Genomic DNA, 57,671 nt, shown 5'->3' with positions numbered 1-57,671 from the left:
CGAAACCTAGCCAGCCCGTTTTGATACAGACCAATTAGGGTCAAGCGTAGCATCGATTCGGATCGGAGTAGGTCCAGAAGCGTGCACATGGCAGCCAAGTCGACGGTTTGTCTTACACCCGGAAAAACTGATGAGTCTGCGGAAAAGGCATCAGAAAAATGCCCGAAAAGTCGCAACTAAACTTGCAGTCGCCGCGTATCAAACCTGCGCAAGCTGTAATATTTCAGCGAGGTTCTCGCGCTCCGCTACTGCAATCTGATGTCCACTTTAGCCGCACTTTCGGTTTGCAGCTTTCCCGCCAGCGTCACCTCATCCCGCTGGCCAAAATAAAAAAGCGCCATAAGCAGTATAAGCATGGAAACCAGCAGACTGAGCCATGGTGCCAAACCCAATCCCGCTGGCAGTGATCCGCACAGGATGGCCACTGCCGCGACCACGGTGGCATAGGGCAACTGGGTGCGCACATGCTCCACATGGTCGCAGCCAGACGCCATGGAAGACAGAATGGTGGTATCCGAAATGGGTGAGCAGTGGTCACCCCAGATTGCGCCGGCCAGCACGCTGGCGATCGACGCATAGAAAACCTGTCCTTCACCCGCCGGTATTGCGCTTTCTCCGCCGCAAATCGCCCAGGCCAGCGGCACCACCAGCGGCATCAGGATACCCATGGTGCCCCAGCTGGTACCGGTTGAAAATGCAGTCGCGGCTGCCACCAGGAATACCAGCGTGGGCAGCAGGAAGGGCGCGACGCTTGAACCGATTTGCTCGACCAGGAATCGTGCCGTGCCCAATGCGTCCGTTACACCGGCCAGGGACCACGCCAGTATCAGGATCAGCATTGCGAACAGCATGGAACGCACGCCGATAAACCAGGCGTTCATCGCCTGTTCCAGGGTCAGGATACGCTGCGCCACTGAAAGCACCACAGCCACCAGTGAGCTGGCGATGGCTGCCCACATCAGCGCCTTGTAGGAGTCTGCTGCAGCCAGGATATCTGCAACCGTTTTGCCGTCACCGCCACCGCCGGTTACCCCCAGCCCCACCACTACGCCGATGATCAGGGTCAGGAGCGGCAACAGGGCATTGATCGCACGCACCGGCCGGTCCGGCAGCGGTTCGACCACATCGTGAAGTGGCAAATCGTTGTCCACAATGGGCACACCACAGCAATCGCCACCACGCGCGCGTCGCTCCGCGGCCAGCATCGGCCCGAAATCGCGCCCGGTCGCTGCCACCAGTAATACGAAAAAAATCGCCAGTAGCGGGTAGAAACTGAATGGAATTGAGTTGAGGAATACACTGTATGGCTCGAGCGTCGAGCCCGCGGCCTGCAGCGCATCACTGATCAGCCCGACTTCAAACCCGATCCAGGTCGTGACCAGGGCAATGCAGCAGACCGGCGCCGCGGTCGAATCGACGATGTAGGCGAGCTTTTCCCGGGAAATTTTCAGGCGGTCGGTTACCGGCCGCATGGTGTTGCCCACCACCAGGGTGTTGGAGTAGTCGTCAAAAAAGATTGCCAGACCCATGCCCGCCGTAGCCAGCGCCGCACGGCGCGCGTTACCGGCCCAACGCACTAGGCGCGCAACAATACCCTGCATGCCGCCATTGCGGGATACCACCCCCACCATACCGCCAATCACCATGGAGAAGACGATAATGGCTGCATGATCACTGTCTGCCAGCGCACCGACGATGTAGGTATCCCCGGTACGCAGCAGGCCATCAAGGAGCCCGGAAAGGCCGCCACCCTCTATGGCCCAGGCCCCAACCCAGACGCCGGCAAATAGCGCCGGTAGTACCTGCCGCAGGAGTAGTGCCAGCACAATGGCAAGTAAGGGCGGCACTATCGAGACCCAGCCCGCATGACTACCATCCGCAGCAAAGGCGCCGGCAGGCATCAGCATGCAAGGAATCAATGTGGCAGCCAATGAACACCTCCTGCCAGTCCTTTTTCTGTGCCTCTCCGAGGCGAGGGATAAGGTGTTCATAATGGTTTCCCGCTTTACTCCGCTGTTTCCCTGGCGCTGGTGCGATGCTGTCGGGGTGTTGGGTCGATTACCTCGAAATTGCCGACAAGCGCGTTCAGATACCAGTCGAAGAAGCGCCTGGGCGTATCCTCGAATTGGGGATGCTGTGGTCCGGGCTCGAAAAAATGGGAGCCGATACCCGCCGCATTCAGGTCGATAATGCGCTTGTCCTCAAGGGTGGTCTCATGCCAGAGGTGCACCAGCGCATCGCGCTGGTAATCGACGCCTTCCTCGGCATCCCCATGCACAAACCAGATAATCTCCATATCGGTTTTATCGATTGCACGAGGGACATAGCGAAACAGGACACAGTGATCCGGGTAGTTGAGCATGTAGGCCAACGGCCCAAACTGGTAATCAGCCGCGCCCTCATCGTACCCCCTGAATTCGCCCATCAGTGGCGCCAGCGGCTCGCCATTCGCGCTACCCGTCTTGAAACCCGGGAACAGCGCATAGCGACTGGTATACACGCAGGCCCCGAAACCCGGCGCTTCGCGGAAGATCCGGTAAACCGATTTTTCCAGCCCGGGGACACCGGTCGCCTGGGCAGACCGCGCCCACATATCGCGATTGAGGCCAGCAACTTCATGCTCGGGAGACTTGAATGAGTGAACGCGTGAATACAGCCTGTGTGCGGTTTCGCAGTGATAGCATTCCAGGTAGTTGCCCAGCGCGATTTTCCAGTTCGCATCCACGCTGTATACCTGCCGGTGCGCGACCTTCGCGTGCTCCAGCTGGTAAGGACGCATCTGTGCATCCAGGTGTGCGAGGCAGGCTTCAAAGTCCACGGCCTCGCGATCGAAATTGATAAAGATCATACCGAAGCGCACGGCCACCCGGACTTTCTTCAGCGGGTAATCCTCGCGACTGAAACCCTGCAGGCTCTCCATCGCACGCGCACCGCGCAGGGCACCATCATGGCCGTATACCCAACCGTGGTAAGGACAGACAAAGGTCTTGCGATTCCCGCAAGGGGTATCACAAACCCGTGCGCCACGGTGCCGGCAGGAGTTGATCAGGCCGTGGATTTCACCAGCGGCATCGCGCACCACGATCACGGACTCGGTGGCAATCTCATACAGGAAGTAGTCGCCACTTTCGCGGAGCTGACTGACATGCCCGGCGAAATGCCAGGACCTGAACATCACATTTTCCAGCTCCCGCTGATAAACGAGGGGCGAGTCGTAAAAATAACCGGCCAGGGCGGCATCCGGGTCCGCGAGCTGAGAAGCCACCCGCGACTGCAGCTGCGCCTGGTCGTCTTCCCGTAATGGAATAAAGCGGTTCATGGCCACTCCATTGTTATTTTTCATGCCAGCTTAACGCAGGCTTTCAGGGTTGGATAGGGGCTTGGGTAAGGGCCTGGATAGGTGACTTGATTAGCGGGCCTGGATCATGCGCAAGGATGCCCGCCGCAGGGAGCGCAGTTAGTCGGCTAGACTGCAAAAATACCGTGTCCCCTCCGCGCAGGCATACCATGGAAAGAAAAATGCTCGCCCATACAACCGCCGGCCTCGCAGCAGTTTTCCTTGCGATGCCGCCATTCGCCAGTCCTGCAAAGGCCGACCATACGCAAGCCCATACTGTGGGTGACGCCGTCTGCGGCGGCTGCCTGGATTTCAGCTTCCGGCTGCGTCATGAACTGGTAGACCAGGATAGCAGGGAACGCGACGCCAATGCCCGCACCCTGCGCAGCCGGGTGAGCTGGCACTCCGGCACGCTGGATCACTGGAACTTCATGATTGAAGTGGACGACATTTCGGTGATTGGCAGCGAGGACTACAATTCCACCGTCAACGGGCGCACCGACTATCCAGTGGTTGCTGATCCGACCGGTACCGAAGTGAATCAGGCCCTGTTCCGCTACAAGACGGAACCGCTCACGGCCACGTTCGGGCGCCAGCGCATAATACAGGACAATGCGCGCTTTATTGGCAATGTGGGCTGGCGCCAGAACGAGCAGACCTATGACGCGGTGCGCGGCGAGTGGGCCATGGGCAAGCGCTGGCGTGGCGACCTGACCTATAGCTGGAACGTTAACCGGATCTTTGGCCCCGACGGCCCGACAGCGGACCTAGAAGGCGATGTGGGCGGGTTGCGCCTGCCCTTTGCAATCGCCGAAGGCATGGTATTGACGCCGTTTGCCTACTGGATGGATTTCAACAATAACGACACCCTGTCCAACCAGACTGTCGGCCTGCAATTCACCGGCAAAGCGGCCCGTGGCGATATCGCCGACGGCTTTCAATGGACGCTTTCCGCCGCCCTGCAGACCGACAACGGTGACAACCCCAACAGTTATAACGCCAACTACTTCCTCGGTGAAATCAAGGTGCCCGTGCAACCCGTTACGCTGGGTTTTGGCTATGAGGTATTGAGCGGCGAAGGCGATGCGGCATTCATCACGCCACTGGCGACACTGCACAAGTTCCAGGGCTGGGCCGATACTTTCCTGAACACCCCCGGTGATGGCGTCAAGGACGCCTACGCCTCGCTCGGGGGCAAGCTCTGCGGCGTGCAACTGGGCTTCATCTACCACAACTTCCGCTCTGATCGCGGCGACGACTACTATGGCGACGAATATGATTTCGTCGCAACCTTCAAGGTCAACAAACACCTGACCCTGCAGGCCAAGTACGCCAACTACAACGCGGACGGTTTCGGCCTGGATACCGAGAAGTTCTGGCTGTCCATCATGCTCGACCCCACCTGAACGGCAGCAGCGGCCTGGTTTGCTCTGCCGCCAAATAACGGCATACTCAACGCTTCCCGATACCCGTATCACCCGAGGGAGGCAGGCCATTGGCTATCAGGGTAATGCTGTTTGACGAGCGTGGTCGCCTGGCTGCGCAAGGCAACGAGGATCTGCTCGCCCGGTTCCACGACCAGGGCGGCTTCGCCTGGATCGATATCTGCGGTGCACAAAGCCAGATTGAAGCGGCGGCACTTGGGCCATTTGGGCTCAATCCGCTGGCCCACCGCGATGCGCAGCGCCAGCGCCACCCCGCCAAGTACGAAGCTTTCCAGGATCATGTATTCCTGCTGATGCACGAGCTGACCCGGGAGGCCGTACACGACCGCATCAGTCGTCACCAGCTCGGAATCTTTGCCAGCGGCAGCTTCCTGATTACCCGCCACGACCTGCCGTCTGAATCGGTGGAAAAATACTGGGACCAGACCGCCGGCCAGCAGCAGCTGCCCCGCGGCGGTATCGGCCAGCTGTGCTATTTCCTGCTGCGCGGCCTCGCGGATCGCTACCTGCCCCTGATGTACGATATCGAACAACGGCTGGGTGAGATCGAGGATGAGATTTTTGAGTCCACTAGCGATGACCTGCTGAGCGAGCTGATCAACTACAACTCCCAGCTGAAAAAGGCGCGCAGGGCCTACGTATACCAGCACGGGGTCATACAGGAGCTGATGGGTGGTCACGACCATGCACTACTGGCGTTCGACGAGCATGAACTAACAGACCTGTACGAGCACTTCGAGCGTCTCGCCAGTATGGCCAACCTGTATCAGGAGCTCACCAGCGACCTGATCAACGGTTTTATTTCGGTCAGCGCCCACCGCACCAATAACATCATGAAACTGCTGACCATCGTTACCGCGATATTCCTGCCGCTGAGCCTGATTGCGGGGATCTACGGCATGAACTTTGAGAACATGCCGGAACTGCGCTGGCGGTACGGTTACTTTGGTGTGCTGGCGTTTATGCTGGTGTTCGTGGCCGGGGGGCTCGCGTGGATCCGGCACAAGAAATGGCTTTGAGTCGCGGTTACCCGTGGCAGGCGTGCTGGCGCTGACGGCAGGCTTCGCATCGCTCTTCGCCCAGTGCCAGGCTGCGCCACTCGAGGAATTCCGCTTCCAGCAGCTGCAGCGTATTGAGGCTGCCAAGGGGCAGGCCCACAATCAGCTTCAGTGCCTCCAGCGCCTGTGCGCTGCCGACCATACCGAGTGCCGGCCCGATTACACCGATGGTCTCGCAGTTACCGGCCGGCTCTTCACCGGTATCGGGGAATACGCAGGCATAGCAGGGCGAGCCCGGCTCGCGAAAGTCAAAACTGACAAGCTGCCCGGAAAAGCCCTGCACCGATGCCATGATCACCGGCACGCGCAGTTCGCGGCAGGCGCTGTTGATCGCATAGCGGGTCTGCATATTGTCGGTGCAGTCCAGCACCAGGTCGAAGCCCGGCAGGTGCTCGTGCAACCAGGCGCTATCGGCCATACACTGATGCGGCACGATTCTTATTTCCGGGTTGGCCGCCTGTAGCTGTTGCGCCGCGACCTGTGCCTTGGATTTTTTGAGGTGGTTGGTCTTGTACAGCACCTGCCGCTGCAGGTTCGACAGTTCGATGGTATCGGCATCCACCAGGTGCAGCTCTCCCACGCCGGCAGATGCCAGGTACAGCGCTGCCGGACAGCCGAGGCCGCCCATGCCGATCACCAGGACCCTGGCGGCAGACAGTTTCTCCTGCCCCGCCTCTCCCACCTGCGGCAACATAATCTGGCGACTGTAGCGGGTTCGCTGCTTGTGGCTGATCAAAACAAGTCCTTGAATATTATTGGTTGCACGCACTAGAGCCCGGCCAGGCTGCCGGCCTTGAATTGTGCGAAATACTGTCCACCGTCGTGCAGCCCCAGGCGCTCGAACGACAGGCAGGAGATGTCCGCCTGGAAATCCTGGGTACCGCTGCGCAACTGCAGGCGCACGCGGCCATCATCCAGCGCCTGCCTGCCAACCAGCGTCACCGGCAGGCAATTGAGAATACTGGACAGGCCCGGCCACTCGAGGCTCAGGCTGATATCACCGGATTCCAGCAGGAACGCCACTGACTGGCCGCGCGCATAATCCCCGGTGACCCGGTCCGCAAACAGTTTGTGTCCGCCCAGGGAAAGCTCCAGCATGCCGCCCTGCTGCCCCACCACCAGTGCTTCCACACGGCTGTAACAGGTATGGCCGAAGTCACCGAACTGCAGCCGGCGCGCCACATCCTGCAAGCGCAACGGGCCTGTCAGCGCGGCGTTTTCCATCCACAGGCAGCGATCTGCAAGCAACTGGATTTCATTGAAGTTGTGGCTGGTCCACAGCACCAGCGCCGGATGCCGCTCCCAGAAGGCGCGCAGTGTCGGTAACAGGCGCCGAATGACCAGCGCCTGGTCTACCGCCGCCAGCGGCTCATCGAAAAGCTGCAGTGCGGCATTGTGAAACAGCTGGCGCAACAGCGCCACCCGCTGCGCCTCGCCTCCGGAAAGCTGTTCCACCGGGCTCTGCAACAGGTGCTGGATGCCGAAATCAGCCTGCAACTGGGTACGCGCACCTGAATCCAGTGGCCTGCGGCTGTAGCGATGCGCCAGCGCCAGGTTCTGTGCCACGGTCTGGCCTGAAAACAGGCGGCTGTCCTGGAAACCAAGTGACATATCGCGTTTGTGGGCGGGGATACCGCTGCGTCCGTTCTGCCAGGTACGACCGGCGAACTCGACCACGCCGCTGCAGCTACGCTGCCCCGCCAGTGCGGCCAGCAGAGTGCTCTTGCCGCCGCCGGACGGGCCGGTAAGGCCGACGATACCGCTGGCAGGCAGCGCCAGCTGCCAGGGTTTGGCCGCGTTCAGCGTGGTTACCAGCTGCTCCACTACCAGGCCGCCAGCAACGACTGCTTCCAGGGTGAACGCCGCCTTGCCGGTGGCAGAAAGCTGGCCCGCCATTATCCCGGCACTCCCGGCACTCCCGCCACCGGTTGTGGCAGGGCTGCGCCGGCAGGGTTGCGGCCCAGCCAGCGTGCGAGCAACAGCAGTGCCGTGGTCACCAGTAACAGCACGATCGCAAGGCGGTGTGCGGCACCGTACTGCAACGCCTCGACATGCTGGAACAGGGCGATCGAAACTACCTGCGTCTCCCCGGGAATGGCACCGCCAATCATCAGCACCACACCGAATTCACCCAGCGTATGGGCGAAGCTCAGGGCGCAGGCACTGACGATGGCCGCCTTGCTGGCCGGCAGCAGCACCTTGAACAGTGCGATGGCCGGCGGTATACCGAGCGCGGCCGCGGCCTGGCTCAGGCGCTGGCCGTTCTGGGAAAAGGAAGCCAGCAACGGCTGCACCATAAACGGCAGCGAGTAGATGACGGAGGCAATCACCAGGCCGGTAAATGAAAACACCAGCGGCTCTCCCCAGAGTGCCGCCAGCCACTGGCCGGTTGCATAATTGGGGGAAAACAGCAGCAACAGGTAAAAACCCAGCACGGTCGGGGGCAGCACCAGCGGCAGGGTAATCAGTACTTCCACCAGGTGACGCCAGCGACTGCGCCAGTGACTCAGTTTCCAGGCCAGCGGCACACCGATGATAAAGAGAATCAGGGTGGTCAGGGCGGCCAGCCTGAGGGTCAGCCAGAGCGCCTGCAGGTCGGCCGCGGGCATGCTCACGGCACAATCCCGTGCCGGTTATCCGCGGCGTAGCCGAGGGCCGCGATGCGCGACTGGACCGGTGCCGATACCAGATATTCTGCCAGCGCCTGCGCTGCATCGGGGTTGGGCCCGCGCTTGAGTACCACCAGTTGCTGTGCAATGGGCTGGTAGAGTTCACGCGGCACCAGCCAGTAATTGTCCCGGCCCGCCGCGAGCATCTGGCTGGCGGCCACGAAACCCATGCGGGCATTGCCGGAATCCAGGATCAGGAAGGCCTGGCCGGCATTGTGGGTACGCGCCAGTTGCGCCTGCTTGGCATCCCAGATGCCGAGTGCCTGCATGGCCTGCCTGGCAGCGGTTCCGAACGGTGCCAGTTGCGGATCCGCCAGTACGATTTTTTCCGGCCACTGCTGCAACTGCGCACTCGCATCTGTGCCGGGCGCTGGATGCCAAAGTGCCAGCAGGCCCGATGCGTAGGTGCTGCGGCTGCCCGGCAGGATTTTCTGTTGTTGCTCCAGCAGCAGGGGGCGTTCGGCATCGGCGGACAGAAACAGGTCGAAGGGTGCCCCGTGCAGCGCCTGCTGGTACAGGGTGCCGGAGCTGCCGCTACTGAGCCGGACGCGGCAATGTTGTTGTCGCTCAAAATCCGGCAACAACTGCTCGAGCGCCGGACGGAAACTCGCCGCAACGGCGACGCGCAGCTCGCAGTCTGCCGCCTGTGCGGGCTGCAGGCCCAGCAACAGGAAAAAGCACAGGGCCCGTTTCAGGCCCACTTTTCCAGCTCCGCGGTGTCGCTCGCGCGCGCGTCCACCCAGCGCTCTTCGCTAGCGCCATCTTCAGCGTGCACGGTTTCGCGCTTCCAGAAGGGTGCCTCGGTCTTGAGCCGGTCCATGATGTACTGGCAGGCAGCGAATGCGGCCTGGCGATGGGGGCTGGTCACCCCCACGAAAACGATCTCCTCGTTCACCTGCATGGCACCCACGCGGTGGATGACATGCACGCGGCCAAGGCCCCAGCGTGCACGCGCATCGGCAATAATCCCGGCCAGGCTTTTTTCCGTCATGCCCGGGTAGTGCTCCAGCGCCAGCTGGGTCACGCCGTTGCCCGCATTGAAATCGCGCACCGAGCCGACAAACATGGCGCAGGCGCCGTCAGCACAGGCACCGCGCTGCAGTGCAGCGTATTCCGCGGCAACATCAAACGGTGTTTCGCAAACAATGATTCTGTCGAAACTGGACATTGGCTTACCTCAACCCTTTCGCCATCAACCGCCGGTGACCGGCGGAAAGAACGCAACTTCATCGCCGCCGGCGACAGCACAATCGGTCGCTACCAGCTCTTGGTTCAGCGCGGTGCGGATGTTGTCATCGCAAAGGTGTGCACGCCATGCCGGATTTTGATCACACAGGGCATCGCGCAATGCCGCAATGCTGCCGGAGAAATTTTCCAGTCGCACTTCGCCAGTACCCAGTTGCTGGCGCAGGCGCGCGAAAAACAGGACCTTGACCATATTGCTACTCCTCTCGAGAACTCTTTACTTCTCTGCGCCGGCCTGTGCGGGAGCGGCCTGCCAGTGACCGCGTTTGCCACCGCTTTTCTCTACCAGCCGGGTCGGGCCGATCACCATGGCCGGATCCACGGCCTTGCACATATCGTAAATGGTCAGCGCCGCCACCGAGGCAGCGGTCAGGGCTTCCATCTCCACACCGGTGCGCCCGGCCAGGCGGCAGAACGCGCTGATATGTACGCTGTGGCTGTCGGGCTGCAACTCAAAATCGAGCGCCACCTTGGTCAGCATCAGTGGGTGACACAGCGGGATCAGGTCGGCCGTTTTCTTGGCCGCCTGGATACCGGCAATGCGCGCGACTGCCAGCACATCACCTTTCTTGTGGGCGCCCTCGCTGAGCAGCGCAAACGCCTCTGCGCTCATGCTGATGCGGCTTTCCGCCAACGCGCCGCGGTCGGTCACGTCCTTCGCAGTGACATCCACCATGCTGGCTTCACCGCGCTGGTTCAGGTGGGTCAGGTGTGGCGATTGGTGCTGGGCGTCGCTCATCGGATCAACCCCGGGTCTCGCAGGCGACCTGCTCGAACTTCACGTGCGGCACAAAGTTGCACGGCCGGTGGCGCGCATCCAGCTGCTCCAGCAGGATCTCTTCCCAGGCCGTGCGGCAGGCGCCGGTGGAGCCCGGCATGCAGCACACCAGGGTGCGGTTGGCGAGGCCAGCAAGCGCACGCGACTGCACCGTGGAACTGCCGATATCGCTCATGGAAACATGGCGGAACAGCTCGCCAAAACCGTCCACCGTCTTATCGAATAACGGCTGCAGGGCTTCCGGGGTGGAGTCGCGATCAGTAAAGCCGGTACCGCCGGTAACCAGCACTACCTGCACTTCCGCGCTGGCAATCCAGGCGGAAACCACCGCGCGCATCTGGTAGACATCGTCCGGGGTAATGCGCTTGTCAGCCAGATGATGGCCCGCGGTCTTCAGCGCCTCTACAAGGTACATACCGGAGGTATCGGTCTTCTCGTTGCGCGTGTCGGATACGGTCAGCACCGCGATATTCAGCGGTACGAATTCAGTGGAAGCGTGTCCGGACATGATCAGTTCTCTCTCGTGATATTGGTATTGATTGCGTGGTTCGATACCGGCAGGCTGGCGTATTCCGCCGGCGTGTTGATATTGCGATGCCATTCGGGGCCCGCGCCATCACGGTGCGGGTGCGGCAGGGAAAGTGCCTGCAGGTGACGCAACATGGCGCCCACTGAGTTGGCTACCTCGCCTGTCACCGCACGCTGCAGGTAATCCCTGCAGCGACTGTCGAGCGGCAGCCACAGCGGAAAAAAGTAGTCGCCAAAATAACAGGCGCGGCCGGCGCGCTCACCGGCGTGGAGCAGGTCGGCGAGCAGGCCACTGTCCAGCAGCGGCATGTCCACCGGGATGACCAGCGCCGCCTGGGCGCTGCTGTCACTGGCCACGGCGTGCAGGCCACCGAGCGGCCCGCGGTCCGGCACCAGGTCCGGCACGCCACCGGGGCGCGCACCACTGACCAGCACCTGACCCAGCGGCAATTCGCGCAGCAGGCCCCGGGCCTTTTCCAGGAAGGTGCCATTACCGGCGACCGGCAACAGTGCCTTGTCGCGGCCCATCCTGCTGGAGCGGCCGCCTGCCAGAACCACACCGATGTATTCCTGCCGGCGCTGCATGCTCAGCCCCCGAGCATTGCCAGGTTGCGGGTGGCCCCGGTGAAGCCTTCGTGCAGGTCATGTGCCGCGGCCTTGCCGTGAATCAGCTCGCGGATATGATCCGCCAGCGCAACATGATCCCCATCGGCAATCACCTCGCGCAGGTCAAAACCCTGCTCGGCGAACAGGCACAGGTGCAGTTTGCCCTGGGCGGAGATCCGCAGGCGATTGCAGCTGGCACAGAAGTCCTTGCCGTAGGGGGTAATCAGGCCGATGCGGCCGGCGTAATCCGGGTGGTAATACTCGCGCGCGGGGCCGGCGTCGCGGGTACGGATGACCTGCTGCCAGCCATCGCGCACCAGCAGCGTCTCGATATCGCTGCCGGATACGTGGTTGCTGGCAAAGAACTCGCGATTGTCGCCGGTGCGCATCAGTTCGATAAAGCGCAGCGTCACCGGTGTCTCGCGAATCCAGCCGAGGAAACGTTCGAACTCACTGAGGTTATGTTCGCGCAGCAGCACCGCGTTGACCTTGGTGGCAATACCCAGCTCCAGCGCGCGGTCGATGCCGGCAAGCGCCTTGTCGAGCCGGTCGTGGCCGGTAATCTTGTGGAATTGCGCCGGGTCGAGGCTGTCCACGCTGACGTTCAGCTGGTCCAGGCCCGCACTGTGCCAGTCGTCGATCTGGGCCGGCAGGCGATAGCCGTTGGTAGTGATGGCAAGGCGGCGGATGCTGTCGCAGTCGCGCACCGCGTGCATCATATCGAGCAGGTCGCGGCGCAGGCTTGGTTCGCCACCGGTCAGGCGCACCTTTTCCGTGCCCAGCTCGGCAAAGGCGCGCACCACAGTGGACACCTCGGCCACCGACAGCGGGTTTTCCCCTTCGAGGGAGCGGCCGCAACCGATACCATCAGGCAGGCAGTAATTGCAGCGGAAATTGCAGATATCCGTGACGGACAGGCGCAGGTAATAAAACCTGCGACCAAAGCTATCTTGTAACATTAAACGCCTTTCCAAGTTCGGGAGGCCCGGCGGTTTCCCGCTAGACCCTGGTGGCCGGTACTGCCACGGTCCCGATATCATGCGGCCGGGCCTTCAGGCCAACCGGGTAGATAGCGGGACTCGGTGTTTAAACTGTTGCCAGTCTATCAGGGTGCCAGATTTCTGCATGGGGCAAAGGTGGTACTACCGTAGCCCCTGATGGACGGGCATTCCCAAGCTTACTACCTGACACACCGGAATGGGTAGCAGGCCGCGCCCGTCGTGCCGTACGGCCGTGCCAGACCGAGAGCGCCGCACGAAAACAAAGCAGCCATAGCGGTCAGCTCCTCTTTTTGGTGCAGCCGCGCTGGACGTTTGCCCGAAAATCCATATAGATGTGTCAGACACCCGTGCCGGCTTGGCACGTAAATTGAAAAAACCTCCGTGACACTGATCTCGCCCCACGGAGGAAACCCATGTCATCCGGCTCCATGAACCTGCTGTCATTCAGCGGCAAGACGCGCATCCTGCACCTGACCTGGATTGCGTTTTTCATCACCTTCTTTGCCTGGTTTAACCACGCGCCATTACTGGGCGCGATCGCGCAGAGCCTGTCGCTGACCACCGCACAGGTCAAAACCCTGCTGATCCTCAACGTGGCCCTGACCATCCCGGCGCGCATCCTCATCGGCATGCTGACGGACCGTTACGGCCCGCGCCTCACCTACTCCCTGCTGCTGGCGGTGGGCAGTATCCCGTGCTTTATGTTCGCGCTGGCGGACAGCTTTATGCAGGCGGCGATCGCGCGCTTCCTGCTGGGCTTTATCGGTGCGGGTTTCGTAATCGGCATCCGCATGGTGTCCGAGTGGTTCCCGGCCAAGCAGCTGGGTACCGCCGAGGGCATCTACGGCGGCTGGGGCAACTTCGGCTCCGCCGCCGGCGCCATGCTGCTACCCACCATCGCACTGCTGTTTGGCGGCGACGATGGCTGGCGCTACGCGATCGGCCTCACCGGCCTGATCTCGCTGGTGTACAGCGTGATCTATTTCTTCTCCGTGAGCGATACCCCAAAGGGGGCAACCTACTTCAAGCCGAAGAACGGCGGCGCCATGGAAGTGACTTCCGTCAGCGACTTCTACCTGCTGCTTATCATGAAGGTACCTCTGTATGCTGCGCTGGCCCTGCTGACCTGGAAACTGTCGCCGCAGGGCGTTGCGCTGCTGCCGGAAGTCGCGGCCATTACGATCTACGCCGCACTGATCACCCTGTACCTGATGGACTGCCGCAAGACCTACGCGGTCAACAAGCACCTGTTTTCCGAGCCGGTGGATGAATTGCACCAGTACAAGTTCAAGCAGGTGGCGGTCCTCAACGTGCTCTACTTCGCCACCTTCGGTTCCGAACTGGCAGTGGTGTCCATGCTGCCGCTGTTCTTCTCCGAGACCTTTTCCCTGGACCCGGTACTGGCCGGCCTTGTGGCCTCGGCCTATGCCTTTATGAATTTGATGTCGCGCCCCGGCGGCGGCTGGATCAGCGACCGTTTCGGCCGCCGCACCACCCTGCTGGTGCTCACCGCGGGCCTGGCACTCGGCTATTTCAGCATGAGCCTGGTGGACAGCAGCTGGCCGCTGTGGCTGGCCGTCGCAGCCGCCATGGTCTGCTCCTTCTTCGTGCAAGCCGGTGAGGGTGCCGTGTTCGCGGTGGTGCCGCTGATCAAACGCCGCCTCACCGGCCAGATTGCCGGCATGACCGGTGCCTATGGCAACGTCGGTGCGGTGTTCTACCTGACCGTGCTGAGCATGGTTTCCTACCAGGTGTTTTTCCTGGTCATCGCCGCTACCGCCGTGCTCGGTCTGGTAACCCTGTTACTGCTGGAAGAGCCCAAAGGCCAGATGGCAGAAGTGATGCCGGACGGCAGCGTGGCCCTGATTGACGTCGGATGATCCAAATGTCCGCTGACGCAAATCTGCGCTTGCGCGCCCGGGCCGCACAGGAACTGCGGCTCGAGGCGGGCATCTGCTCACAGCGCGGTCTCAAGCCGCGCAACGATGATGCCGCCGGCTGGGAACAGGGCGGCATTGCCGGTGCGGCCCTGGTGATCGCCGATGGCGTAAGCTCTTCCGATGCCGGCGGCGAAGCCGCACAGGCCGCGGTCAACGGCTTTATCAATGACTATTTCAGTACCCCCGACAGCTGGTCCGCGAGCGAGGCGGGCGCACGGGTACTGCGTGCCATCAACAGCTGGCTGTTCCGCCAGGGCTACAGCGGCGCCGGCAGCGCACTTTCCGGCGGTGGCCGCGATGCCTGGCTGACCACCTTCTGCGCGGTCATTTTCAAGGGCCGCTCGGCACACCTGCTGCACGTGGGCGATTCGCGCGTCTACCGCTTGCGCGATGGCGAGCTGGAACAACTCACCCGCGACCACAGCACCGGCGGCCACCGGCGTTTCCTTGGCCGCGCGCTGGGCATGGACCAGCACCTGGAAATCGACTATCGCTGTGAGGCGCTGCAGGCCGGCGACCTGTTCCTGCTCAGCACCGACGGCGTACATGATGCCCTGTCACCCTCGCAACTGCGGATGCTGGCATCGTCAGCGGAGCCACAGCAGGCCGCAGAGGAGCTTGTGCGATCCGCCCTGCTGGCCGGGAGCGATGACAACCTCACCGCGGCCATCTGCCGCGTGGATGCACTGCCGGAACCCGAAGCCACGGACCTGCTGCAACAGACTCGCGACCTGCCCATCCCGCCGGCACTCGTGCCCGGCAACCGGATCGACAACTTCCTGGTACTGGAGGAATTGCACAGCAGCAGTCGCAGCCATATCTACCTGGCGGAGGATCTCGGCAGCGGCGACAAAGTCGTGCTCAAGGCACCATCGCAGAATTTTGTCGACGATCCGGACTACCTGGAGATGTTTGCCCGCGAGGAGTGGATCGGGCGGCGCCTCGACCACCCGGGTATCGTTCGCATCCACACACCGCATCCCGAACGCAGGTTTCTGTACCACGCAATGGAACTGGTACCGGGCAAGAGCCTGCGCCAGTGGATGGCGGACAACCCCGCACCGGAAATTGACCAGGTACGCGATATCGTTGCCCAGGTGGCCAGTGCACTGCGCCGCCTGCAGCGCATGTCCGTGATCCACCAGGACCTGAAACCGGAAAACATCATGGTTTGCCCGGACGGTCGCATCAAGCTGATCGACTTTGGCGCAGCACGGGTGGCCGGCCTGGGCGATTACCGCCCGGAAGCCGCCGCAGTTGCCCCCGGCAGCAAGAACTATATTGCCCCGGAGTATTTCCGGCAGGAACCCGCCACACAGATTTCCGACCTGTTCTCCCTCGGCGTGATCACTTATGAGCTGCTCACCGGGCGCTATCCCTACAAGGAAAGGTTCGGCAGCAGTTTTTACCAGCTACGTAACTACGCACAGTTCGAATACCGCCCGGCAACACGCCTCAACAAGGCCCTGCCGGCCTGGCTCGATGGCGCCCTGGCGAAAGCCTGTGCCGCCGACCCCGCGCAGCGCTACCAGGCGCTGTCAGAATTCATGACCGACCTGCGCGAACCCAACCCGGCGTTCACACCACCGGACCGGCGCCCGCTGATCGAGCGCAACCCGGTGCTGGTGTGGCAACTGCTGTCGCTGCTCCTTGTTGGTGCACACCTGCTGCGCAGCCTGTGACTGCTGCCTTCCCACAAACCAAAAGCGGCGTCGCCGCGGGCGCGCACCAAAAAAGCCCACCGGGTTGCGCCCGGAACAGGTGCACGCACCAAAATAATTCGAACTGCGCGCATTTGTGGCGGCAACCCCGCAATTTTGTGCACGTTTTGTTGGCACGAAACTTGAAGTATTGGTTGCACGACACACAGCAACCGCCAGCATAACAACAACCCGGCGGCACCGACCCAACGTTTTCATGGTGAGAAAAGCAGTATGAAAAAGTGCAAACTGGTGATCATCGGCAATGGCATGGTGGGCCACCATTTTATCGAACAGTTGATGGGCCACCCCGCCGCAGAAACTTTTGACATCACCCTGTTCTCCGAAGAAACGCGCCTCGCCTACGACCGCGTGCACCTGTCCGAATATTTTGCCGGCAAGACTGCCGCCGACCTGATGATGGCGGATTACCAGCAATACCTGGACTGGGGAATCCACATCCACAAGGGCGAGAAGGTCACCTATATCGATCACGCCGAGCGCAAGCTCACCAGCGAAACCGGCAAAATCTTCGAATACGACAAGCTGCTGCTCGCCACCGGCTCCTACCCGTTTGTGCCACCCATCCCGGGTGCGGACCTGCCGGGTAATTACGTGTACCGCACCATCGACGACCTGGGCGAAATCCACGCGGCGGCCCGCGCCGGCAAATCCGGCGTGGTGATCGGCGGCGGCCTGCTCGGCCTCGAAGCCGCGAACGCGCTGCGCGAGCTCGGGCTCGAGACCCACGTGGTGGAATTCGCTCCGGGCCTCATGTCGGTGCAGCTGGACGAGGGCGGCAGCAAGCTACTGCGCGACAAGATCGAGGCGCTGGGCGTGCAGGTGCACACCAGCAAGGCGACCCAGAAAATCACTGAAGGTGGCAAGTCCGCGCCAGCCAGGCTGCGCATGCAGTTTGCCGATGGTGACGAACTCTGGACCGACCTGATCGTATTCTCCGCCGGCATTCGCCCGCGCGACGAACTGGCGCGCGAGGCCGGCCTGGTTGTTGGCGAGCGCGGCGGCATCGTGATCGATGACCAGTGTTTTACCTCGGACCCGAATATCCTCGCCATCGGCGAGTGCGCGCTCTACGACAACCGTATTTTCGGCCTGGTGGCGCCGGGCTACCAGATGGCACGCACCGCAGTGGGCGTGCTACTGGGTGAGGCTGCGGCCTTCACCGGTGCCGACATGAGCACCAAGCTGAAACTACTGGGCGTGGAAGTGGGCTCGATCGGCGATGCCCACGGTCGCAGCGAAGGTGCCAAGGCCATCACTTACCTCGATGAGCAGCACGGCGTTTACAAGCGCCTGATCACCAACGATGCCGGCGATAAATTGCTGGGCGCGGTACTGGTGGGGGATACCGGGGAATACGACACGCTGCTGCAGTATCACCTCAACGACATGGACCTGCCGGCACAGCCCGAGGCGCTGATCCTGCCGGGCGTGGAAGGCGTCGAGCTCGCCGGCGGCGCCCTGCCGGACACCGCCACCATCTGTTCCTGCCACAACGTGGCCAAGGGCGATATCTCCGCAGCCATCAGCGGCGGCTGCTGCAGCCTCGGCGAGGTCAAGGAAAGCACCAAAGCCAGCACCGGTTGCGGCGGCTGTGCGGCTCTGCTGAAAAGCGTGGTCGACGAGGAACTGGCGGCGCTGGGCATGGAGGTCAACAACAACCTCTGTGCGCACTTCGCCTTTACCCGTCAGGAGATTTTCCACCAGATCAAGGTCGAGGAAATCCGTACCTTCGAGGAATTGCTACAGAAACACGGTACCCGCAATGCCGCCGGCGAAGCGCCGAAGGACGGCTGCGAAACCTGCAAGCCACTGGTGGCCTCGGTGCTGGCATCTCTGTGGAACGACCACATCCTGGAGAAGCCGCATGTCGGCCTGCAGGACACCAATGACACCTTTATGGCGAATATGCAGAAGAACGGCACCTATTCTGTGGTGCCGCGTATTCCCGGTGGCGAGGTGACCCCGGACAAGCTGATCGTGCTCGGCCAGGTGGCGAAAAAGTACAACCTGTACACCAAGATCACCGGCGGCCAGCGCGTCGACCTGTTTGGCGCACGCCTGGAACAGCTGCCGGAAATCTGGCGCGAACTGATCGACGCCGGCTTCGAAACCGGGCACGCCTACGGCAAGTCCCTGCGCACGGTGAAATCCTGCGTGGGCAGCACATGGTGCCGCTTTGGCGTGCAGGACAGTGTGGGCATGGCGCTGCTGGTGGAGAACCGCTACAAAGGCCTGCGTTCGCCACACAAGATCAAGATGGCGGTGTCCGGCTGCACTCGCGAATGCGCCGAGGCACAGAGCAAGGACATCGGCGTGATCGCCACGGAAAAAGGCTGGAACCTGTATGTATGTGGCAACGGCGGTATGCGTCCTCGCCACGCCGACCTGTTTGCCACCGACCTCGACGACGTCACCCTCATCCGCTACATCGACCGCATACTGATGTTCTATGTGCGCACCGCTGACAAACTGCAGCGCACCTCGGTGTGGCTGGAAAACCTGGACGGCGGCCTCGAATACCTCCGCTCTGTCGTGATCGATGACAGGCTCGGCATCTGTGATGAACTGGAACAGCGCATGTCCCATGTGGTGGGCACCTACCAGTGTGAATGGAAGACTGCGATCGAAGACCCGGAAAAACTGAAACGCTTCCGTCAGTTCGTCAACTCCGATGCGGCGGACGAAAAAATCCGTTTTGTGGAGGAGCGCGGCCAACCGCGCCCGGAACCGATGGAAGCCTGAGCGCACACATAGCCATACACAGAACCAGACACGCAAACCCTGAACGGGAAGGCCAGCAAATGGAAAATATCGCAACCGATTACAGTTGGGTAACCGCCTGCCGCACCGATGACCTGGTGGAGAATTCCGGCATCTGTGTGCTGCTGGAAGGGCGCCAGATTGCCATTTACCAGCACGGGCCCAGCGGCACCCTCTACGCCATGGACAACTGGGACCCGATTGCACGCGCCAGCATTCTCGCGCGCGGACTATTGGCGGAGCACGAAGGGGAGCTTTACGTGGTGTCACCGCTGTACAAGCAGCGCTACAGCGTGGAAACCGGTATCTGCCTGGATGCACCGGAACACTGCGTCGGCGTCTACCCGGTGGTGATCGATGGTGCACATATCCGCCTGGCCCTGCCCTGCGGCGTGGCCTGAATCATTGGTCTGTCAGAAAGGTAGTTCTCAGGGTGTCCGTCGGCGTTACCGAAGTTTTTTCTGCACGGCGTTGCGCCACCACCTGCCCGTACTGCGGGGTAGGTTGCGGTGTGGTCGCCACCAGCACAGTCGCCGCCAGCGCAACACCGTCGGCGCAGGCCGCCCAGGTATCTGAACCCCGTATCGATGTCAGCGTCAGCGGCGACAGCATCCATCCCGCCAACCGCGGCAACCTCTGCGTCAAGGGCAGCGCCCTGGCCGAGACCCTGGTAACACAGGGTCGCCTGCTGCGCCCGCGCCTGCACGGCGTGGACTGCGACTGGGATACGGCCATGGATGCGGTGGCGCACGGTTTCCGCGAGGCGATTGCGCGTCACGGCCCGGACTCAGTGGCGTTTTACCTGTCGGGCCAGCTGCTGACCGAAGACTATTACGTGGCCAACAAGCTGATGAAAGGCTTTATTGGCAGCGCCAACGTCGATACCAACTCGCGCCTGTGCATGTCATCGGCAGTCGCTGCACACAAGCGCGCGTTTGGCGCGGACACCGTACCCGGCTGTTATGCAGACCTGGAAGAGGCAAGATTGCTTGTGCTGGTCGGCTCCAATGCCGCCTGGACCCACCCCATCCTGTTCCAGCGCATGCAGGCCGCCAGGGCCGCCGACCCCGGCAAGAAAATCGTGGTGATCGATCCGCGCCGCAATGCCACCTGCCAGCTGGCGGACCTGCACTTGGCGCTGAAGCCCGGCACCGACGCGCTGCTGTTCAACGGCCTGTTGCACTACCTGCACAGCCACGGCCATACCGATGCTGCATTTATCGGGGCGCACACCGAGCACGCCGCTGCGGCACTGGCCGCGGCGCAAGCCATGACGCCCGAGCAGACCGCACGCGAGTGTGGCCTGGACCCGGCAGATCTCCTGCGTTTTTACCAGTGGTTTGCCGCACACCCGCAGACCGTGAGTTTCTACTCCCAGGGCGTCAACCAGTCGGTACGCGGCACCGACGGCAACAATGCCATTATCAACTGTCACCTGGCCACCGGGCGTATCGGCAAGCCCGGCGCCGCGCCGTTTTCCATTACCGGGCAACCCAATGCCATGGGCGGGCGGGAGGTGGGCGGGCTCGCCAACCAGCTGGCCGCGCATATGGAGTTCAACAGCGCGCATATCGCCCTGCTGGAAAAATTCTGGCGCACGCCGAACACCCAACCGAACGTTGCGCCTGCACCGGGGCTCAAGGCCGTGGAACTGTTCGAGGCGGTCGAGCGCGGCCAGATCAAGGCCCTGTGGGTCATGGCCACCAACCCGGCGGTAAGCCTGCCGCAATCCGATCGCATCCGCCGCGCGCTGCAGAAATGTGAACTGCTGGTGGTGTCCGACTGCTCCGCGGAAAGCGATACCCTGCAGCTGGCCGACATCGCCCTGCCGGCCACCGGCTGGAGCGAGAAAGACGGCACCGTGACCAATTCCGAGCGACGCATCTCGAGGCAGCGCGGCTTTCTGCCCGCGCCCGGGGACGCGCGTCACGACTGGCAGATTGTCTGCGACCTGGCGCAACGGCTCGGCTACGGTGAGGCGTTCGATTACCAGTCGCCGCGCGATATCTTTGTCGAGCACGCCGCGCTGTCCGGTTTTGAAAACCACGGCGAGCGCGCTTTTGATATTTCCGCACTGGCGCGCCTCAGCGCGCGCGAGTACGACCAGCTGGGGCCACTGCAGTGGCCGGTCACAGAAAAATACCCGGGTGGGCGCAAGCGCCTCTACGACGACGGCCACTTCTACACTGAATCCGGCCGCGCCCGCTTTGTGCCGGTACAGGCCAGCGCACCACAGCCCGACACAGCCCAGCCCAGCACACTACAGCAAAGCGCTGGCTTTCTCCTGAATACCGGCCGCAGCCGCGACCAGTGGCATACCATGACCCGCACCGGACAGGCGCGGCGCCTGCAGGACCACCAGGAAGCCGCCGAGATCCATATGCACCCTGGCGATATGCAGCGCCTCGCTATCAGTGACGGCCAGCTGCTGCGCCTTGGCAACGCCGAGGGCATGTTCCTAGGTTTTGCGCGCACCGATACCGGGCTGCAACCCGGTCACCTGTTTGCCCCCATTCACTGGAGCGACAGTAACTGCCTGGCGGGCCGCGTCGATGCGCTGGTGCCGGCCCTGCTGGACCCGATCTCCGGCCAGCCGCAGTTCAAGCAGACTGCCGTATCTCTTCAAGCCGTTGCGGTGCAGCGCTGGGCCACGCTGTTGCTGCCGCATGCCTATGCCGGCGCGATCATTAGCGCGCTTGGCAAACGCGGTGTGCTGCAACACTGGTACCGGGTGCAGTTTGATGCGGGCATGCGCCTGGAGCTGGCGCTGTCGGGCGGGGTGGACTGGAAAGCACTGCTTGGCACGGTGCTGCCACAGGCGTTTGACTGGCACTGGCGCGCGATGCACGCGGTGCGGGGCCAGCGCCTGGTTGCCAGTGATCATGCACTACAACTGCAGCTGTTCGAACACGCCGAGCGCGCGCAGCTGCCGGACCGGCGAACACTGGAACAACGTTTCAGTGCGGACCTGCCGGGTCACACCGGGGCCTGGCTGGTGGCACCGGCCGATCCGGGGCGCATCCTGTGCAGCTGCCTGCAGGTGGGCGAACGCGCCGTGCGCGAGGCCATCGGCAATGGCTGCGACACTGTGGAAGCGCTGGGTGAATCACTGCGCTGCGGCACCGGTTGCGGTTCGTGCAAGCCGGAACTCACGGAGCTAATCATGGCAACGCAGCCTGAGCTGATTCCGGCCCTGCAGGAATAAATTCAACACAAAAAAAGCCCCGGTAAAACCGGGGCAACCATTCTTGTTATTGTTTTGACCGGAATTGTTGTCAGCTTGATCAGAAGCTCGCGGTCAGCATCAGCCACACCTTGTCGGTGTCCACGCTGTAATCATCCGCGCTGTAGCTGGCGTACTTGATCACGCCGGTCAGGCCATCGGTAAGCTTGCGACCGTAGCTGATATCGATCTCGCTGCCGTAGTCCGCAGAAGACTCACTGGCAGTGAAAGTGTGGTAGGTCACACCCAGCTTGCCGCCGCCCACTTTCATGCTGCCACCCACATACAGGTCCTCGACACCGTCACCCGGGGTGGCCAGGAACTTGTCGGTAAAGCCCTGGTACTTGTGCAGGGTTGCCAGCGGGGTTGCGAAGCCGGTGCCGTTGTCCGCGCCCAGTACCTCGTAACCCAGTTTTGCATTTACCGGGCCGATGGCGCTGCCCACTTCTGCCAGGTAGTAAGGCACGCTGTAGTCGAGCGCACTGTCACCGGTTTCGGTCTGGTTGGCATAGCTCAGGTGTGCCTTGACCGGGCCAAACGCCCCCTTGTAATCCACACCGATGGTGCGGCTGGAAGCGTTCACCGCGTTGTCCAGGTCCAGCTCGTACAGGAAGCCGCTAACCTTGTGCCCCTCGGCTACCGGGTAAGTGGCGTGGAACAGCTGGATATCGCCCTCGAGATCGGACTTGCCGCTGTCTTCGCCGAATATACGGTTGACGTTGTACACGTAGCTGTAATCCAGCTGCAGGCCCTTGGCCGCACCGTACTGGTAGCGGTAACCGTCATAGGTCTGCTCGTTCTGGCGCCAGCCCACACCACCGACGAAGCGCTGGCCGTCCAGGTTGATACGCTGGCGGCCTGCAGTCACCACGGAGTTGTCGCCGCGGTACTGGATATAGGCCTGGTTGACCTCGGTACCTTCCGGATCCGCTACCACCGGGTATTCCACATTGCCGTTCACGGTGGAGTTGTAATCGTCGTCACCAACCGCGGTGACATCGTCCATCTCGATAAATGCACCAAAGCCGCGATAAGTGCCGCTGGTCCAGTTGATGCGGCTCTTCAGGGTGGAAGCCAGGGCCGTATCATCCAGGTTGTCCTGGTCCACGCTCTCGAGGCGATAGCGCAGGCTCACTGCAACCTTGCCGGACTTGAGCGCGTCGGCAAACGTTGCCTGGTCGGTATCGGCCGCTGCGGCCTGGAGTGCGGTAGTGCTGCAGGCACCGAGCAGGAGGGCGCCAAGGATTTTCGGAAGGTTTTGAGTGGTCATTCGCTTGTCCTCTGCGAGTGATTGAGTTGGGATGGCGACAAATTACAACGCTTTTTTTGCCGGCGGAATCAGCCGTTTTTCCATCGGCTGAATTTTCCTACCACCCACTCTCATGCAAGCGTAATACCAAGTTGGTAGTGTGACTTACCCACCCGGAAAGGGTTCGATATCCTCCTGCTGGTCGCGCAGGAAGTTGTGCTGCTGCGCAAACTGCAGCCGCTGCTGGTATCGCTCGCGCTGTATGGCCAGGTACATCACCAGCATGCAGAACGCGAGCACCCCGTAGAGCAGCATAAAGGCCGCGCTGTGTATACCCACTAAATCCTGCGCAATACCAAACATGACAGGCAGTGTGAAGCCGCCGAGCGCGCCGATGGTAGCCACCGTGCCGCCGACGCTGCCCATATGCGCGGGGTAATTGTCATGTAGCGCCTTGTACACAGAGGCGCGCCCGAAGCCTTGGGCAATACCGATCACCAGCAACAACAGCGTAAACAGCTCGATGCCCACTTCGATATTGAGCTGCACATCGCGCTCTACCCCGTGGATGGTCATGCTGGTGGGTGGGTAACTGAGGAAAAACAGGCACACCAGGCAGGTCCAGAACACGCTCCAGTTGACCGTGCGTGCACCAAAACGGTCCGCGAACCAGCCCCCCAGTGCGCGCACCGAACTGGACAGGGCCACAAACAGCAGGGTCAGGGCCATCGCCTTGGCGGTACTGGTCCCGTAGGCGGAGATGTAGTACTGCGGCAGCCACAGCAGCAACGCCAGGAAGCTGCCAAACACAAAGTAGTAATAAAGCCCGTAGCGCCATACGCGGATCTCGCGCAGCGGGTTCAGGTCATTGCCAATACTGTTGCTGCGCCGGCTCTGCATATAGCGGGTCTCCTCCGGCGCAAACAGGGCGAACAACAGGATCATCAGCAGCATGCCGGCGCCGTAGGCCGGCCCGATCCACTCGCGCCCGAACCAGTTCTCGATCGCGGGCGCCAGCGCCAGGGTAATGGCCGCACCGGCATTGCCCGCACCAAAGATGCCCATGGCGGTGCCCTGGCGACGACGCTCGAACCAGGGGCTGATATAGCGGATGCCCAGCACGAAGGACACACCGGAAATTCCCAGCCACAAACCGGCAAACAGGTGCCCCAGGTAACTTTCGATCCGCGGTAGTAACAGCAATACCGGCAGCAGCAGCACCATCTGCAGCAGGATCAGTTTCTTTGCCGAGAAGTGCTCCACCAGCAGGCCCGCCGGAAAGCGCAGCAGCGCCCCACTGAGGATGGGCGCCGACAACAGTATGCCGAATTCCGTGGCGGACAGGTCCAGCTGGCCCCGTATTTCCACCCCCAGGACTGCGTAAAGGGTCCACACGGAAAAGTTGGCGGCGAACATGGCCGTGGCAAAAATAAGGACCCGCCCGGCAAGTTGCTGGGTGTATTGCATCGCAGGCTCCAAAGCGTATTCGTTTCCTGCCGATTCTACGTTACTTTTGCGCGCGCGATTGCCCCCGCTGGTGTGTAGCAAGCGACTTACCTCCAAAGAATTTTTCACCCAACAGGAAAAACCGGCCACTACCACTTTGGGGGTAGCAAGTCGCAATTTGCCTGCGGAGCGGCCCCACTTCGCCTAGCCATTAGGGAGTAATCCCCAGGTTTTCTGCGGCCTTTGTGACCCCAACTACCCCCTTTGTCCGCTTTCCATGAGCGGCTGCATCCATACCATCGGAAACAACCAATTTTTCCTTTTACTTTTCATTCAATAAGTAACAGCCAAGCCGGAGATATAACCATGAGTCAATCCAGCGGCCTCAATTTATTCAATTGGGGCGACCCCAAAATAAAAACGCTACACGTCACCTGGTTCGCGTTTTTCCTGAGCTTCGTGGTGTGGTTTTCACACGCGCCACTGATGGTTTTCATCAAGGAAGCTTTCGACCTCACGAGCCAGCAGGTCAAGGCACTGCTGATCCTCAACGTTGCCCTCACGATCCCGGCGCGCATCATCATCGGTATGTTGGTGGACAAGCTGGGGCCCAGGCTGGTTTACAGCGGCCTGCTGATGATCTCATCGCTGATCTGTATCGGTTTCGCCACTGCGGACAGCTATGAATCCCTGGCGCTGTTCCGCTTCCTGCTGGGCTTCGTCGGTGCGGGCTTCGTGATCGGCATCCGCATGGTGGGCGAGTGGTTCCCGGCCAAACAGGTTGGTCTCGCGGAAGGCATCTATGGCGGCTGGGGTAACTTCGGTTCCGCGGCAGGCGCCATGACCCTGCCGACCCTCGCACTGCTGTTCGGCGGCGACGACGGCTGGCGCTACGCGCTGGGCCTGACCGGTGTCATTGCCGGCCTCTACGGCCTGGTCTACTACCGTGTTGCGCGCAACACCCCGAAAGGCTCCACCTACTTCAAGCCGAAGAAAACCGGTGGCTTGGAAGTGACCAGCAAGCGCGATCTCTACTTCTACCTGGCCATGAACGTACCCATGTACCTGGCACTGGCAGCCCTGGCCTACAAACTGTCCCCGGCCGGCGTTTCACTGCTGAGCCAGAGCGCCACCTACATCATGTGGGGCCTGCTGGTGGTACTGTTCGCCGTGCAGACCAAGATGATCTGGCGTGTGAACAAGGAGCACCTGGAACAAGGCGTACCGGAGCTTGAGAAGTACAAGTTCAAGCAGGTTGCCATCCTGGACGTGGCCTACTTCGTAACCTTCGGCTCTGAGTTGGCCGTGGTCTCCATGCTGCCGCTGTTCTTCCTCGAGACTTTCGAGGGCCTGAGCGCGGTACAGGCTGGCCTGCTGGCCTCTGGCTTCGCCTTCATGAACCTGGTGGCGCGCCCGACCGGTGGCTACTTCTCTGACAAGCTGGGCCGTCGTCGCAGCCTGATGTTCCTGGTGGGCGGCCTCGCCGTCGGCTACATGGTGCTGAGCCAGATCAACAGCGGCTGGTGGATTCCGGCAGCGGTACTGGCCACCATGTGCTGCTCTTTCTTCGTGCAGGCGGGTGAAGGTGCGGTGTTCGCCATAGTGCCGCTGGTCAAGCGTCGCATGACCGGGCAGATCGCGGGTATGGCCGGAGCCTACGGCAACGTGGGTGCGGTAACCTTCCTGACCGTGCTGTCCTACGTCAGCTACAGCCAGTTCTTCATGGTCATCGCCGGTGCGGCCGCGGTCATCTTCTTTGCCTGCGCCTTCCTGGATGAACCCAAGGGCAATATGGCGGAAGTGCTGCCGGACGGTACTGTGCAGCTGATCAGCGTGGAATAATCCGGGACTATAATCGGGGAACGGCCTGCGGGCCGTTTTCCCGTTTGCCCCCACAGATCCTAGGCAAGCTATACGAGAGGTCTTTCGAAAACGCATAAATACATCCCTGTAGCTCCGGCGCGCACGCCGAAATGTCGGACCACCATGTGCGCGACGGTTTCGAAAGACCTCCCGTATAGCTCGGCCACACAACACCAGGAAGGTAAAATGACGGACAGCCCAACAATCTCCGCCGCAAAGCCCCAGGCGCTGTTGCTGTCCCACGGCCTGTGCACCACCGCCGGCATCAAGCCGCAGAACGAGGACGCGGCCATCTTCCACTGGCCGGACAGCGCCCACCTGCAACAGAACCTGGGTGCCGTGGCGGCAGTGGCGGACGGGGTCAGCTCCGCCGAGGCCGGCGCGCTCGCCAGCAGCATGGCCACCGAGCAGTTCGTGCGCGATTACTACAAGGCGCCGGATACCTGGTCCGCCGCGCATGCCGGGCAGAAAATCCTGGCCTCCATCAACAGCAAACTGTACCGGCGCAGCCACGACTACCCGCAGGAAGAGAAAGGCTTCCTGTGTACCTTCTCCGCAGTGGTATTCAAGTCCCGCACCGCGCACTATTTCCATATCGGCGACAGCCGCATCTACCACCTGCGTGACAACCAGCTCAAGTGCCTGACCCGCGACCACAGCATCACCCTGTCGCATCGCCAGCAGATGCTGTCACGCGCGCTCGGCATGGATACCGGGCTGCAGGTGGACTACGGCCAGCTGGGGCTGGAACAGGGCGACCAGCTGCTGATCACCAGCGACGGGGTGCACGACTGGGTCGACGAGCAATACCTGCTGTCTGTACTCAACGATGCCGCCCTGGACGAACAACAGAAAGCGGAAACCCTGGTACGCGCAGCAGAGGAAAACTGCAGCGACGATAACCTGTCCGCACTGGTGGTACGGGTCTGCAACCTGCCGCAGACCACGCTCGACGATTACAGTCGCCAGCTGACCCGGCTACCGTTCCCGCCGGCACTGGAGCCCGGCATGATCCTGGACGGTTACCGGGTAGAGCGCGAACTTTTCTCCTCGCAGCGCAGCCAGCTGTACCTGGTGAATGATACCGAGTCCGGCGAAACGCTGGTGATGAAAACGCCCTCGGTCAATTATGAGGACGATGTCCACTATATCGATCGCTTTATCCAGGAAGAGTGGATTGGCCTGCGCATCCAGAGCCCCTATGTGGTCGGCCTGCACCGGCAGCAGCGCCCGCGGACCGCACTCTATTACCTGATGGAATATGTAGAGGGGCACACGCTGGAAGCCTGGATCGGCAACAACCGTTTCCCCAAACCCGCGCAGGCCTACCGCATCCTCAAAGACGTGGCGGCGGGCCTCAAGGCCTTCCACGACCAGGAAACTATCCACCAGGACCTGAAGCCCGCCAACATCATGGTCGATCGACAGGGCAAGGTGAAAATCATCGACTTCGGCTCGGTCTACGTGGCCGGCAGTGCCGAAGTGTTCCGTCCGCTTGAGCACCCGGGTGCGCTGGGCACCGCGTCCTATTCGGACCCGAACTATATCCTCGGCCGCAATACCGGCATCCAGGGCGATATCTATGCACTGGCGACCATCGCCTACGAGATGTTCACCGGCGAGCTCCCCTATGGCGAGGGCATCAACGACTGTCGCTCGAATGCCGATTACGAACAGCTGCGCTACCGCTCCGCCACGCAGTTCAACCCGGTGGTGCCCATCTGGTTTGACCGCACCCTGGAGCGCGGCTGCAGTATCGACCTGGAACAGCGCTACCATACTCTGCAGGCGTTCATCACGGACCTGGGCAACCCCAACCCGGACTACCTGCGCGACGACCCCACCGACAAGCGCGACGCCCACCTGTTCTGGAAGATCCTGTCCGGCATCTGGATCGTCACCCTGCTGGCGGTGATCGCACTGTTTTCATCGGGCAACTGACACGCCAGCCTCACCGGGCTAAGGCAACCCGCGCCTGACTCGTACGGGCGCGCAATATCGTTGCGCCGCAGATAACCCGACCCTGCCGCAGGCAACAGCGAAATTGATCCAGATCAAACCACGGCATCCCGCCCCTGTGACAATGAATCGAATATCCTGTGCAGGAGGCACGCCATGGACACCCTCTACGAACAACTCTGCCTGGACCACCGCAACCTGACCCGGTTGATGACGGCACTGGAAAGCCTGCTCGACGACCTGGCGCGATCGGAACGCGACCCGGCCACCCTGAGCATGATCCTCGACAGCATCGACTACATCTCGGTGTACCCGGACAAGTGGCACCATCCGATCGAGGAGAAGGTGATGGAAAAACTGCGGGCCAAGCCGGAATGCGACCAGGCGCTGCTGGATGAGATCCACAGCGAGCACAACGGGCTCGCCGACGCTACCCGGCACATGGCCACGCTGTTCTACGCCATCGCCAACGATTGCGCTGTGGAGCGCAACAACCTGCTCGGTAGCGCGCGCGAGTATGTGGCCATGCAGCGCCAGCATATAAAGCTGGAGAACCGCAAGCTGTTTCCGATGATGGAAAAGCTGATGAGCGAAGATGACTGGCGCGAAGTGCGCAGGAGCATCGACGCCAAAGCGGACCCGCTGTTCAGCGCCAGCATCCGCCAGCAATATGACGTCCTCTACCAGTATGTGGTGGAGTCTGCGAAGCAGCTGCGCGAGCCAATGCTGAACGCCAGTTGAGCAACTATTGCGTGGGCAATGGAACGGTCGCGAACCACGGCCGTTCCCGCAACTTGTCCGGCAGCCGCATTGGTACCTCCAATTCTACTGGGCCGGAGCTGGTATCCCTGCAATATCTGACGGTCTCAACTGCATGACGGTCGCCATTTCATCGAAGAAATCGGTTTCGGACTTGCGAACATGCCCGTCCGCCCGAAGCACATCCCTCAATGCATTGATCACCAGGATCCGGTCAGAATAATCCAGCTTTTTTGCGGCACGCGCGACATGCTTGTTGATAGAAGACTTCTCATACAGTTCGGATGAAGCTGCCACACGAATCTCACCGGCCGTGACTTCCTCATCCATATACTCCAGGAAAACTTTTTGCGTCACCTTGATCTCTGCGTCATGCGTATGCAGATCAACCCGTGACCCCCTGGCGAGCACCAGGAGCAGAATATCCCTGAATGCTTCGCGCTTTTGCTCGGCAGTTACCTCTGTATTAAACAGGGCCTTGAAACTCTCTACATTGATAATACCCATCTTTGCAATCTCCGTATTGCTGGTAAAACCTCGGCTTGAACAACATTTCATCTACGAAACCGGGTAGCACACCACTCTTGCAGACTCGCGGGGTCCAGCACAGAGCGCGCCCTCCGATATCCCAATTGCTACAGATCTAGTGTGCACCCTGCACCTGTAGTTCGACATTTGGCGAAGGTTCGCCAACATAACCGGATCTCTCTGCGACCTGGCCCAGCATCTTCAGTAGATGGGGAATCAGGCGCACGTTCTGCCGATCTTTTTCCCGATCAGCCTCGGACAGCATATCCCAGGACTTGAGATCCGGATGACTCATCCGAACCTCATCCCTCAATTCCCCGCACACATAACCCGACAGGTATTTGTCCGCCATCCAGCGCTGGTGCTCTACTTTTGCCAATACATCGATCTCTTCATCGGTCATTACAAACGAGCCGTAATCGTTTACTGCGGCCGATCTTGCGCAACCAATTATCCTTAACTTCACGTCAAGGTGATCCGCAGCTCGCTGATTCGCCACGCGCTTGTGCCGCGGCAGGTCCTCCCATGCTGTGCCAGAAGCATTTTTTAGCTCTGCATCACTCCCCGGAAAATCCGCGCCAAGATATTCCTCATGAATAACCCGCGCGACGGCATCAAGAGAGTCATTCACAATGACATCCTGAGTGATGGTCCTGTCCAGCGTCTCGAAATACTCTATTGGCTCTGCCTCGGACAAGTCTCCCTTGTTTCGCGTTACTTCCACAAACACATCGTCAACAACATCCGCGATCCAGGTCTGCTGGTTTAGGCAAATGACAAAATTCAGCTTTTCTATTTTATTGACAACCTGAATACGATTTATGCGCCGGACTGCCAGTATGCTGTCCACATCATGCGTCAAAGAGCAGTAACAGACCGCAAACTGCTCATGGGCCTGTATATCGAACCACTCCTGCGGCTTTATCGTTAAGGGATTCCTGAAAGTGAATGACAGCTCGATTACATCATCGAGATTCGGGAAGCGACGCTGAAACTTTTCGATTTCTTCACGGAAAGCGTCACAGCAAATCACGCGGGCTTTCGGTATCCTCAGATCGGGATAATGCGCGGTAAGCGCCAGCTGGATGATCATTTGTCGGACCAGCGGACTGAACCCCAGGAACAACACGTTCATGCCCCTGTCTTCAGCCGATTTCGGCAGGTAATATAAATCCGGTGCACACTCCGAAAAAATGTTCCTGGCAACGCTTTCATCCCGGTTAAAAATCTTGACCCGGAAGGTTTCGGTTATCAACCCAAAAAACGGATGCGATTCGAAAAGCTCATATATATCCGGAGAGTCGACCTCCATGTAACAGCAAAGCCAGCCCCGGTCATTTTTCTTAAAACGTTTCCAGATATTCCGCCCTACCGCATTCAGCCCACTATGCGGCCTGGATCCTGTTTTTGGCCGTACCAGGCGGTGCACGATTTTTGCAATCGCAATATTGGACTGCTCATCGCCAGTAAAGAGAAAGATCTCCCGCGCATCATAAACGCGTGCCCGGTTCAGTACAGCGCAGTCCAGCGCGTCGCCTCGGACGGCAATAGCGCCCTCCCGGCATAACGCCTCGACTCTTGGGTTTTCCGGCTTCCTATCTACCAGCACAACCGCCTTGCGGGACCTTTGCAGATACTCTCTGGCCAGCCGCTCCCCGGTTTCTCCGATTCCGCAAATCACGACGAACCTGCGCGGCGCAAATCGCAGGAAAAACAGGGAGACGTGGGTACCCACATGCAACCATATCGTCTTGACCGCGGCATAGATCAGCAAAAACGGGGAGAGAAGACGGACCAGCTGCATCTGCAGCGGCCATTCATCCGTAACGTCAGGGCCTTCGAATATAAAAAGCTGGAAGGTGCTGTAAACCGCGTCCCAGTAATTCACGGATCCTTCGGCGCCATCTGAAAGTTGCAGCCCGGCGTGGCCAACACAACCTATGGCAAAACAAATCACAATAAGTACCGACACCAGGACCCACTCATTTCTTCGAAGCAGGTCAGCCAACCCTCGCATTGCCTGTGTCATTTTCATTACAATTTTTCCCGGAATTCCAGAGAACCGGAGGATATAGAGAAATTCGAACGCTTTAGATGCGAAAACCAGTGGGATAACCCAGGGTGGTAAATGGTCCCGGCATACAGAGGGCGAGGAAAGCGAGCCCGGGAAAGACAAAGCCGGCGGTTTACTGGTTTGTATGCAGCGCGTTCGAAGGGAATTATGGACGTTTATCGGGGGGGCTTCTATTTCATTTTATTACAGCCACTTAAATGAAATGGGCGTGCTAAATCTACGTTCAATTAAAAACGTATGTACCGGACATTCTGTGACACGCATCCCGATTGGTGGCAGCGCAACCTTCTGCTGTCAGCACCGGACAAGTCGAGGAGCACCCCCGGAATATAGAAAACAGAAAAAAAGCGAAGAGAATCATACTGCCGGCCGCAATGCCGGGCCGGGTAATCAAACGGCCGCACTATGCGGCCGCCTTCATTTGCAGGTTGGGTTACTTGATTTCGATCTTCGTGGCCGGACGCTCACTGGGCTCCTTCTTCGGCGCTGTCAGGGTCAGCACGCCGTCCTTGAATTCCGCCTTGATATCGCTATCGGAAACATCGTCGCCGACATCAAAGCGACGCAGGTAGCTTCCGGTAAAGCGCTCACTGCGGATGACCTTCCCCTCCTTCTCCTCCCTGTCTTCCTGCTCCACTTTCGCTTCCAGCGTGAGGATGCCGTTGTCCAGGTGAACGTGAATATCCTCACGTTTTACCCCGGGCAGGTCGGCCACGATCCTGTACTGGTTATCCTGCTCCAGGATATCCACCTTGGGTGCGAAAGTCGTCGGGGTCATGAGGCCTGACGAGGGTCCGTGGTGCAACCACTCCGGAAAGAGCTGGTCCATATCGAAGAACGATTTTCGGGGTACGAGTTTCATGGCTGCGTCTCCTTTCGCTGTGGAATTGGCATTCCCTAGGATAAGGTCGGCAGCGGCAAGCCGCTTGATTCAGGTCAAAAAGGATTTGCGCTTACTGGCACAATGTTGCGCGATTTTTCGCGATCAGGAAACGGAGTTGCGCCCCAGTTCGCTTTCATCGAAGCTGCAGTGGGTGCCGGCCAGTTCACTCAGGCCAATCAGGTCCGTGATTTCCACATCGCGCTGGGCCACACGAATAAGGCCTTCTTTCTGGAAGCGCGAAAACAGGCGGCTGACCGTCTCTGCAGTGAGGCCCAGGTAATTGGCGATATCGGTACGCGGCATCGACAGTACAAAGCGGGTGGAGGAGTAACCGCGGCGCGCGTAGCGGCTGGAAATATTGATCAGCATCGCTGCCAGGCGCGTGTCGGCAGAGCGCTTGCCCAGCAGCATCAGGATCTCGTTTTCCTGCTGCAGCTCCTCGGAGAAGATGGCGTAGATCTGCTGCTGCAGCGCCGGCACCGCCTGCGCCAGTTCTTCCAGGCGCGCGAACGGCAGTACGCACACGCTGCTGGTTTCCAGTGCCTCGGCGTAACTCGGGTGGGTGCGACCGGAATAGGCGTCGAGGCCGAGGATCTCACCCGGCAGGGCGAAGTGGGTCACCTGGGTGTCGCCATCGGCAGCGATCACCGCGGTCTTGAAGCTGCCGGAGCGGATTGCGAACAGGTTGCTGAAGCTGTCGCCGGCGCCATACAGGCGCTCGCCAGCCTTGACGATCTGTTTCTTCTTGGTCACAGCCTCCAGCTTGTCCACGTCCTGATCGGACAGGCCGGCCGGCAGGCACAGGCGGCGGACAGAGCAATTACCACAACGAACTGGGGACTTGATTTGATCCATGCGCAATCGGTCTTCAACGGGTGTTCAAGCTTGAAAACCCGATTGTAACCCTGCTTTTGGCTGTTGTCCCGCCTCCATACTCCCGCAGCAACCGGGACATTGGTCCAGGCTGCCAGCGAAGTTGCGCCCCGCCTTTGCGCAGCGCCTTACAAGACGCGTGAATACCTGGTCTGGTTCTCGCCGGCGTGTAGGTGGGCATCGAACGCGGATGCCACATTGCGCGCGAACCAGCGCCCGCGCGGGGTGATGCGCAGGCTGGCGGCGTCGTCCTGCACCAGGCCATCGGCCACCATCGGTGCCAGACGCGCCAGCTCCGGGGCGAAGTAGGCGTCGAACGGCGCCCGCACCATCGCCGAGATCTCGGCCTTGTCCAGCGCCATGCGGCACATCAGCTCCATCACAATGTGCTGGCGCAGGCGGTCGTCCGCATCCAGGGTCCAGCCACGGAATGCCGCAGAGCCCGTCTCCTTGACCGCCGCCACATACTCCTTGACCTTGTGCTGGTTCTGCCAGAAACCATCGCTCGTATAGCTGATAGCGGAGGCACCGAGCCCCACCAGCGCATCCGCCGGCATCACCGTGTAGCCCTGGAAGTTGCGCTTCAGCGCGCCCTCACGCGCGGCGCGGCACAGTTCGTCGTCCGGGCGCGCAAAGTGATCCATGCCGAGGCTCTCGAACCCGGCCGCTTCCAGCGCCGCCACCGCGGCCAGCTGCATGTCGATCTTGTCCGCCGCACTCGGGGTGGCATCGGTGTCGATCAGGCGCTGCGCCTTGAAACGGTGCGGCAGGTGCGCGTAGTGGTACAGCGCGATGCGGTCCGGCGCCAGCTCGATCACGCGCTCGATGGTGCGCTCCAACGAGGCCACTGTCTGGTGCGGCAGGCCGTAGATCAGGTCATAGGAAATGGAATTGAAGCCCTTGTCACGCGCAGCGCTGGTGAGCGCCGCCACCTGGTCGGCACCGCAAAGGCGGTTGATGGCTTTCTGCACCTGCGGGTTGAAGTCCTGGATGCCCTTGCTGAGGCGATTGAAGCCCAGTTCACGCAGCGTATCCAGGGTCTCGATCCTGAGCGTGCGCGGATCCGCCTCGATGCTGTACTCCACGTCCTTGCCGGGGGTCAGGTTAAAGATCCCGGACAGGCCCTCCACCATGCGGCGCAGGTCGGTGTCATTCAGGAACGTGGGTGTGCCGCCCCCCAGGTGCAGCTGGATCACCGGTGCATCCGCCACCTTGTCCTTGTACCAGCGCGCCTCCTCCAGCAAAACGTCGAGATAGCTGGAGGCGAGGCCATACTGGTTGGTAATCACCTTGTTACAGGCGCAGAAGTAGCACAGCGAATGGCAGAACGGGATATGCACATACAGCGACAATGTCTTCACATCGCGCAGCGCATCCCACGGGTGCAGGCCGCCGATCGGGCCGAAGCGATCCGCCGTCGGATAAGACGTGTAGCGCGGACAGGGGCCGCTGTAGCGCGCGAGCAACTCGGGTGTCAGATCCCGTGCCTCGCATTGGGTGGCTGCGGTCATCGTGCAGGGTTCTCCGGTAAAAACGGGGGAGAAGGAGGGTAAATAGTAATGTCGCAAGCCTATCCCCGGGCGCCAAAAGAGTGCTTGATCTAGGTCAACCCCGGTGGCAGCACACCGAATAACATGTTAGAAACGGATCAGTCACAAGACCCCAGCGTCGCGGCGCGACGGATAGCAGACACGGGAGAGAAGAATGAAAAAGGTTCTGGTGATTCTGGACAAGCCCAAGCACGAGCAGATTGCCCTGCAGCGCGCGCTGGATTTTGCCGGGAAAAACAATGTGCAGCTGCACCTGATGAGCTTTGTGTACGAGCCCATGGTCTCGGCGCCGCACATGTACGACGTCTCCACCGACCTGATTGCGGAAATGAAGCAGGGACGCGAGCACTGGATGGAGTCCCTGCGGGACAAGTACCAGTTACCGGACAACACCGAGACCGAGGCCATCTGGTACTTCGATATTGCCGGCTGGGCGCTGGAACATATGGCGACCCACTCCTACGACCTGGTCATCAAAACCGCGCAGAAGCAGTACGGCAAGGGCGGCTTCGGCTCCATCGACTGGCGCCTGATCGAGCACGCACCGGTACCGGTATGGCTCGCGGTGAACACCCCGTGGATCAAGCGTGAGAAAGTGGTTGCGGCACTGGACCCGGCGCTGGACAACGAACTGCACCAGCAACTCAACGGCCGCGTGCTGGCCGCCGGTGGCGATTTTGCCAGCCGCCTGGACTCGCAACTGGAAGTAGCCGCCTGCCTGCCGTTCTCAGGGATTCTGGAAGAGCTGGGCATTGCACCGAAGCCGGAAGACCACGCGGAAAAAATGCGGGCCATGGAGCCGGTGATCCAGGGGCTGCTGGACAAGGCCGGCGTCGAGAGCAGCCAGATGCACCTGCTCGCCGGCAAGCCGGCGCGCGAGATCAACCGGGTGGTGGACCGCAACAAGGCCAAACTGATGATTGTCGGCCGCGGCGTGCGCGAAGGCGCCGGGCGCCTGCTGCTTGGCAACACTGCCGAGCGCATCCTGGGCAGGGCCAATACCGATGTGCTGGTAGTGCCCTAGGCTTTTATGATGCTCTGGGCGGCAATGCTACAGGGGGTATTTTTCAAAAACGCATGAATACTTCCCTGTAGCTCCTGCGCGCCGTCCATGGCGCGCAAGGTTTTGAAAAATATCCCCTGCAGCATTACCTGCACTTCTACCCATTCAACGAAAACCAAAACGCTACAAGTCCACACGCTCCCGCAGCTCCGGTACCCGTGCGCTCCAGCCGAGCCGGTCGCGGAGTTGCACCCGCATGGCGTCCGCCGCCTGCCGCTCACCGTGAGTGACAAACACCTGCTGCGGTGGCTGTCCCGTTTTTTCCAGCCAGGTGAGGATATCCTCGTAGTCACCGTGGGCCGACAGGGCGCCGAGGTCATGCACCTGCGCGCGTACCGGGTAATACTGGCCGTGGATCTTCACCTGCGGCGCACCGCCCACAATGGCCTGGCCGCGCGTACCCACCGCCTGGTAACCCACAAACACCATACTGTTGCGGGTATCGCCGAGCAGCGATTTCATATGGTGCAGCACGCGTCCGCCACTGGCCATGCCGGACGCACTGATGATCACCGACGGATACGGATTTTGTGTCAGCGCGATGGACTCTTCCACGCTGCGCACATAGCGGGTGGCCTTGTCGATCAGGGCACAGTCGGCGCTGCTGATACGCAACTCGCGATGAAAGCGCTGGTAGATCTCGGTGGCAGAGATCGCCATGGGACTGTTCAGGAAGACCGGCACCGAAGGAATCCGGCCCGCCTGTTTCAGGCGCGCCAGATGCAGTAGCAGAAGCTGCGCACGGCCCACCGCAAACGCGGGGATCAACACACTGCCGCCGCGCCCGGTGGTCATCAGGATAATTTCCTCGAGCAGCGCGCTGACGTCACAGGGCTCGTGCAACCGGTCCCCGTAGGTGGATTCCACCACCAGCGCGTCCGCCCGCGGCAGGGGCTCTGGCGGATACATCAGCTCATCCTGCTGGCGCCCCACATCACCGGAGAACACCAGGCGCGTATTGCCGTCATCGATATGCACCGCACAGGCGCCAAGGATATGCCCGACCGGGCTCAACTGGATGGTGAGGTCACCGATACGCTGCGTACTGTGTAGTGCCAGCGGTTGCAGGTTGGCGAGTACTCGCTGCGCGTCCTCGCGATCGTACAGGGGCTCCGCCGGCGAGTGGCGGCTGAAACCGTGCTTGTTGGCATAGCGGGCGTCCTCTTCCTGCAGGTAGGCCGCATCCGGCAGCAATACCGCACACAGCGCCGCAGTGCCACTGCTGCAATACACCGGGCAATCGATCCCCAGACGCGCAAGGCGTGGCAAGTAGCCGCTGTGGTCCAGGTGAGCGTGGGTCAGTACCACCGCATCGAGGCGTTCGAGCTCCGGCATTTTTTTCCAGTTGCGCTCGCGCAGCACCTTTACGCCCTGGTACATGCCGCAGTCCACCAGCAGCCGGGTGTTGCCGGACTCCACCAGGTACCTGGAGCCGGTCACCGTATCCGTGGCACCGAGGAACGTCAGGCGCAAGAGTCGTCTCCTCCACCCTCCGCGGTCACCGTGTGCCAGCCGAGCTGCTGGCCGAGGCAGTGCATGGCTTCGTCCACGCTATCCACCAGGTGAAAAAAGTCGATGTCCTTGCGGCTGATATAGCCGGACTCCACCAGCAAATCGAAGTCCACCAGCCGCTTCCAGAAAGCACTGCCGTAGAGCACCACCACCAGCGCGCGGGTCTTGCGCGTCTGCAACAGGGTCAGTGCATCGAACAGCTCATCCAGGGTGCCGTAGCCGCCGGGGAAGCAGACCAGTGCGCGGGCGCGCACCATAAAGTGCAGCTTGCGCATGGCGAAATAGTGGAAGCGGAAACAGAGCTCCGGGGTGATATAGGGATTGGGGTTCTGCTCGTGCGGCAGCACGATATTGAAACCGGCGGTGATGGCACCGGCTTCACTGGCACCCCGGTTGGCCGCTTCCATGATGCCCGGCCCGCCACCGCTGACCACAGTCACCCGCTCATCCGGGTGCTGCTGGCCATGTTCGGCCACGCGATAGGCAAGCTGCCGCGCGGCCTGGTAATAGGATTCGCCCGAGGGACTGGTGCCACACTGCTCGCGCGCACTGCCGAAGAATACCGCGGTGGCGTCGACGCCCTTGTCCTTCAGCAGCAGGTCGACCTTCATCCACTCGAGCATCAGCCGGGTCGCGCGGGATTCATCGCGCAACATAAAGCAGAGGTCATCGTAGGCCAGGCGATAGGCGTTGTTGGTGCTGATATCGCACACCCCGTCCATAGCCGCATTCGCGACATCCTCGGCCGCGGTGGCGAGCAGTGCGCTTACCGAGCCCGGGCCCTTATCACTGGCGGGGCTGTCTTCGCCATATTCCGAGTTATCTTCGTCACTGTTGGCCATGCCGTTCCCTGTGCCCTGCCCGCGCCGTCACGAGTTGGCGCGGCAGCCGGATCGGCATCCGGGATGTCAGCGCGTCAACTGATAGGTAATCGCCTTCCTGATCGGTGGCAGCAGGTTACTGACCCGCAGCACCGCCTTACGTATCAGTTTCGCCGGCGCTCGCTCATCTGTAAACAGGCCCACCACCTTATTGGTGCCTTCATAGATCGGCAGTGACTCCAGCCGGTGCCTGAACTGGAAACGCCCCAGCGCACGCTGCAGCGGCTTTTCATCCGCGAGCCCGCGCAATTTCAGAAGCTCCGCGGCAAGGCTGTCCGCACTGGCAAGGCCCAGGTTGAAGCCGTGCGCGGTCACCGGGTGCATACCCACGGCCGCATCGCCCGCCAGCGCAAAACGCCGGCTGTAAAACTGCCGGGCGTAGACCCCAACCAGCGGATAGGAGAAACGCGCGTCCTCGCAGCGTACCCCACCGAGTGCGGCATCGCTTTCGCGCAGCACGTGGCGGGCAAAGTCTTCTCCGGACAGGGCACTGATGGCTTCGGCGCGGTTCGACGGCACCGTAACCACCGCGGATGACAGCGTCTGCTCGGCCAGGGGCAACAGCGCCAGGGTACTGCCGTAGCCAAAGCACTCACGCGCGATACCCTCGTGATCGCGCTCGGTGCGCACGCGCCCGACAATCGCGGTGCGGCCAAAGTCGCGCATATCCGCGCCTATGCCGGCCATGCGCCGCACCTCGGAAAAACGACTGTCCGCTGCGACCACCAGCGGCGCTTCAACAAGATCGCCACTGTCGAGTTGCAACTGGCGCAGGCTGCCGCGGCCGTCCAGGCCAGTGACGCTGACACCCACCCGCAGTGTGACATTCGCCTGCGCCGATACACATTCGAACAGCACCCGGCGAATGGCGTAATTCGGCACGATAAAACCGAGCGGGCCGCGTTCGCTGCCCGGGAATGCCAGGCAGTAAGGCGAGGCGCCATCGGTGACATGCGCCGCGCGCAGCGGCGCCACCTCATCGTCCCGCAGCAACGACCAGGCACCGATCTGCTTCAACAGGCGCACGGATTTGTGCGTCAGCGCTATCTCGCGGCCATCGTCCTGCGGCGCAGCCAGCGCTTCCTCAGGCTGCCGCTCCAGCAGCATCAGTCGATAGCCGCTGCCGGCCAGCAGCGCGGCCAGTGCCAGCCCGGCCGGGCCGGCGCCCACAATCGCAATGTCCGTCGCGGTTTCAGTGTGCGACATGCTTACCCCCAAAATATTTTCCCCGGATAAAAATAAACCCCGCAGCGCGGGGTTTATCGATAGCTGGCCAGGTTATAGATCCAGGCCGGAGATCTCTGCATTTTTTACCAGTTCCTGCAGGTAGGCATCGGTCAGCTGACGCCGCTGCCGCTCCTGCAGGTAATCCGCAATCCTGTCCGACACATAGTCAAACTCCAGCGGCTGGCCCGGCTCAGAGTGCTCCACATAAATCAGGTGAACACCGTATTCGGTTTCCACCGGCTGCGGCACCAGGCCGGAGCCCTGTGCGAACACCGCCTGCTGGAAAGGCCCGACGGTATCGCCGCGACCAATTTGGCCGAGGCTGCCGCCGGAGGAATTCGAGGAACAACCGGAAACCGACTTCGCCAGCTCCGCAAACGCCAGCAGCGGGTCGCTGGCGTCCTGTATCTGTTTGAGCAGCTCCAGCGCGGATACATTGGCCTTGGCCAGCGCGTCTGCGTCATTGGGCTCCGCCGCCAGCAGGATATGGCGCACTTCCGCCAGTGGCTCGGAACGGAATTTATCCCGGTGCTGCTCGAAGTAAGCCCGGCACTCCGCTTCCGCAGGCTCTGTAACAGGTACTTCCTGCTGCAGCAGTTGCTCCAGCGCCTGGTCGAAAGCCTCGCTGGCGGTTTCGATGTCAGCGTCACAAAGTTCCAGTGCAATCGCGCGCTCGCGCAGCAGCTCGCCGAACACCAGTGCGCGCGCTGCGGCATAGATGGCATCCCGCGGGGTGGCGGCCGGGTGGTATTGCATTTCCTTGTAAATGGCCTCGCGGGGAATCTCGCGGCCATTGACCTTTACATCGATGGCGAACTCAAATTCAGAACCGCTGGCATCCGAGGCAAGTAGTGCGCTCATAAACTAACTCCGAGCAGTGCGCCCGCGCAGTGCGCGGGCAGATTGGGTTTATATCCGGTTTGGGTGCGCGCTCAACGCGCCGCACGCGCCCTGACAACCTGGTAGTTACGGCGCACATACTGCACCGGCACACTCCAGATATGCACCAGACGGCTGAACGGGAACAGCAGGAACAGGGTCATGCCGAGGAAGATGTGCAGCTTGAAGATGATGTGCACATCGGCAATGGCCGCTGCGGCCGCGCTGCCGTCAAGCGTGACGATGGACTGCGCCCAGGTCATCAGCTTCAGCATCTCGGCGCCGTCCATATGGCCAGTGGATACTACGATGCTGATCAGGCCCAGGATCAGCTGTGCGTACAGCAGCAGCAGGATGGTCAGGTCCATGCGCGAAGTGGTGGCGCGAATACGCGGGTTGGTCAGGCGACGCTTGATCAGGATGGTCAGGCCGACAAAGCAGATAATCCCGAAGAAGCCGCCGATGCCCATGGCCATCAGCTGCTTGGCCGGTGCGGAAATACCGACCATATGCCAGACCCACTTGGGCGTGAGCAGGCCCACGAAGTGACCGGCCAGGATGGCAATCACACCGATATGGAACAGGTAGCTGCCGATGCGCAACTGCTTGCGCTCCAGCAACTGGCTCGACCCGGTGCGCCAGGTGTACTGGTCACGGTCGTAGCGGATCAGGCTGCCCACCAGAAAAATGGTAAGGGCAATAAACGGGTAGAGTCCGAACAGTAGCGTGTTGATGTAGTTCATCTTGTTACTCCAGTCATGCACTGTGCTGCGGCGCTTGATCCGCGCCGGCATTGATCCAGGAAAGCGGCTGGCCGTCGCGGCGCTGCGATTCGCTCGGGCGCATCACGCTGTCACCGCAGGCGCTGCCCTGCGCCGAACTGAAGGACACGGCCTCGTCCTCCCAGATTTTGTCGAGTGCTTCCGGCGTATCGTCGCGCTCCTCGCCGGATACCTGCTGCTGCAGTGCCGCCATGTCGACTTCCACTTCAGAGAGTCGTAACAGCGCGTCCAGCAACAGCGAGTAGGGGCTGTCCTTCTCGCGCAGGCGCGCCGCCAGCAGCGCCAGCACGTGGGAGATGTCCTGCAGCCAACCCTGTGCACCCTCGATGTTGTCGTCCTGTCCCTGGGTTGTGCAGAACTCCAGGTAAGTCGGCAGGTAGTCCGGCAGCTCGCGCTCGCTCAGGGCGAGGCCGGCGCTGCGATAGTGGCCCATGAGGTCCACCATCGCCTGGCCGCGATCGCGCGATTCGCCGTGCACATGCTCAAAGATGTGCAGGGAAACCGCGCGGCCACGCTCGAACAGGCCGTCGTATTCGCTCTGCCAGTCCAGCGCCTCGAAAGACTCGAAGTGCGCAATAAAGGCCAGCAGGTCGTCGCGCACGCGCGGGTCGAGCACCGCTTCATTTGCCACCCAGTGGGTCAGCTCCGGCAGGTTTTTCACCAGCTCGTCGGAGGGATAATCCAGCAGGTGTGCGATCAGATTTAAAACTTTCATTTTCAGTCCACCACTTTCGCCGGGATCACCTGGCGTACCGTCTGCTTCTTGCCACCAAAGATGTTGGTGTCGTCGTTGCCGGTGCCGCAGCCGTTGCCGAAGCTGAAGCCGCACGCAGACTTCATGTCGTAGGCGTTTTCGGCATAGGCCTTGTGGCTGCTCGGTACCACGAAGCGGTCTTCGTAGTTGGCCAGCGCCATGTAGCGGTACATTTCCTCGACCTGGTGCACGCTGAGCCCGGCTTCCGCCAGCAGTTCGCGGTCCTGCACACCATCCACGTGGATGCCGCGCATGTAGGCGCGCATGGCGATCATGCGCTCCAGCGCGCGCTCGACCGGCGCCTCGTCACCAGCGGTGAGCATATTGGCCAGGTACTTGAGCGGGATACGCAGGTTGGACAGGTCCGGGATCTCCGCGTTCAGGCCCACGGTCTTGGTGGCCACATCGCCGTTCTGTACCGCGTTCTGGATCGGTGACAGTGGCGGCACGTACCAGACCATCGGCAGGGTGCGGTATTCCGGGTGCAGCGGCAGGGCCACCTGCCAGTCGATCGCCATCTTGTACACCGGGGATTCCTGTGCGGCGTCGAGCCAGGACTGCGGGATGCCTTCTGCGCGCGCGGCTTCCTGTACCAGCGGATCATTTGGATCCAGGAAGATGTCGCACTGGGCCTGGTACAGGGCTTTTTCGTCCTGTACTGCCGCGGCTTCCTCGATGCGATCCGCATCGTACAGCAGCACACCCAGGTAGCGGATGCGGCCCACGCAAGTCTCGGAGCACACGGTCGGCTGGCCGGACTCGATACGCGGGTAGCAGAAGATACACTTCTCGGACTTACCGGTTTTCCAGTTGTAGTAGATCTTCTTGTAGGGGCAGCCGGATACACACATGCGCCAGCCGCGGCACTTGTCCTGGTCAATCAGGACGATGCCGTCTTCCTCACGCTTGTAGATGGCGCCGCTCGGGCAGCTCGCCACACACGCCGGGTTGAGGCAGTGCTCACACAGTCGCGGCAGGTACATCATGAAGGTGTTTTCGAACTCACCGAAGATGTCCGCCTGCACGTCCTCGAAGTTCTTGTCCTTCTTGCGCTTTTCGAATTCGGTACCGAGAATTTCTTCCCAGTTCGGGCCCCAGTCGATCTTCTCCATGCGCTCGCCGGTGATCAGCGAGCGCGGGCGGGCTACCGGCTGGTGCTTCTGCTCCGGCGCCTTGTGCAAAGTCTGGTAGTCAAAGTCGAACGGCTCGTAGTAGTCGTCGATTTCCGGCATGTCCGGGTTGCCGAAGATGTTCGCCAGTACACGGTGCTTGCCACCAATCTTCGGTTGCAGCTTGCCGTTGTTCTTGCGAACCCAGCCACCATTCCACTTGTCCTGGTTTTCCCACTCTTTCGGGTAGCCGACACCGGGCTTGGTCTCGACATTGTTGAACCAGGCATACTCAACGCCTTCGCGCGAGGTCCATACGTTCTTACAGGTGACGGAGCAGGTATGGCAGCCGATACACTTGTCCAGGTTCAGCACCATGCCGATCTGCGCTCTTACTTTCATTGTGCTGCCTCCTCTTCAGTGGCGAAGCCTTGAGCTGAAGGCTCCATGGTCTGCTCTTCTTTGACGTCTTCTCCGTCGAGCCAGTCCACCTTGTTCATCTTTCTCACGATTACAAACTCGTCGCGGTTACAGCCTACGGTGCCGTAGTAGTTGAAGCCGTAGGACTGCTGCGCGTAGCCGCCGATCATGTGGGTTGGCTTCATCACCGCGCGGGTCACCGAGTTGTGGATACCGCCGCGGGTGCCAGTGGTTTCCGCTCCCGGGGTGTTCACGATGCGCTCCTGGGCGTGGTACATCATCGCCATGCCGTCCGGTACACGCTGCGACACAACTGCGCGCGCCGCGATGGCACCGTTGACATTGAAGATCTCGATCCAGTCGTTGTCCTCGACACCGGCGAGCTTCGCATCGGTCTCACTCATCCACACGATCGGGCCGCCGCGTGACAGGGTCAGCATCAGCAGGTTGTCGGAGTAGGTGCTGTGGATGCCCCACTTCTGGTGCGGGGTGATCCAGTTCAGCAGGATCTCCTTGTTGCCATTCGGCTTCTGGTTGAGCACCGGCTGCACGGTCTTCAGGTTGATCGGTGGCTTGTACACACACATGGTCTCACCGAAGTCGCGCATCCACTCGTGATCCTGGTAGAACTGCTGGCGACCGGTGATGGTGCGCCACGGGATCTGCTCGTGCACATTGGTGTAACCGGCGTTGTAGCTCACATGCTCGTCTTCCAGGCCAGACCAGGTCGGCGAGGAGATGATCTTGCGCGGCTGCGCCACGATGTCATTGAAGCGGATCTTCTCGTCTTCCTTCGGCTTGGCCAGGTGGGTGTGGTCGCGACCGGTCACCTTGCCCAGCGCTTCCCAGGCTTTTACGGCAACCTGGCCGTTGGTTTCCGGTGCCAGCGACAGGATCATTTCCGCCGCGTCCACGGCGCTGTCGATCTTTGCGCGGCCGTCGCGCGCGGAATCCTCGCTCCAGGTACGGTTCAGTTTCTTGAGGAAGTCCACCTCGTTGTCGGTGTTCCAGCTGATGCCCTTGCCACCGTTGCCGAGTTTCTCCAGCAGCGGGCCGATGGAGGTAAAGCGGTTGTAGGTGTTCGGGTAGTCGCGCTCCACCGGAATCATGCTCGGCGCGGTCACGCCCGGTACCAGGTCACACTCGCCCTTCCACCAGGCCTTTACGCCGAACGGCTGTGCGATCTCGGTGGGCGTGTCGTGGTGGATCGGCAGGGTGACCAGGTCGGTCTCCACTCCAAGATGCCCGTCAGTCAGCTCGGAGAACTTCTTGGCGATGCCCTTGAAGATGTCCCAGTCACTGCGCGCTTCCCAGCTCGGGTCCACCGCCTTGGTCAGCGGGTGGATGAACGGGTGCATGTCGGACGTGTTCATGTCGTCCTTCTCGTACCAAGTGGCCGTCGGCAGCACGATGTCCGAGTACAGGCAGGTGGTGGACATGCGGAAGTCCAGGGTCACCAGCAGGTCGACCTTGCCCTCGCTCGGCGCATCGTGCCAGGTCACGTCCTCCGGTTTCTTGCCATCGCTCTCGCCCAGGTCCTTGCCCATCAGGCCGTGCTTGGTGCCGAGCAGGTGGCGCAGCATGTACTCGTGGCCCTTGCCGGAGGAACCGAGCAGGTTGGAGCGCCAGATAAACATATTGCGCGGGAAGTTCTGCGGGTTGTCCGGGTCCTCGTTGGCAAATTTCAGCTCGCCGCTCTTGAGCTGCTGCACCGCATAGTCTTTCAGGTCCATGCCGGCGGCGGCCGCATCCTTGGCCAAATGCAACGGGTTGACTCCCAGCTGCGGCGCGGACGGCAGCCAGCCCATGCGCTCGGCGCGGCTGTTGTAGTCGATGATGGACGCCTGCCACTTGCTCTTGTCGGCCAGCGGGGATACCACCTCGTCCATCTCCAGCTTCTCGTAGCGCCACTGGTTGGAGTGGTTGTAGAAGAAGGAGGTACCGTTCATATGGCGTGGCGGGCGCTGCCAGTCGAGACCAAACGCTAGCGGGGTCCAGCCGGTCTGCGGACGCAGTTTTTCCTGGCCCACATAGTGCGCCCAGCCACCGCCACTCTGGCCGATACAGCCGCACAGCATCAGCATGTTGATGAGGCCGCGGTAGTTCATGTCCATGTGATACCAGTGGTTCAGCGCCGCACCGACGATCACCATGGAGCGGCCGCGGGTCTTGTCCGCGGTGTTGGCAAACTCGCGCGCGACGCGAATCACGTCCTCCGGGCGACAGCCGGTCACTTTTTCCTGCCAGGCCGGCGTGTACGGCTTGTCTTCGTCGTAGCTCTGCGCACAGGCCGGGTCATTGAGGCCGTGCTCGACGCCGTAGTTGGCCAGGGTCAGGTCGTAGACGCTCGCCACCTTGATGGTCTCGCCATCCCTGGTGGTGATGTGCTTGACCGGTACCTTGTACTCGATCACATCGCTGTGCTCGGTGTGCTGGAAATAATCGTACTCGTGGGTCTGGCCACCGAAATAGGGGAAGGCCACCTGCGCGATCTCGTCGGCGTTTTCCTTGAGGCTCAGCTGCAGCTTCACTTCGTCGCCGGTGTTGCCGTCGCGCTGCTCGATGTTCCACTTGCCCTTCTCGCCGGACTCGCCCCAGCGGTAGCCGATGGAACCCTGCGGGGACACCAGCTGGCCGTCGTGGTTGACCGCGATGGTCTTCCACTCCGGGTTGTTGTCCTGGCCCAGATTCTCCGCCAGATCCGAGGCGCGCAGGAAGCGGCCCTGTACCAGGCGGCCGTCACGCTCTTCCAGCGTGACCAGCATCGGCATGTCGGTAGTGGTGCGCACATACTCGGTGAAGTAGGCGCTTGGCTTGTCCACGTGGAATTCCTTCAGGATCACGTGGCCGAAAGCCATTGCCAGCGCGGCATCGGTGCCCTGGCGCGGCGCCAGCCAGGTGTCGCCAAACTTGGAACACTCGGAGTAGTCGGAGGTGATAACGCAGGTCTTGGCGCCCTTGTAGCGCACCTCACTCAGGAAGTGGGCGTCCGGAGTACGGGTCTGCGGGACGTTGGAACCCCACACAATCAGGTAGTTGGAGTTGTACCAGTCGGCGGATTCCGGCACGTCGGTCTGCTCGCCCCAGATCTGCGGCGAGGCCGGCGGCAGGTCACAGTACCAGTCGTAGAAGCTCAGGCAGTTACCGCCGATCAGCGACAGGTAACGGGCGCCTGCAGCGTAGGACACCATGGACATGGCCGGGATCGGCGAGAAGCCGGTGACCCGGTCCGGGCCGTAAGTCTTGGCGGTGTAGACGTTGGACGCGGCGATCAGTTCGTTGACCTCGTCCCACTTGATCCGCACGAAGCCGCCCATGCCGCGGCGCTCCTTGTAGGACTGGGCCTTGGCCGGGTCCTCCACGATGCTGGCCCAGGCTTCCACCGGGTCGGCATACTTGAGCCTGGCCTCGCGCCACAGCTTGACCAGGCGCTTGCGGATCTTCGGGTACTTCAGGCGGTTGGCCGAGTACATGTACCAGGAATAGCTGGCACCGCGCGGACAGCCGCGCGGCTCGTGGTTCGGCAGGTCCGGGCGGGTGCGCGGATAGTCGGTCTGCTGGGTCTCCCAGGTGACCAGGCCGTCTTTGACGTAGATCTTCCAGCTACAGGAGCCGGTGCAGTTCACACCGTGGGTGGATCGCACCACCTTGTCGAACTGCCAGCGGCGGCGATAGCCATCTTCCCAGCTGCGATCGTCATCGGTCTTTTCCCCGTGCCCGCCGGCAAAGGGTTCCTTGTCTTTCTTGAAATATTTGAGTCGGTCCAGGAAATGGCTCATGCGTTACTCCCAGGGAAAATATGCGGTTTAACCATTGCGTTGGCCGGAATATAAAAAGCCCTCGAGCGCGAATCACCCGCCCCAAAAGGGGTAGTGGTGTGCGCCTATACCCCCGAATGGGTAGAGATTCGGATGAACAGTCTGGGTATCGTGTCAGCCACCCCCATGAACCACGGGGCCTGCAGCGCAGGCATGGCCAGCTGATTAAAAAATGTGCGACAATGGCGATCTTTGGTGGTACCCCAAAAACCACCACAGTGAATGCCGGCGAAGCGGCATAATCGGCCCTCCGCGCAAGCCGCCCCCACTCACACAGCCCCTCTAAAGGAGCCCAGGCAACAAATGCTGACCCGTATCCGCCAGTCCATCGTCTACCGCATCGGCACCCTGATGCTGCTGACCGTGCTTGTCGCACTCAGTTCGATGGTGGCGTCCTATGTGATTTCCGATGCGGCCGACAACGACGCCGAAGCGGTGAACCTGGCCGGCTCGCTGCGCATGATGAGCTACCGCCTCGCCGCGACCGCGCCTGCCGGTGACGTTGGGGCTACCCGGGTACTCGCCGACGAGCTGACCCTTCGGCTGGAACGTGTGCTGAGCATTTCCGACTTCAGCGCCGGCGATGACCTTCCGGCGGCCGTGCACTACCGCGCGGTGATGGACGACTGGAGCCTGGATATCCGCCCGCTGCTGGAAAAGGTCGCAGTTGGCGGCACCAGCATGAATTCGCTACAACTCGCAAGCAGCCTGGAACCGTTTATCCAGGATGTCGACATCCTGGTTTCCGACTACCAGAAAATCGCGGAAGAGAAGATCGACCTGCTGCGCATCGTGCAGCTGGGCTCGCTGTTCGCCACGGTACTGCTGGTGTACCTGTCGCTGTATATCCTGCACCGCTCGGTGGAGCAGCCGTTGAAGCAACTGATCCGGCGCTCGCGCAGCATCGCCGAGGGCGACTTCCACACCCACCGCATCGGTATCGACAGCGAGGACGAACTCGGCCTGCTGGCGCGCACCATCAACCACATGAGTGATGTAATCCACGCGAACCAGCGCGACCTGGAGCGCCGCGTGAAGCGCAAGACCGCGCAGCTGCAGCGCAGCCATGAGGCGCTGGACTTCCAGTACCGGCTGGCGCGCCGTATCAGTGAAGGGCCTCTGTCCGGCAAGGAGCTGGAAACCTGGCTGGCAGAGTTTGCCAGCGTGGCCAAGCTGGACAACCTGGACCTGTGCCTGATGACCCCCGAAGGCGAGGCCCCCTACGAACACCTGGTGCTGGGGCTCGGCAATGAACAGTGTGAGCCCGCCGATTGCAACAGCTGTGTCAGCAGCTGCAGCTCCACCGCCGAAGGCAGCCAGCGCGTATACCGCTTCCCGCTGGAAGTGGACAAGCGCAACTACGGCGTGCTCGTGTGCAGCGTCGCCGCAGATAGCGAACTGGAAGATGAGCAGCAGCAGCGCCTGGCCACGTTCGCCGACAGCATCACTGCGGCCATTGCCATCAACGAGCGCGTCGACCAGGACCGCCGTGTGGCGCTGATGGACGAACGCGCAATCATCGCGCGGGAACTGCACGACTCCCTGGCGCAGTCATTGTCCTACCTGAAAATCCAGGTTACGCGCCTCAATCGCGCCAAGCGCAATGGCCAGATGGATGCGGAGCAGGTGGAAGAAATCATCACCGAACTGAAACAGGGCCTGGATTCCTCCTACCGCCAGCTGCGCGAGCTGCTCACCACCTTCCGCCTGCAGATCGGACAGGGCGGCCTGCGCGGCATCCTCGAGCAGTCCATTCTGGGCTATCGCGAACAGCACCCGCAGATCAGCGTGCTGCTGGACTACCGCCTGGAGGAGATTCCGCTCACCCCGCACGAAGAAATTCACCTGCTGCAGCTGGTGCGCGAGGCCTCCCAGAACGCGGTTTACCACTCACAGGGCAACCTGGTGGAAATCAGCCTGGTGCAGGGCGAGGACCTCGCAGTGCATATCAGCGTGCGCGACAATGGCGTTGGCATCGGCGATTCACCGGAGAAGCGCAACCACTTCGGCATGTCCATCATGCAGGAGCGCGCCAGTAACCTGACCGGCGAGCTGAGTATTCGCCGGCGCGAGAGCGGCGGCACCGAGGTGCGTTTCGAGTTTGTGCCGCAGTATGCGCGCGAGCGCGAGATGCTGTGGCAGAGCGCGTCCTGAGCCCCGTAATACCGGCATGGACTACAGCACCCTGAAATCCCTGCATATGCTGCTCGCGGGCCTGTCCTTCAGCGGCTTCCTCGCGCGTGCCGGCGGGGTGCTCGCAGGTGCTGGCTGGGCCCGCGCCAGGCTCGCCCGCATCCTGCCGCACCTGCTTGATACCGCACTGCTGGTTTCCGCCCTTGTGCTACTGGCGCGCCTGCAATGGTTGCCACTGCAACAGGGCTGGCTGATCGCCAAGTTGTGTGCGCTGCTCGGCTATATCGGCTGCGGTTTCATTACCCTGCGCTTCGCCAGCAACAATCGCCAGCGCCTGCTGGCAACCGCTGCGGGATGCCTGTGTTTTGCCTACATGCTCGCGGCGGCGCTGACCAAGTCCGCCTGGCCCTTCGGGTAAGCGATTATGGGACCGCAACGCAAGCCCGATACCACTGAAGCCATGCGCGACCTGATCCAGGCAGTGCGTGAGGTCTTTCCGTTCGAAATGCCGGCGGCACAGCTGTGTAGCGGCCCCTGCCGCGGCTGCCCGAAAAAACTGCTGGAATTCATTGACGAAGAACTGACGGACTGGGCCACCAGCCTGGATGCCGGTGACGTACCGAGCCTCGGGGAGCTGCAGGCACTCGGCAAGCGCTGCCGCAAGATCCACGCAGCGCTCGCCTCGAACGGTCTGGTTGGGGACAGCCTGGTTGGAACGGTTAGCCGCTAGTTCTTGAGCTCCAGCAGGTATTTGGCCGCCGCCAGGCGAATTTCTTCTGACAGGTGTTTCTGCGGCGGCATCTCCGGGTAATCATCGCGTTTCTTCACCGGGTTGGCCGCATATGCCGCAATGCCCTCCGGGTTATCCATATACAGCGCCTGGATGATCTGTACCGGTGGCCCGATCATGCGTACGTTGTAGGCGTGACAACCGGCACAGATGCCGTGGAACGCCGCCTTGCCCATATCCGCCTTGGCGATCTCGCGCTTGGGCGCCGGCTCCGGCAGCAGGTAGGTGACCGTCTGTGCGGTGGTGGTGAAGCCGCAGGTGCCGAAATCGCCAAGACCGACAGTCGGGTACTGCTTCGGGTTGAGGATACAGCTGCCCGTACTCTTGCCCACGTTGACGATATCTACATTGCCAGTGGTGAGCGTGGCCAGCTTCAGTGCCTTGATTTCCGGGATTGGCTCGGCACCGTTGTCGAACATGAAATTGTCGAGGATTGCCACCTTGTCGGAGTTTGGCTCGGACTCCGGATCCAGGGTGATATTGCCGGCGTTCATATGGTCGGTGATGATAATGCCGGCATTCTTGTTGCCGGAAATGATGTTGCCCTCAATGGTGGTCTCATCGCCGGCCATATTGAGGATGCCGGTGCCGGCAGGCACTCCGGCCACGATCGAGCCTTCCGCAGCGAAGTTGGCGGTATTGTTGTTCACTACAAAATTGTTGCGCACGATGGTATCCACCGTGGTCTTGATGGGCAGGCCCGGGGTGATGAACACCAGGATGCCACCGGTGTTGTTATGGACATAGTTGCTTTCCACGATCGAGTGGCGGCTGTTCTCAATCTCGATGCCGGCAACGCTGTTGAACACCTCATTGTGACTGACGTGGATGTTGTCACACATGCCCACGTAGATTGCCGCGTCCTCGATCTCGCTCAGCACATTGTGGGAAATCAGGCCGTTCTTGCCCAGCTGCGGGAAAATGCCATACACGCCGGTATCGATCACATGGTTATTGCGGATCAGGAAATTGTTACCCGCCTGCCCCATGACCGCATTGCCCTTGTAATGCTGGATGCGGAAGTTCTCCACCGTGATGCTGTTGCCGGAATAGAGGATGGCGTCATTGAGTTTCTTGTCGCCCTCCATCACCGGCCACTCGCCACCGATAATCACACCGCTCAGCTGGATGTCATCCTTGTCGATATAGACCGTCTCGCGGTAGGTCCCGGGGAACACCCGGATGACGTCTCCGGCACTGGCGCTGGCCACCGCCGCCTGGATGGACTCGCCATCCCGGACCTCGATGGTGTTGCCCTTGCCGGACGCACCCACGGATCTGGCGTAGTCGGCTAGCCGGCCGCCCTGCGCGGCACTGTTATTGTCCGCGCCGGCGCTACCATCGGCACCTGCGCTATAGCGAGAGCCATCGCCGACGATCACATGGCTGCGGTCACCACCGAATTTGCTGCCAATGAAGTAGCCTGCCGCCAGAAGGGCCAGGCCTGAGAGGATTGCAACCAGCTTCCCTGCCATTTGCAGATTTCCTTTTTGCTTAAACGATTATTTGGCGAACAGCTCCCGCTCGATATCGCGGAACGCCTTGAACTCCAGCGCATTACCGCTCGGGTCGAGGAAGAACATAGTGCCCTGCTCGCCCGGCTGGCCCTCAAAGCGGATATGCGGCTCAATCAGGAATTCCGGGATCACCTTCCTTACCCTCAAGGCAAATGCATGCCATTGGTCAAACTGCATCACCACCCCGAAGTGTGGCACGGGTACACCATGCCCATCGACAGGATTGGCGATGGACGGCACCTTGCCATCGCGACCGATCCCCGGGTTCAGGTGTGTCACCAGCTGGTGACCGTACAGGTTGAAGTCTATCCAATGATCAGCGCTTCGCCCCTCCGGCAGGCCCAGTTTGGCGCCGTAGAAATCACGCGCCTCATCAATGTCACGCACCTGGATGGCCAGGTGAAACGGGTTCAGTACCATTGCAGTCCCCTAGTTTGCTCCGCCGGCGCGACGATCCGCCCCGGCCTCAATATGGCGTTTGATATCGGCCAGGTCGCCCTCCATCATTTTCACCAGCGCCTTGCGCATGGCGCCTTTCATCAGGAAATTAATGAGCTTCGCCATAACGGTCAGTGGCTCAGCGCCAAAGGACATTTGCAGCCGCGTACCAGTACCCTCTGCCTTAACGCGCATTTCCGAAAGGTAGCGCGCGCCATGGCTCTGCGCCTCGGCGCGATAGTATTGCGGCTCAACCGCCTCAGTAATCCACATGGTCTCTGTGGCGGGCTTGCCATACATCACCCGGGTTTCCTGCCATTTGAGTCCCGTAAGCCCCGATGCTGGCCTCTCCAGCACCTTGACCGCCTGGATGGCGGTTATGACCCGGTCGCAATGCTCAAAGTCCGTGATGACACGCCACACCGCCGCCACATCGGCTTCAATATGAACATCCACACTGATATCCATCGAAATCTCCATGTACTGACTTGAAGCGCGGCTATTGAGGCCCGGCGCCCCAGCTATCTCCCAATAACTGCAGCGCACGGTCCGCATCTGCAGCGCCAACAAAGATATGGTCATGGTAATAGGCGGCGACGACATTGGCACTGATGCCGTGATCCGCGAGCTTACCGGCGACCGCCGCCGTGAGGCCGACAGCCTCCAGGCTTGAGTGCACTGTCAATGTCAGGCGGCGGAAACGCGGAGTACCGGGCTCTATTCTTGCCATGGCCTTGTCTTCAGGCACAATCAGCGTCATCCCTTCGCGCTCACGGAATGCCGCCAGTGGCTGCAGCCCGGCATGATCGCCGTATTCACCATCCACCGTCAGGAAAACATAGATCGCTAGATCCAGTTCCGGCTGCAGGCCAGCCAGCAAGGCCTTGAGATCGGTCTCACCACTCACAATGCATCCCCAATAAACCGGAAGCGTGGCACAACCTGCCTATCCACTTCGACATTTTCAACAAACATCGCTTTAGGGCGCACCCAGATGCTGTAATCTCCATAAAGGCACTGGTACACCACCATCTCTTCCTCTGTCTCGGAGTGTCTTGCCTCACACAGCACCTTGTAGTCCCTGCCCTTGTAGTGCCGGTAAATACCCGCTTTGAGATCTGTCATTTCCTGTCTCTGTTATTTCGGTCTTTATTTTTGCGCGCTCTCATTTTGCGCGCTCTCATTTTGCGTGCTCTCATTTTGCGTGTTTTGTTTTTGCTCTTTTAGATCGCCCGCATCCCGCCGCTCCGGTATTTTCGGGCGCGGCTCTGGGCGGCTCCAGAGGAACGCGAGCACGCATACGAACAGTAGCGCCAGCCCGATCGGCAACCACACATTATCGACCCGGGAATACATGATGACCCAGCTTGCCGCCATAAAAACAGTGGCCAGAACCTTGCTGGAACGGGAAACCGCACCCTGCTGCTCCCAGTCGATCAGCAACTTGCCAAAATGGGGATGTGAATAGAGCCAGCGGTGTAATCGCCTGGAACCCTTGGCGGAAAACCAGGCGCTCAACAGCAGAAAGGGTACCGTTGGTAGCCCCGGTAACAGAACGCCGATCAGCGCAAGGCCCAGAAAAACATAAGCCAGTATCAACGCAGCCCAGCGCGCAAGTTTCATAATTTCCCGCCTTCGCCCCGGCCCATCCGCCGGGCGTCACACCAAACAGACACTAGCATACCCCTAACAGCGCCTGACTGGCGTATTTGCGCCCAAATCTGCCGGTGGCATAAGCATAGAATTTTTTTGTATTTCACCGCAGCGCGCAGCGCCCCTAAACTCCCCGCCCTCAAACAGGAAAACTTGCCGCACCCCGGCCACAACATCAGGGCAAAAGATGACCAACCCCACCCGTATCTCAGCTGCCGCACTCGCGATTGCGGCCCCTCTTTTCAGTGGCGCCGTTCAGGCCACCAATGGTTATTTCGTGGAGGGGGTGGGTCCCAAGTCCCAGGCCATGGCCGGTGTCGGCATCGCGCTACCGCAGGATGCACTCGCGGCGGCAAATAATCCTGCCGGTACTGCCCTGGTGGGCAACGGCCTCGATGTCGGCCTCACCCTGTTCAGCCCCGACCGTAGCGCCCGCATCCGGGGTAACCTGGCCGGCGCCGACGGCGATTACGATGGCAACAAGAAAAGCGCGTTCCTGATTCCGGAAGTCGGCTATACCCGGGAACTGTCACCGCAATGGAGCTACGGTGTGGCCGTCTATGGCAACGGTGGCATGAACACCGGCTATCGCAACAACCCGTTTGCGGCGTTCGGCTCCAGCGGCGATGCGGGCGTGGACCTGAGCCAGCTGTTCATCACCCCTTCAGTCGCCTACCGCCCAACACCGGAGCACGCATTTGGTATTGCCGCGACATTCGCCGCGCAGCGATTCGAGGCGCGTGGCCTGCAGGCATTCGACAACCCGTTTGTTTCCGCCAGCGCCGGCAATGTCACCAACCAGGGCCACGACACCAGCTATGGCTGGGGCGTGAAGCTCGGCTGGATTGGCCGCGTGCATGAAGACCTGAGCCTCGGCCTGTCCTGGTCCTCGCGGATCGAGGCCGGTGATTTCGAGCGCTACGAAGGGCTGTTCGCCGACGGTGGTGGCTTTGATATTCCCGAGAGCTACGGCGCTGGCCTGAGCTGGGATGCCAGCCCGCAGTTAACCCTGGCAGCCGACTGGCAAAAGATCCTCTACAGCGAAATCGGCTCAGTCGGCAACTCCCTCAGCCTTTTGTTTGAAGGCCAGCCACTGGGTGCCAGCGGCGGCCCCGGCTTCGGCTGGGAAGATGTGGCGGTCACCAAGCTCGGAGCAGCCTACCGTGTGAGCAACACCCTGACCCTGCGCGGTGGTGTCAGCCATGCCGAACAGCCAATCCCGGCGGAAGAAGCATTTATCAATATCCTCGCTCCGGGGGTGATTGAAGACCACGTCAGCATCGGTGCAGACTGGAAAACCGGCCTCGGGGAATTCTCGGCCTCCTACGCCTACGCATTCGAGGAAACCGTTGAAGGACAGAACTCCATCCCCATGGCCTTTGGTGGTGGTGAGGCGGAGCTCACAATGAAGCAGGATATCCTGCGCTTTGGCTGGTCGCGCAACTTCTGATTGACTCGCGCTACAGCGAAACCGGTAATGCGCCCCGGGGCGCATTGCCGTATCTCCGGCTTACCTCGACGGGGGAATCGCGTAGGTCCCCACTGCGTGGGCTACGGGCTCATCCAGCCCGTCCGAATTTCAGCTTCGCTGCGCCTGATCGCCTCCAGCTCCTCCTGAGTGAGCGCCTTGTAGCCACGCAGGAATGGCCAGCCATAGCCCCAGCGAAACTCCGTGGGCAGGAAGGGCGTCCCGCCGACCCTGACGCCCGCCAGCATCAGCAGCGCAATCTCTTCCTCTCCTGTTTGCGCGACGCAGGCCTCCAGTGCTTCATCGGCCTCTAGTCGCTGCCGGAAAGTGCCTCCCTTCCAGTAGGCATAGTCGTGTGCACGACAGCAATCGAGCCAGAGCTCTTTCTGCTCCAGCGTCCCGTCTGGGAACGCGCTACAGCCGTCCGAGGTAAAGGGCTTTATCTCCACTGCAGATGCCTGGGCACACCCCAAAACCAGCAACGGTAAAAGAACCAAAAATTTCATTATCGCGACGCTACCTCACTGCGTGCAGGTACGCCCAACCGGGCGGGGACCGCGTTCAGTCCTTTCGCTGCCAGATTTCATACTCCACTCGCACGCCGTCTTCCCAGCGCGCATTGCGCCAGGTATCACCCTCAATCTCGTACAGGAATACGTATTCCTGCCCCTCCGGGGATGAGAAAGAGGTATAGACCGGCCTTTCCACATACTCCTGATCCGTATAGCGGAAACTACCGGCACCGGAACTCCAGAACTTGTCACCCGACATAGTGACAAAGCTGAAGTGATCACCGGCGATAATCTTGATGGATTTCAAATCCAGGTCGCTGTACTGGGTAAGCTTACCCTTGTGATCAAGGTACTCGCCGGAGACCAGTTCCCAGGTGCCGGCAAAAGCGTTGCCGTAGGATGGTGCCGAGACTACCGCTGCAAGCAGGCAGAATATGCGGAAACATAACTTCATGGGTATTACACCAGAGTGTGGGTTTTTAAGTGAATTTTCAGGCGTTCTCGACGTCCCGGCCGCTGTTATCCGCCATCGCCTTTTCATGACGATACACCAGTAGCGAAGCCACCCTGATAGCGCCCAACACAAGCAGGAACAGGGACAGGGCGTAGAGCATCTCCGGCTTCATCTCATGCTTGAACAGCGCGATGAGGATCTCACGCAAAACAAATACGATCGCGGCATCAACAATGGAGGTGAAACGTAGCTTGTGGGAATTGAAGTACTCGACAAGCGATCTGGAGAGTTCGATAAGCACATAGAGCGTCAGCACATCCGCGATAATATCGATGTAATGCCCGGTAATACCTTCGAATGCCAGCAGCTTCCAGGTGGTGACAAAGAGCTGCGCGGTGCCGATCGCGGTACCAAGTATGATAAATACAAGAATAACCGCGAAAACCAGGTCCACGGACTTGTCGAAGTAGACCTTGATTTTTTGACTGATTGATTTACTCACCAGCTAATCCCTGCTTAAAATATATATGCGACCCTGCGATTATCAGATAAATAGCAGCGGTTACCAATAGTCGCTTGATATGCGAATTCCTTTCCTTGTAATGAACGGCCAACCAGACACAGTACTTTGAGGAGGTCGCCCAGGTCACCCGGTGCCTGCAATCCTGATGATAACCCGGCCTTGCTTACCGCTATCACTTAATCGTTCAAAGGCTTTTTTATAGTCGTCGATTCCATACACACTATCGACGTAAACCCGCAG

51 protein-coding genes and 1 riboswitch are annotated in these 57,671 nt (G+C 60.9%); of the genes, 15 read left to right on the top strand and 36 right to left on the bottom strand.

What is annotated here, in order from left to right:
* Positions 1-245: 245 nt before the first annotated feature.
* Positions 246-1,931: a Na+/H+ antiporter NhaC family protein gene (locus QSJ80_RS10225; RefSeq protein ID WP_285764351.1), complete on the bottom strand. Its 1,686-nt coding sequence runs from the start codon at positions 1,929-1,931 to the stop codon at positions 246-248.
* Positions 1,932-2,005: 74 nt separating this feature from the next.
* Positions 2,006-3,319, bottom strand: coding sequence for an aromatic ring-hydroxylating oxygenase subunit alpha (locus tag QSJ80_RS10220; RefSeq protein ID WP_285764350.1), 1,314 nt, complete (start codon positions 3,317-3,319; stop codon positions 2,006-2,008).
* Positions 3,320-3,519: 200 nt separating this feature from the next.
* On the opposite strand from QSJ80_RS10220, the gene QSJ80_RS10215 reads away from it, so the two are divergent.
* Positions 3,520-4,743 carry an alginate export family protein gene (locus QSJ80_RS10215; protein WP_285764349.1) on the top strand — a complete coding sequence of 408 codons (1,224 nt, stop codon included), beginning with the start codon at positions 3,520-3,522 and terminating at the stop codon, positions 4,741-4,743.
* Between the two features lie 89 nt (positions 4,744-4,832).
* Complete coding sequence (gene corA / locus QSJ80_RS10210; RefSeq protein WP_285764348.1) at positions 4,833-5,801, top strand: magnesium/cobalt transporter CorA; 969 nt, start codon at positions 4,833-4,835, stop codon at positions 5,799-5,801.
* Positions 5,802-5,808: 7 nt separating this feature from the next.
* Here the strand turns inward: corA and QSJ80_RS10205 are convergent, their stop codons facing one another.
* The 10 genes from QSJ80_RS10205 to moaA form a co-directional block, all read right to left on the bottom strand.
* Complete coding sequence (locus QSJ80_RS10205) at positions 5,809-6,576, bottom strand: HesA/MoeB/ThiF family protein (RefSeq protein ID WP_285764347.1); 768 nt, start codon at positions 6,574-6,576, stop codon at positions 5,809-5,811.
* Between the two features lie 32 nt (positions 6,577-6,608).
* Complete coding sequence (locus QSJ80_RS10200; RefSeq protein WP_285764346.1) at positions 6,609-7,736, bottom strand: ATP-binding cassette domain-containing protein; 1,128 nt, start codon at positions 7,734-7,736, stop codon at positions 6,609-6,611.
* On the bottom strand, positions 7,736-8,455 hold the full coding sequence (gene modB, locus QSJ80_RS10195) for a molybdate ABC transporter permease subunit (RefSeq protein ID WP_434219178.1): 720 nt from the start codon (positions 8,453-8,455) through the stop codon (positions 7,736-7,738). Before modB ends, QSJ80_RS10200 begins: the two co-directional genes overlap by 1 nt.
* A complete protein-coding gene (gene modA / locus QSJ80_RS10190) occupies positions 8,452-9,210 on the bottom strand; it encodes a molybdate ABC transporter substrate-binding protein (protein WP_285764345.1) in 759 nt (252 codons plus the stop codon). Before modA ends, modB begins: the two co-directional genes overlap by 4 nt.
* Positions 9,201-9,677: a molybdopterin synthase catalytic subunit MoaE gene (moaE, locus tag QSJ80_RS10185; RefSeq protein WP_285764344.1), complete on the bottom strand. Its 477-nt coding sequence runs from the start codon at positions 9,675-9,677 to the stop codon at positions 9,201-9,203. The genes modA and moaE overlap by 10 nt, the downstream gene beginning before the upstream one ends.
* 24 nt (positions 9,678-9,701) lie before the next feature.
* Positions 9,702-9,947, bottom strand: a complete 246-nt coding sequence (locus tag QSJ80_RS10180; protein ID WP_285764343.1) for a MoaD/ThiS family protein — start codon at positions 9,945-9,947, stop codon at positions 9,702-9,704.
* Positions 9,948-9,971: 24 nt separating this feature from the next.
* A complete protein-coding gene (moaC, locus tag QSJ80_RS10175) occupies positions 9,972-10,493 on the bottom strand; it encodes a cyclic pyranopterin monophosphate synthase MoaC (RefSeq protein ID WP_285764342.1) in 522 nt (173 codons plus the stop codon).
* 4 nt (positions 10,494-10,497) lie between these two features.
* The gene (moaB, locus tag QSJ80_RS10170) at positions 10,498-11,040 is read right to left on the bottom strand and encodes a molybdenum cofactor biosynthesis protein B (RefSeq protein WP_285764341.1); all 543 of its coding nucleotides are present in this window, start codon (positions 11,038-11,040) and stop codon (positions 10,498-10,500) included.
* A 2-nt stretch (positions 11,041-11,042) separates the two neighbouring features.
* Positions 11,043-11,645 (bottom strand): molybdenum cofactor guanylyltransferase, encoded by a 603-nt coding sequence (gene mobA / locus QSJ80_RS10165; protein ID WP_285764340.1) that lies wholly within the window; start codon positions 11,643-11,645, stop codon positions 11,043-11,045.
* 2 nt (positions 11,646-11,647) lie between these two features.
* Positions 11,648-12,625, bottom strand: a complete 978-nt coding sequence (moaA, locus tag QSJ80_RS10160) for a GTP 3',8-cyclase MoaA (protein ID WP_285764339.1) — start codon at positions 12,623-12,625, stop codon at positions 11,648-11,650.
* A riboswitch (molybdenum cofactor riboswitch) is annotated at positions 12,614-12,763 on the bottom strand. It overlaps the preceding gene by 12 nt.
* 317 nt (positions 12,764-13,080) lie before the next feature.
* Between moaA and QSJ80_RS10155 the strand changes: the two genes are divergently transcribed.
* The 5 genes from QSJ80_RS10155 (at position 13,081) to QSJ80_RS10135 (ending at position 22,296) form a co-directional block, all read left to right on the top strand.
* Positions 13,081-14,547 carry a NarK family nitrate/nitrite MFS transporter gene (locus QSJ80_RS10155; RefSeq protein WP_285764338.1) on the top strand — a complete coding sequence of 489 codons (1,467 nt, stop codon included), beginning with the start codon at positions 13,081-13,083 and terminating at the stop codon, positions 14,545-14,547.
* A 5-nt stretch (positions 14,548-14,552) separates the two neighbouring features.
* Positions 14,553-16,289, top strand: coding sequence for a bifunctional protein-serine/threonine kinase/phosphatase (locus QSJ80_RS10150; protein WP_285764337.1), 1,737 nt, complete (start codon positions 14,553-14,555; stop codon positions 16,287-16,289).
* Positions 16,290-16,541: 252 nt separating this feature from the next.
* On the top strand, positions 16,542-19,073 hold the full coding sequence (gene nirB / locus QSJ80_RS10145; RefSeq protein WP_285764336.1) for a nitrite reductase large subunit NirB: 2,532 nt from the start codon (positions 16,542-16,544) through the stop codon (positions 19,071-19,073).
* 59 nt (positions 19,074-19,132) lie between these two features.
* Entirely contained in the window at positions 19,133-19,492 is a 360-nt protein-coding gene (gene nirD / locus QSJ80_RS10140; RefSeq protein WP_285764335.1) for a nitrite reductase small subunit NirD, read from the top strand.
* 32 nt (positions 19,493-19,524) lie between these two features.
* Positions 19,525-22,296, top strand: a complete 2,772-nt coding sequence (locus QSJ80_RS10135; protein WP_285764334.1) for a nitrate reductase — start codon at positions 19,525-19,527, stop codon at positions 22,294-22,296.
* A gap of 79 nt (positions 22,297-22,375) precedes the next feature.
* Here QSJ80_RS10135 and QSJ80_RS10130 read toward each other — a convergent pair whose 3' ends face one another.
* Both QSJ80_RS10130 and QSJ80_RS10125 read right to left on the bottom strand, forming a co-directional pair.
* Positions 22,376-23,584 (bottom strand): alginate export family protein, encoded by a 1,209-nt coding sequence (locus QSJ80_RS10130; protein WP_285764333.1) that lies wholly within the window; start codon positions 23,582-23,584, stop codon positions 22,376-22,378.
* Between the two features lie 144 nt (positions 23,585-23,728).
* Positions 23,729-25,030 carry an MFS transporter gene (locus tag QSJ80_RS10125; protein ID WP_285764332.1) on the bottom strand — a complete coding sequence of 434 codons (1,302 nt, stop codon included), beginning with the start codon at positions 25,028-25,030 and terminating at the stop codon, positions 23,729-23,731.
* Between the two features lie 345 nt (positions 25,031-25,375).
* Between QSJ80_RS10125 and QSJ80_RS10120 the strand changes: the two genes are divergently transcribed.
* From QSJ80_RS10120 to QSJ80_RS10110, 3 genes are all read left to right on the top strand, one after another.
* The gene (locus QSJ80_RS10120; protein WP_285764331.1) at positions 25,376-26,851 is read left to right on the top strand and encodes a NarK family nitrate/nitrite MFS transporter; all 1,476 of its coding nucleotides are present in this window, start codon (positions 25,376-25,378) and stop codon (positions 26,849-26,851) included.
* A 207-nt stretch (positions 26,852-27,058) separates the two neighbouring features.
* Complete coding sequence (locus QSJ80_RS10115) at positions 27,059-28,813, top strand: bifunctional protein-serine/threonine kinase/phosphatase (protein WP_285764330.1); 1,755 nt, start codon at positions 27,059-27,061, stop codon at positions 28,811-28,813.
* Between the two features lie 174 nt (positions 28,814-28,987).
* Positions 28,988-29,572: a hemerythrin domain-containing protein gene (locus QSJ80_RS10110; RefSeq protein ID WP_285764329.1), complete on the top strand. Its 585-nt coding sequence runs from the start codon at positions 28,988-28,990 to the stop codon at positions 29,570-29,572.
* An 84-nt stretch (positions 29,573-29,656) separates the two neighbouring features.
* On the opposite strand, the gene QSJ80_RS10105 is transcribed toward QSJ80_RS10110, so the two are convergent.
* From QSJ80_RS10105 to hemN, 5 genes are all read right to left on the bottom strand, one after another.
* A complete protein-coding gene (locus QSJ80_RS10105) occupies positions 29,657-30,097 on the bottom strand; it encodes a TerB family tellurite resistance protein (protein WP_285764328.1) in 441 nt (146 codons plus the stop codon).
* A gap of 136 nt (positions 30,098-30,233) precedes the next feature.
* Positions 30,234-32,153 carry an NAD-binding protein gene (locus QSJ80_RS10100; protein ID WP_285764327.1) on the bottom strand — a complete coding sequence of 640 codons (1,920 nt, stop codon included), beginning with the start codon at positions 32,151-32,153 and terminating at the stop codon, positions 30,234-30,236.
* A 472-nt stretch (positions 32,154-32,625) separates the two neighbouring features.
* Positions 32,626-33,054, bottom strand: a complete 429-nt coding sequence (locus QSJ80_RS10095; RefSeq protein ID WP_285764326.1) for an Hsp20/alpha crystallin family protein — start codon at positions 33,052-33,054, stop codon at positions 32,626-32,628.
* A 123-nt stretch (positions 33,055-33,177) separates the two neighbouring features.
* Entirely contained in the window at positions 33,178-33,930 is a 753-nt protein-coding gene (gene fnr, locus QSJ80_RS10090) for a fumarate/nitrate reduction transcriptional regulator Fnr (RefSeq protein ID WP_285764325.1), read from the bottom strand.
* 146 nt (positions 33,931-34,076) lie between these two features.
* Positions 34,077-35,459, bottom strand: a complete 1,383-nt coding sequence (gene hemN, locus QSJ80_RS10085; RefSeq protein ID WP_285764324.1) for an oxygen-independent coproporphyrinogen III oxidase — start codon at positions 35,457-35,459, stop codon at positions 34,077-34,079.
* 193 nt (positions 35,460-35,652) lie between these two features.
* On the opposite strand from hemN, the gene QSJ80_RS10080 reads away from it, so the two are divergent.
* Positions 35,653-36,522 (top strand): universal stress protein, encoded by an 870-nt coding sequence (locus QSJ80_RS10080; RefSeq protein ID WP_285764323.1) that lies wholly within the window; start codon positions 35,653-35,655, stop codon positions 36,520-36,522.
* 162 nt (positions 36,523-36,684) lie between these two features.
* Here QSJ80_RS10080 and QSJ80_RS10075 read toward each other — a convergent pair whose 3' ends face one another.
* From QSJ80_RS10075 to QSJ80_RS10040, 8 genes are all read right to left on the bottom strand, one after another.
* Positions 36,685-38,034: an MBL fold metallo-hydrolase gene (locus tag QSJ80_RS10075; protein ID WP_285764322.1), complete on the bottom strand. Its 1,350-nt coding sequence runs from the start codon at positions 38,032-38,034 to the stop codon at positions 36,685-36,687.
* The gene (locus QSJ80_RS10070; RefSeq protein ID WP_285764321.1) at positions 38,025-38,915 is read right to left on the bottom strand and encodes an LOG family protein; all 891 of its coding nucleotides are present in this window, start codon (positions 38,913-38,915) and stop codon (positions 38,025-38,027) included. Before QSJ80_RS10070 ends, QSJ80_RS10075 begins: the two co-directional genes overlap by 10 nt.
* Before the next feature lie 66 nt (positions 38,916-38,981).
* On the bottom strand, positions 38,982-40,160 hold the full coding sequence (ubiM, locus tag QSJ80_RS10065) for a 5-demethoxyubiquinol-8 5-hydroxylase UbiM (protein ID WP_285764320.1): 1,179 nt from the start codon (positions 40,158-40,160) through the stop codon (positions 38,982-38,984).
* A gap of 72 nt (positions 40,161-40,232) precedes the next feature.
* On the bottom strand, positions 40,233-41,042 hold the full coding sequence (locus QSJ80_RS10060) for a peptidylprolyl isomerase (RefSeq protein ID WP_285764319.1): 810 nt from the start codon (positions 41,040-41,042) through the stop codon (positions 40,233-40,235).
* Between the two features lie 71 nt (positions 41,043-41,113).
* Positions 41,114-41,803, bottom strand: a complete 690-nt coding sequence (gene narI, locus QSJ80_RS10055) for a respiratory nitrate reductase subunit gamma (RefSeq protein WP_285764318.1) — start codon at positions 41,801-41,803, stop codon at positions 41,114-41,116.
* Between the two features lie 13 nt (positions 41,804-41,816).
* A complete protein-coding gene (gene narJ / locus QSJ80_RS10050) occupies positions 41,817-42,557 on the bottom strand; it encodes a nitrate reductase molybdenum cofactor assembly chaperone (RefSeq protein ID WP_285764317.1) in 741 nt (246 codons plus the stop codon).
* A gap of 2 nt (positions 42,558-42,559) precedes the next feature.
* Positions 42,560-44,107 carry a nitrate reductase subunit beta gene (gene narH / locus QSJ80_RS10045; protein ID WP_285764316.1) on the bottom strand — a complete coding sequence of 516 codons (1,548 nt, stop codon included), beginning with the start codon at positions 44,105-44,107 and terminating at the stop codon, positions 42,560-42,562.
* Positions 44,104-47,904, bottom strand: coding sequence for a nitrate reductase subunit alpha (locus tag QSJ80_RS10040; protein ID WP_285764315.1), 3,801 nt, complete (start codon positions 47,902-47,904; stop codon positions 44,104-44,106). Before QSJ80_RS10040 ends, narH begins: the two co-directional genes overlap by 4 nt.
* A 342-nt stretch (positions 47,905-48,246) precedes the next feature.
* Between QSJ80_RS10040 and QSJ80_RS10035 the strand changes: the two genes are divergently transcribed.
* Genes QSJ80_RS10035 through QSJ80_RS10025 form a run of 3 tightly spaced genes read left to right on the top strand, consistent with a single transcriptional unit; the run spans position 48,247 to position 50,806 of the window.
* Positions 48,247-50,097 (top strand): histidine kinase, encoded by a 1,851-nt coding sequence (locus QSJ80_RS10035; RefSeq protein WP_285764314.1) that lies wholly within the window; start codon positions 48,247-48,249, stop codon positions 50,095-50,097.
* 16 nt (positions 50,098-50,113) lie between these two features.
* Positions 50,114-50,494: a SirB2 family protein gene (locus tag QSJ80_RS10030; RefSeq protein ID WP_285764313.1), complete on the top strand. Its 381-nt coding sequence runs from the start codon at positions 50,114-50,116 to the stop codon at positions 50,492-50,494.
* Positions 50,495-50,500: 6 nt separating this feature from the next.
* Entirely contained in the window at positions 50,501-50,806 is a 306-nt protein-coding gene (locus QSJ80_RS10025; protein ID WP_285764312.1) for a hypothetical protein, read from the top strand.
* Here the strand turns inward: QSJ80_RS10025 and QSJ80_RS10020 are convergent.
* Genes QSJ80_RS10020 through QSJ80_RS09995 form a run of 6 tightly spaced genes read right to left on the bottom strand, consistent with a single transcriptional unit; the run spans position 50,803 to position 54,444 of the window.
* The gene (locus tag QSJ80_RS10020) at positions 50,803-52,341 is read right to left on the bottom strand and encodes a parallel beta-helix domain-containing protein (protein WP_285764311.1); all 1,539 of its coding nucleotides are present in this window, start codon (positions 52,339-52,341) and stop codon (positions 50,803-50,805) included. The genes QSJ80_RS10025 and QSJ80_RS10020 overlap by 4 nt on opposite strands.
* A 27-nt stretch (positions 52,342-52,368) precedes the next feature.
* Positions 52,369-52,803: a VOC family protein gene (locus tag QSJ80_RS10015; protein WP_285764310.1), complete on the bottom strand. Its 435-nt coding sequence runs from the start codon at positions 52,801-52,803 to the stop codon at positions 52,369-52,371.
* A 9-nt stretch (positions 52,804-52,812) separates the two neighbouring features.
* Complete coding sequence (locus tag QSJ80_RS10010; RefSeq protein ID WP_285764309.1) at positions 52,813-53,289, bottom strand: SRPBCC family protein; 477 nt, start codon at positions 53,287-53,289, stop codon at positions 52,813-52,815.
* A gap of 31 nt (positions 53,290-53,320) precedes the next feature.
* Positions 53,321-53,728 carry an ACT domain-containing protein gene (locus tag QSJ80_RS10005; protein WP_285764308.1) on the bottom strand — a complete coding sequence of 136 codons (408 nt, stop codon included), beginning with the start codon at positions 53,726-53,728 and terminating at the stop codon, positions 53,321-53,323.
* Positions 53,725-53,946: a DUF1653 domain-containing protein gene (locus tag QSJ80_RS10000; protein ID WP_285764307.1), complete on the bottom strand. Its 222-nt coding sequence runs from the start codon at positions 53,944-53,946 to the stop codon at positions 53,725-53,727. Before QSJ80_RS10000 ends, QSJ80_RS10005 begins: the two co-directional genes overlap by 4 nt.
* A 24-nt stretch (positions 53,947-53,970) precedes the next feature.
* Positions 53,971-54,444, bottom strand: coding sequence for a YbaN family protein (locus QSJ80_RS09995; protein ID WP_285764306.1), 474 nt, complete (start codon positions 54,442-54,444; stop codon positions 53,971-53,973).
* A 217-nt stretch (positions 54,445-54,661) separates the two neighbouring features.
* On the opposite strand from QSJ80_RS09995, the gene QSJ80_RS09990 reads away from it, so the two are divergent.
* Positions 54,662-55,924, top strand: coding sequence for an OmpP1/FadL family transporter (locus QSJ80_RS09990; protein ID WP_285764305.1), 1,263 nt, complete (start codon positions 54,662-54,664; stop codon positions 55,922-55,924).
* A gap of 101 nt (positions 55,925-56,025) precedes the next feature.
* On the opposite strand, the gene QSJ80_RS09985 is transcribed toward QSJ80_RS09990, so the two are convergent.
* From QSJ80_RS09985 to QSJ80_RS09975, 3 genes are read right to left on the bottom strand one after another with little or no spacing between them, the layout of a single operon-like run.
* Positions 56,026-56,448 carry an FAD-binding oxidoreductase gene (locus QSJ80_RS09985; RefSeq protein WP_285764304.1) on the bottom strand — a complete coding sequence of 141 codons (423 nt, stop codon included), beginning with the start codon at positions 56,446-56,448 and terminating at the stop codon, positions 56,026-56,028.
* 55 nt (positions 56,449-56,503) lie between these two features.
* Positions 56,504-56,908, bottom strand: a complete 405-nt coding sequence (locus tag QSJ80_RS09980; protein ID WP_285764303.1) for a hypothetical protein — start codon at positions 56,906-56,908, stop codon at positions 56,504-56,506.
* Positions 56,909-56,945: 37 nt separating this feature from the next.
* Entirely contained in the window at positions 56,946-57,410 is a 465-nt protein-coding gene (locus QSJ80_RS09975; protein ID WP_285764302.1) for a phosphate-starvation-inducible PsiE family protein, read from the bottom strand.
* Positions 57,411-57,671: the final 261 nt, after the last annotated feature.

This window comes from Biformimicrobium ophioploci, assembly GCF_030270605.1.
GTDB classification, from domain to species: Bacteria; Pseudomonadota; Gammaproteobacteria; order Pseudomonadales; family Cellvibrionaceae; genus Biformimicrobium; species Biformimicrobium ophioploci.
The sequence above is the reverse complement of the archived record's forward strand: the minus strand, read 5'-3'. Positions and strand labels throughout refer to the sequence as shown.

Bases quoted from the DNA above. Each gene is read 5' to 3' on its own strand.
- QSJ80_RS10220 (WP_285764350.1), bottom strand. From the start codon at position 3,319: ATGAACCGCTTTATTCCATTACGGGAAGACGACCAGGCGCAGCTGCAG.
- QSJ80_RS10215 (WP_285764349.1), top strand. From the start codon at position 3,520: ATGCTCGCCCATACAACCGCCGGCCTCGCAGCAGTTTTCCTTGCGATG.
- QSJ80_RS10200 (WP_285764346.1), bottom strand. From the start codon at position 7,736: ATGGCGGGCCAGCTTTCTGCCACCGGCAAGGCGGCGTTCACCCTGGAA.
- moaE (WP_285764344.1), bottom strand. From the start codon at position 9,677: ATGTCCAGTTTCGACAGAATCATTGTTTGCGAAACACCGTTTGATGTT.
- QSJ80_RS10180 (WP_285764343.1), bottom strand. From the start codon at position 9,947: ATGGTCAAGGTCCTGTTTTTCGCGCGCCTGCGCCAGCAACTGGGTACT.
- moaC (WP_285764342.1), bottom strand. From the start codon at position 10,493: ATGAGCGACGCCCAGCACCAATCGCCACACCTGACCCACCTGAACCAG.
- moaB (WP_285764341.1), bottom strand. From the start codon at position 11,040: ATGTCCGGACACGCTTCCACTGAATTCGTACCGCTGAATATCGCGGTG.
- mobA (WP_285764340.1), bottom strand. From the start codon at position 11,645: ATGCAGCGCCGGCAGGAATACATCGGTGTGGTTCTGGCAGGCGGCCGC.
- moaA (WP_285764339.1), bottom strand. From the start codon at position 12,625: ATGTTACAAGATAGCTTTGGTCGCAGGTTTTATTACCTGCGCCTGTCC.
- QSJ80_RS10155 (WP_285764338.1), top strand. From the start codon at position 13,081: ATGTCATCCGGCTCCATGAACCTGCTGTCATTCAGCGGCAAGACGCGC.
- QSJ80_RS10150 (WP_285764337.1), top strand. From the start codon at position 14,553: ATGTCCGCTGACGCAAATCTGCGCTTGCGCGCCCGGGCCGCACAGGAA.
- nirB (WP_285764336.1), top strand. From the start codon at position 16,542: ATGAAAAAGTGCAAACTGGTGATCATCGGCAATGGCATGGTGGGCCAC.
- nirD (WP_285764335.1), top strand. From the start codon at position 19,133: ATGGAAAATATCGCAACCGATTACAGTTGGGTAACCGCCTGCCGCACC.
- QSJ80_RS10130 (WP_285764333.1), bottom strand. From the start codon at position 23,584: ATGACCACTCAAAACCTTCCGAAAATCCTTGGCGCCCTCCTGCTCGGT.
- QSJ80_RS10125 (WP_285764332.1), bottom strand. From the start codon at position 25,030: ATGCAATACACCCAGCAACTTGCCGGGCGGGTCCTTATTTTTGCCACG.
- QSJ80_RS10120 (WP_285764331.1), top strand. From the start codon at position 25,376: ATGAGTCAATCCAGCGGCCTCAATTTATTCAATTGGGGCGACCCCAAA.
- QSJ80_RS10115 (WP_285764330.1), top strand. From the start codon at position 27,059: ATGACGGACAGCCCAACAATCTCCGCCGCAAAGCCCCAGGCGCTGTTG.
- QSJ80_RS10110 (WP_285764329.1), top strand. From the start codon at position 28,988: ATGGACACCCTCTACGAACAACTCTGCCTGGACCACCGCAACCTGACC.
- QSJ80_RS10105 (WP_285764328.1), bottom strand. From the start codon at position 30,097: ATGGGTATTATCAATGTAGAGAGTTTCAAGGCCCTGTTTAATACAGAG.
- QSJ80_RS10100 (WP_285764327.1), bottom strand. From the start codon at position 32,153: ATGAAAATGACACAGGCAATGCGAGGGTTGGCTGACCTGCTTCGAAGA.
- QSJ80_RS10095 (WP_285764326.1), bottom strand. From the start codon at position 33,054: ATGAAACTCGTACCCCGAAAATCGTTCTTCGATATGGACCAGCTCTTT.
- fnr (WP_285764325.1), bottom strand. From the start codon at position 33,930: ATGGATCAAATCAAGTCCCCAGTTCGTTGTGGTAATTGCTCTGTCCGC.
- hemN (WP_285764324.1), bottom strand. From the start codon at position 35,459: ATGACCGCAGCCACCCAATGCGAGGCACGGGATCTGACACCCGAGTTG.
- QSJ80_RS10080 (WP_285764323.1), top strand. From the start codon at position 35,653: ATGAAAAAGGTTCTGGTGATTCTGGACAAGCCCAAGCACGAGCAGATT.
- QSJ80_RS10070 (WP_285764321.1), bottom strand. From the start codon at position 38,915: ATGGCCAACAGTGACGAAGATAACTCGGAATATGGCGAAGACAGCCCC.
- ubiM (WP_285764320.1), bottom strand. From the start codon at position 40,160: ATGTCGCACACTGAAACCGCGACGGACATTGCGATTGTGGGCGCCGGC.
- QSJ80_RS10060 (WP_285764319.1), bottom strand. From the start codon at position 41,042: ATGAGCGCACTACTTGCCTCGGATGCCAGCGGTTCTGAATTTGAGTTC.
- narI (WP_285764318.1), bottom strand. From the start codon at position 41,803: ATGAACTACATCAACACGCTACTGTTCGGACTCTACCCGTTTATTGCC.
- narJ (WP_285764317.1), bottom strand. From the start codon at position 42,557: ATGAAAGTTTTAAATCTGATCGCACACCTGCTGGATTATCCCTCCGAC.
- narH (WP_285764316.1), bottom strand. From the start codon at position 44,107: ATGAAAGTAAGAGCGCAGATCGGCATGGTGCTGAACCTGGACAAGTGT.
- QSJ80_RS10040 (WP_285764315.1), bottom strand. From the start codon at position 47,904: ATGAGCCATTTCCTGGACCGACTCAAATATTTCAAGAAAGACAAGGAA.
- QSJ80_RS10035 (WP_285764314.1), top strand. From the start codon at position 48,247: ATGCTGACCCGTATCCGCCAGTCCATCGTCTACCGCATCGGCACCCTG.
- QSJ80_RS10030 (WP_285764313.1), top strand. From the start codon at position 50,114: ATGGACTACAGCACCCTGAAATCCCTGCATATGCTGCTCGCGGGCCTG.
- QSJ80_RS10025 (WP_285764312.1), top strand. From the start codon at position 50,501: ATGGGACCGCAACGCAAGCCCGATACCACTGAAGCCATGCGCGACCTG.
- QSJ80_RS10020 (WP_285764311.1), bottom strand. From the start codon at position 52,341: ATGGCAGGGAAGCTGGTTGCAATCCTCTCAGGCCTGGCCCTTCTGGCG.
- QSJ80_RS10015 (WP_285764310.1), bottom strand. From the start codon at position 52,803: ATGGTACTGAACCCGTTTCACCTGGCCATCCAGGTGCGTGACATTGAT.
- QSJ80_RS10010 (WP_285764309.1), bottom strand. From the start codon at position 53,289: ATGGATATCAGTGTGGATGTTCATATTGAAGCCGATGTGGCGGCGGTG.
- QSJ80_RS10000 (WP_285764307.1), bottom strand. From the start codon at position 53,946: ATGACAGATCTCAAAGCGGGTATTTACCGGCACTACAAGGGCAGGGAC.
- QSJ80_RS09995 (WP_285764306.1), bottom strand. From the start codon at position 54,444: ATGAAACTTGCGCGCTGGGCTGCGTTGATACTGGCTTATGTTTTTCTG.
- QSJ80_RS09990 (WP_285764305.1), top strand. From the start codon at position 54,662: ATGACCAACCCCACCCGTATCTCAGCTGCCGCACTCGCGATTGCGGCC.
- QSJ80_RS09985 (WP_285764304.1), bottom strand. From the start codon at position 56,448: ATGAAATTTTTGGTTCTTTTACCGTTGCTGGTTTTGGGGTGTGCCCAG.
- QSJ80_RS09980 (WP_285764303.1), bottom strand. From the start codon at position 56,908: ATGAAGTTATGTTTCCGCATATTCTGCCTGCTTGCAGCGGTAGTCTCG.